Source organism: Gillisia marina (genome assembly GCF_000258765.1).
Lineage (GTDB): Bacteria > Bacteroidota > Bacteroidia > Flavobacteriales > Flavobacteriaceae > Gillisia > Gillisia marina.
Genome location: NZ_AJLT01000002.1, coordinates 1 through 57,671, shown reverse-complemented (window position 1 = coordinate 57,671; position 57,671 = coordinate 1). Strand labels below are relative to the sequence as shown.

The 57,671-nt window shown below is 36.0% G+C and carries 55 protein-coding genes and 6 pseudogenes (1 of these 61 running past the window's edge); 42 read left to right on the top strand and 19 right to left on the bottom strand.

The features are described 5' to 3' along the window. From serS to ON07_RS00500, 10 genes and pseudogenes are all read left to right on the top strand, one after another. A pseudogene (serS, locus tag ON07_RS14005) lies at positions 1-1,124 on the top strand (serine--tRNA ligase) (it extends 147 nt beyond the left edge of the window). 291 nt (positions 1,125-1,415) lie between these two features. Next, a complete protein-coding gene (locus ON07_RS14000) occupies positions 1,416-2,924 on the top strand; it encodes a tetratricopeptide repeat protein (RefSeq protein WP_237708812.1) in 1,509 nt (502 codons plus the stop codon). Continuing rightward, positions 2,887-3,204 (top strand): tetratricopeptide repeat protein, encoded by a 318-nt coding sequence (locus ON07_RS16785; protein ID WP_237708811.1) that lies wholly within the window; start codon positions 2,887-2,889, stop codon positions 3,202-3,204. Before ON07_RS14000 ends, ON07_RS16785 begins: the two co-directional genes overlap by 38 nt. A gap of 159 nt (positions 3,205-3,363) precedes the next feature. Then, entirely contained in the window at positions 3,364-3,672 is a 309-nt protein-coding gene (locus ON07_RS00530) for a DUF4286 family protein (protein WP_010227322.1), read from the top strand. Between the two features lie 42 nt (positions 3,673-3,714). Beyond that, entirely contained in the window at positions 3,715-4,584 is an 870-nt protein-coding gene (rsmA, locus tag ON07_RS00525; protein ID WP_010227320.1) for a 16S rRNA (adenine(1518)-N(6)/adenine(1519)-N(6))-dimethyltransferase RsmA, read from the top strand. After that, positions 4,574-5,927, top strand: a pseudogene (mgtE, locus tag ON07_RS13995) (magnesium transporter). The gene rsmA and the pseudogene mgtE overlap by 11 nt, the downstream one beginning before the upstream one ends. A 68-nt stretch (positions 5,928-5,995) precedes the next feature. Further along, complete coding sequence (locus ON07_RS00515; RefSeq protein WP_010227318.1) at positions 5,996-6,361, top strand: cupin domain-containing protein; 366 nt, start codon at positions 5,996-5,998, stop codon at positions 6,359-6,361. A gap of 5 nt (positions 6,362-6,366) precedes the next feature. Continuing rightward, positions 6,367-7,317 (top strand): 2-hydroxyacid dehydrogenase, encoded by a 951-nt coding sequence (locus ON07_RS00510; RefSeq protein ID WP_010227316.1) that lies wholly within the window; start codon positions 6,367-6,369, stop codon positions 7,315-7,317. A 35-nt stretch (positions 7,318-7,352) separates the two neighbouring features. Then, complete coding sequence (locus ON07_RS00505) at positions 7,353-7,739, top strand: VOC family protein (RefSeq protein ID WP_010227315.1); 387 nt, start codon at positions 7,353-7,355, stop codon at positions 7,737-7,739. 112 nt (positions 7,740-7,851) lie between these two features. Further along, complete coding sequence (locus ON07_RS00500; RefSeq protein ID WP_010227314.1) at positions 7,852-8,349, top strand: DUF6428 family protein; 498 nt, start codon at positions 7,852-7,854, stop codon at positions 8,347-8,349. A 395-nt stretch (positions 8,350-8,744) separates the two neighbouring features. On the opposite strand, the gene ON07_RS00495 is transcribed toward ON07_RS00500, so the two are convergent. From ON07_RS00495 to ON07_RS00475, 5 genes and pseudogenes are all read right to left on the bottom strand, one after another. Then, on the bottom strand, positions 8,745-9,389 hold the full coding sequence (locus ON07_RS00495) for an SDR family oxidoreductase (RefSeq protein WP_029331266.1): 645 nt from the start codon (positions 9,387-9,389) through the stop codon (positions 8,745-8,747). A gap of 100 nt (positions 9,390-9,489) precedes the next feature. Beyond that, a complete protein-coding gene (locus tag ON07_RS00490) occupies positions 9,490-11,289 on the bottom strand; it encodes a GNAT family N-acyltransferase (protein ID WP_010227312.1) in 1,800 nt (599 codons plus the stop codon). A 53-nt stretch (positions 11,290-11,342) separates the two neighbouring features. Beyond that, a pseudogene (locus tag ON07_RS13990) lies at positions 11,343-12,598 on the bottom strand (aspartate kinase). Between the two features lie 2 nt (positions 12,599-12,600). Then, positions 12,601-13,038, bottom strand: a complete 438-nt coding sequence (locus ON07_RS00480; protein ID WP_050915827.1) for a GNAT family N-acetyltransferase — start codon at positions 13,036-13,038, stop codon at positions 12,601-12,603. Between the two features lie 113 nt (positions 13,039-13,151). Continuing rightward, on the bottom strand, positions 13,152-13,628 hold the full coding sequence (locus ON07_RS00475) for a GNAT family N-acetyltransferase (RefSeq protein ID WP_010227310.1): 477 nt from the start codon (positions 13,626-13,628) through the stop codon (positions 13,152-13,154). Positions 13,629-13,743: 115 nt separating this feature from the next. Between ON07_RS00475 and fbp the strand changes: the two genes are divergently transcribed. Continuing rightward, positions 13,744-14,754 (top strand): class 1 fructose-bisphosphatase, encoded by a 1,011-nt coding sequence (fbp, locus tag ON07_RS00470; RefSeq protein ID WP_010227309.1) that lies wholly within the window; start codon positions 13,744-13,746, stop codon positions 14,752-14,754. 1 nt (position 14,755) lies between these two features. Here the strand turns inward: fbp and ON07_RS00465 are convergent, their stop codons facing one another. After that, positions 14,756-15,181: a tellurite resistance TerB family protein gene (locus ON07_RS00465; protein WP_010227308.1), complete on the bottom strand. Its 426-nt coding sequence runs from the start codon at positions 15,179-15,181 to the stop codon at positions 14,756-14,758. A gap of 165 nt (positions 15,182-15,346) precedes the next feature. Between ON07_RS00465 and ON07_RS00460 the strand changes: the two genes are divergently transcribed. Together ON07_RS00460 and ON07_RS00455 are read left to right on the top strand one after the other, a co-directional pair. Further along, entirely contained in the window at positions 15,347-16,402 is a 1,056-nt protein-coding gene (locus tag ON07_RS00460; RefSeq protein WP_010227306.1) for a ligase-associated DNA damage response exonuclease, read from the top strand. Beyond that, positions 16,399-17,991 carry an ATP-dependent DNA ligase gene (locus tag ON07_RS00455; RefSeq protein WP_010227305.1) on the top strand — a complete coding sequence of 531 codons (1,593 nt, stop codon included), beginning with the start codon at positions 16,399-16,401 and terminating at the stop codon, positions 17,989-17,991. The genes ON07_RS00460 and ON07_RS00455 overlap by 4 nt, the downstream gene beginning before the upstream one ends. Before the next feature lie 5 nt (positions 17,992-17,996). On the opposite strand, the gene ON07_RS00450 is transcribed toward ON07_RS00455, so the two are convergent. Then, positions 17,997-19,055, bottom strand: a complete 1,059-nt coding sequence (locus ON07_RS00450) for a hypothetical protein (protein ID WP_237708810.1) — start codon at positions 19,053-19,055, stop codon at positions 17,997-17,999. 484 nt (positions 19,056-19,539) lie between these two features. Between ON07_RS00450 and ON07_RS16780 the strand changes: the two genes are divergently transcribed. The 4 genes from ON07_RS16780 (at position 19,540) to ON07_RS00430 (ending at position 23,925) form a co-directional block, all read left to right on the top strand. After that, positions 19,540-19,833: a hypothetical protein gene (locus ON07_RS16780; protein WP_237708809.1), complete on the top strand. Its 294-nt coding sequence runs from the start codon at positions 19,540-19,542 to the stop codon at positions 19,831-19,833. 77 nt (positions 19,834-19,910) lie between these two features. After that, positions 19,911-22,418: a ligase-associated DNA damage response DEXH box helicase gene (locus ON07_RS00440; protein WP_010227301.1), complete on the top strand. Its 2,508-nt coding sequence runs from the start codon at positions 19,911-19,913 to the stop codon at positions 22,416-22,418. 58 nt (positions 22,419-22,476) lie between these two features. After that, positions 22,477-23,112 (top strand): ligase-associated DNA damage response endonuclease PdeM, encoded by a 636-nt coding sequence (gene pdeM, locus ON07_RS00435; RefSeq protein ID WP_010227299.1) that lies wholly within the window; start codon positions 22,477-22,479, stop codon positions 23,110-23,112. Positions 23,113-23,127: 15 nt separating this feature from the next. Beyond that, positions 23,128-23,925 carry a hypothetical protein gene (locus tag ON07_RS00430; protein WP_010227297.1) on the top strand — a complete coding sequence of 266 codons (798 nt, stop codon included), beginning with the start codon at positions 23,128-23,130 and terminating at the stop codon, positions 23,923-23,925. Here ON07_RS00430 and ON07_RS17535 read toward each other — a convergent pair. Then, positions 23,922-24,773 (bottom strand): NAD(P)/FAD-dependent oxidoreductase, encoded by an 852-nt coding sequence (locus tag ON07_RS17535; RefSeq protein ID WP_316928050.1) that lies wholly within the window; start codon positions 24,771-24,773, stop codon positions 23,922-23,924. The two genes, ON07_RS00430 and ON07_RS17535, sit on opposite strands and share 4 nt — an antisense overlap. A 34-nt stretch (positions 24,774-24,807) precedes the next feature. Further along, positions 24,808-25,278: an FAD-dependent oxidoreductase gene (locus ON07_RS17530; RefSeq protein WP_316928049.1), complete on the bottom strand. Its 471-nt coding sequence runs from the start codon at positions 25,276-25,278 to the stop codon at positions 24,808-24,810. Between the two features lie 181 nt (positions 25,279-25,459). On the opposite strand from ON07_RS17530, the gene mfd reads away from it, so the two are divergent. Next, positions 25,460-28,864, top strand: a complete 3,405-nt coding sequence (mfd, locus tag ON07_RS00420) for a transcription-repair coupling factor (protein WP_010227296.1) — start codon at positions 25,460-25,462, stop codon at positions 28,862-28,864. A gap of 57 nt (positions 28,865-28,921) precedes the next feature. Here the strand turns inward: mfd and ON07_RS13975 are convergent. The 3 genes and pseudogenes from ON07_RS13975 to ON07_RS00405 all read right to left on the bottom strand — a co-directional run bounded on the left by ON07_RS13975 (position 28,922) and on the right by ON07_RS00405 (position 30,381). Then, positions 28,922-29,280 (bottom strand): annotated as a pseudogene (locus ON07_RS13975) (endonuclease domain-containing protein). Positions 29,281-29,361: 81 nt separating this feature from the next. Further along, positions 29,362-29,721 (bottom strand): YraN family protein, encoded by a 360-nt coding sequence (locus ON07_RS00410; RefSeq protein WP_010227295.1) that lies wholly within the window; start codon positions 29,719-29,721, stop codon positions 29,362-29,364. 84 nt (positions 29,722-29,805) lie between these two features. Then, entirely contained in the window at positions 29,806-30,381 is a 576-nt protein-coding gene (locus ON07_RS00405) for a hypothetical protein (protein WP_010227294.1), read from the bottom strand. 219 nt (positions 30,382-30,600) lie between these two features. Between ON07_RS00405 and metG the strand changes: the two genes are divergently transcribed. From metG to acs, 4 genes and pseudogenes are all read left to right on the top strand, one after another. Next, positions 30,601-32,670 (top strand): methionine--tRNA ligase, encoded by a 2,070-nt coding sequence (gene metG / locus ON07_RS00400; protein ID WP_010227293.1) that lies wholly within the window; start codon positions 30,601-30,603, stop codon positions 32,668-32,670. A gap of 191 nt (positions 32,671-32,861) precedes the next feature. Next, complete coding sequence (locus ON07_RS00395; protein WP_010227292.1) at positions 32,862-33,170, top strand: GIY-YIG nuclease family protein; 309 nt, start codon at positions 32,862-32,864, stop codon at positions 33,168-33,170. Between the two features lie 182 nt (positions 33,171-33,352). Further along, entirely contained in the window at positions 33,353-34,330 is a 978-nt protein-coding gene (locus tag ON07_RS00390) for a histone deacetylase family protein (protein WP_010227291.1), read from the top strand. A gap of 25 nt (positions 34,331-34,355) precedes the next feature. After that, positions 34,356-36,263: pseudogene (gene acs / locus ON07_RS13970) on the top strand (acetate--CoA ligase). Between the two features lie 92 nt (positions 36,264-36,355). On the opposite strand, the gene ON07_RS00380 reads toward acs, so the two are convergent. Beyond that, positions 36,356-36,688, bottom strand: a complete 333-nt coding sequence (locus ON07_RS00380; protein ID WP_010227287.1) for a single-stranded DNA-binding protein — start codon at positions 36,686-36,688, stop codon at positions 36,356-36,358. A gap of 214 nt (positions 36,689-36,902) precedes the next feature. Here ON07_RS00380 and ON07_RS00375 point away from each other — a divergent pair, with 214 nt between their 5' ends. The 3 genes from ON07_RS00375 to ON07_RS00365 all read left to right on the top strand — a co-directional run bounded on the left by ON07_RS00375 (position 36,903) and on the right by ON07_RS00365 (position 38,646). Then, positions 36,903-37,433 (top strand): GNAT family N-acetyltransferase, encoded by a 531-nt coding sequence (locus tag ON07_RS00375; RefSeq protein WP_010227285.1) that lies wholly within the window; start codon positions 36,903-36,905, stop codon positions 37,431-37,433. A 33-nt stretch (positions 37,434-37,466) separates the two neighbouring features. Further along, positions 37,467-37,829 carry a glyoxalase/bleomycin resistance/extradiol dioxygenase family protein gene (locus tag ON07_RS00370; RefSeq protein WP_010227282.1) on the top strand — a complete coding sequence of 121 codons (363 nt, stop codon included), beginning with the start codon at positions 37,467-37,469 and terminating at the stop codon, positions 37,827-37,829. Between the two features lie 73 nt (positions 37,830-37,902). Continuing rightward, positions 37,903-38,646, top strand: coding sequence for a CPBP family intramembrane glutamic endopeptidase (locus ON07_RS00365; protein ID WP_237708808.1), 744 nt, complete (start codon positions 37,903-37,905; stop codon positions 38,644-38,646). Between the two features lie 54 nt (positions 38,647-38,700). Here ON07_RS00365 and ON07_RS00360 read toward each other — a convergent pair whose 3' ends face one another. From ON07_RS00360 to ON07_RS13965, 4 genes are all read right to left on the bottom strand, one after another. Continuing rightward, the gene (locus ON07_RS00360; protein ID WP_010227278.1) at positions 38,701-39,111 is read right to left on the bottom strand and encodes a VOC family protein; all 411 of its coding nucleotides are present in this window, start codon (positions 39,109-39,111) and stop codon (positions 38,701-38,703) included. Between the two features lie 187 nt (positions 39,112-39,298). Next, positions 39,299-39,568 carry a hypothetical protein gene (locus tag ON07_RS00355; protein ID WP_010227277.1) on the bottom strand — a complete coding sequence of 90 codons (270 nt, stop codon included), beginning with the start codon at positions 39,566-39,568 and terminating at the stop codon, positions 39,299-39,301. 253 nt (positions 39,569-39,821) lie between these two features. Then, positions 39,822-40,316: a pyridoxal-dependent decarboxylase gene (locus tag ON07_RS17345; RefSeq protein ID WP_262486208.1), complete on the bottom strand. Its 495-nt coding sequence runs from the start codon at positions 40,314-40,316 to the stop codon at positions 39,822-39,824. Next, positions 40,249-41,262 carry a pyridoxal phosphate-dependent decarboxylase family protein gene (locus ON07_RS13965; protein WP_262486207.1) on the bottom strand — a complete coding sequence of 338 codons (1,014 nt, stop codon included), beginning with the start codon at positions 41,260-41,262 and terminating at the stop codon, positions 40,249-40,251. The genes ON07_RS17345 and ON07_RS13965 overlap by 68 nt, the downstream gene beginning before the upstream one ends. Positions 41,263-41,594: 332 nt before the next feature. Here ON07_RS13965 and ON07_RS00345 point away from each other — a divergent pair, with 332 nt between their 5' ends. The 7 genes from ON07_RS00345 (at position 41,595) to ON07_RS00320 (ending at position 47,802) form a co-directional block, all read left to right on the top strand. Further along, positions 41,595-42,170 carry a pentapeptide repeat-containing protein gene (locus ON07_RS00345; protein ID WP_010227276.1) on the top strand — a complete coding sequence of 192 codons (576 nt, stop codon included), beginning with the start codon at positions 41,595-41,597 and terminating at the stop codon, positions 42,168-42,170. A gap of 12 nt (positions 42,171-42,182) precedes the next feature. Continuing rightward, positions 42,183-42,971 carry a PhzF family phenazine biosynthesis protein gene (locus tag ON07_RS00340; protein WP_029331261.1) on the top strand — a complete coding sequence of 263 codons (789 nt, stop codon included), beginning with the start codon at positions 42,183-42,185 and terminating at the stop codon, positions 42,969-42,971. 28 nt (positions 42,972-42,999) lie between these two features. Beyond that, the gene (locus ON07_RS00335; protein ID WP_010227274.1) at positions 43,000-45,177 is read left to right on the top strand and encodes a S9 family peptidase; all 2,178 of its coding nucleotides are present in this window, start codon (positions 43,000-43,002) and stop codon (positions 45,175-45,177) included. 163 nt (positions 45,178-45,340) lie between these two features. Further along, positions 45,341-45,799: a PaaI family thioesterase gene (locus ON07_RS00330; RefSeq protein ID WP_010227272.1), complete on the top strand. Its 459-nt coding sequence runs from the start codon at positions 45,341-45,343 to the stop codon at positions 45,797-45,799. Next, positions 45,796-46,326 (top strand): alpha/beta fold hydrolase, encoded by a 531-nt coding sequence (locus ON07_RS15750; protein WP_050915824.1) that lies wholly within the window; start codon positions 45,796-45,798, stop codon positions 46,324-46,326. The genes ON07_RS00330 and ON07_RS15750 overlap by 4 nt, the downstream gene beginning before the upstream one ends. A 72-nt stretch (positions 46,327-46,398) precedes the next feature. Beyond that, positions 46,399-46,698: an alpha/beta fold hydrolase gene (locus tag ON07_RS15745; RefSeq protein ID WP_050915823.1), complete on the top strand. Its 300-nt coding sequence runs from the start codon at positions 46,399-46,401 to the stop codon at positions 46,696-46,698. 291 nt (positions 46,699-46,989) lie between these two features. Further along, the gene (locus ON07_RS00320; RefSeq protein WP_237708807.1) at positions 46,990-47,802 is read left to right on the top strand and encodes an MBL fold metallo-hydrolase; all 813 of its coding nucleotides are present in this window, start codon (positions 46,990-46,992) and stop codon (positions 47,800-47,802) included. Between the two features lie 200 nt (positions 47,803-48,002). Here the strand turns inward: ON07_RS00320 and ON07_RS15740 are convergent, their stop codons facing one another. Further along, positions 48,003-48,707 carry a putative quinol monooxygenase gene (locus ON07_RS15740; RefSeq protein ID WP_010227269.1) on the bottom strand — a complete coding sequence of 235 codons (705 nt, stop codon included), beginning with the start codon at positions 48,705-48,707 and terminating at the stop codon, positions 48,003-48,005. A 182-nt stretch (positions 48,708-48,889) separates the two neighbouring features. Here ON07_RS15740 and ON07_RS00310 point away from each other — a divergent pair, with 182 nt between their 5' ends. From ON07_RS00310 to ON07_RS00295, 4 genes are all read left to right on the top strand, one after another. Beyond that, positions 48,890-49,336, top strand: coding sequence for a GNAT family N-acetyltransferase (locus ON07_RS00310; RefSeq protein WP_010227267.1), 447 nt, complete (start codon positions 48,890-48,892; stop codon positions 49,334-49,336). A 24-nt stretch (positions 49,337-49,360) separates the two neighbouring features. Continuing rightward, positions 49,361-49,699, top strand: coding sequence for a GNAT family N-acetyltransferase (locus ON07_RS00305; RefSeq protein WP_010227264.1), 339 nt, complete (start codon positions 49,361-49,363; stop codon positions 49,697-49,699). Continuing rightward, positions 49,671-49,880: a GNAT family N-acetyltransferase gene (locus ON07_RS17525; RefSeq protein ID WP_010227263.1), complete on the top strand. Its 210-nt coding sequence runs from the start codon at positions 49,671-49,673 to the stop codon at positions 49,878-49,880. The genes ON07_RS00305 and ON07_RS17525 overlap by 29 nt, the downstream gene beginning before the upstream one ends. 228 nt (positions 49,881-50,108) lie before the next feature. Next, a complete protein-coding gene (locus ON07_RS00295; protein WP_010227261.1) occupies positions 50,109-50,456 on the top strand; it encodes a hypothetical protein in 348 nt (115 codons plus the stop codon). Here ON07_RS00295 and ON07_RS00290 read toward each other — a convergent pair. After that, on the bottom strand, positions 50,453-50,920 hold the full coding sequence (locus ON07_RS00290) for a CBS domain-containing protein (RefSeq protein WP_010227260.1): 468 nt from the start codon (positions 50,918-50,920) through the stop codon (positions 50,453-50,455). The genes ON07_RS00295 and ON07_RS00290 overlap by 4 nt on opposite strands. Before the next feature lie 127 nt (positions 50,921-51,047). Between ON07_RS00290 and ON07_RS17520 the strand changes: the two genes are divergently transcribed. The 6 genes and pseudogenes from ON07_RS17520 to ON07_RS13950 all read left to right on the top strand — a co-directional run bounded on the left by ON07_RS17520 (position 51,048) and on the right by ON07_RS13950 (position 57,292). Further along, entirely contained in the window at positions 51,048-51,836 is a 789-nt protein-coding gene (locus ON07_RS17520; protein WP_316928047.1) for a M20/M25/M40 family metallo-hydrolase, read from the top strand. A gap of 83 nt (positions 51,837-51,919) precedes the next feature. Continuing rightward, positions 51,920-53,368, top strand: a complete 1,449-nt coding sequence (locus ON07_RS17515) for a hypothetical protein (RefSeq protein WP_316928045.1) — start codon at positions 51,920-51,922, stop codon at positions 53,366-53,368. Between the two features lie 145 nt (positions 53,369-53,513). Beyond that, positions 53,514-54,320, top strand: coding sequence for a Rossmann-fold NAD(P)-binding domain-containing protein (locus tag ON07_RS00280; RefSeq protein WP_010227257.1), 807 nt, complete (start codon positions 53,514-53,516; stop codon positions 54,318-54,320). 352 nt (positions 54,321-54,672) lie between these two features. After that, the gene (locus ON07_RS00275) at positions 54,673-55,257 is read left to right on the top strand and encodes a Crp/Fnr family transcriptional regulator (RefSeq protein ID WP_237708806.1); all 585 of its coding nucleotides are present in this window, start codon (positions 54,673-54,675) and stop codon (positions 55,255-55,257) included. Between the two features lie 340 nt (positions 55,258-55,597). After that, positions 55,598-56,314, top strand: coding sequence for a cysteine hydrolase (locus ON07_RS00270; RefSeq protein ID WP_010227254.1), 717 nt, complete (start codon positions 55,598-55,600; stop codon positions 56,312-56,314). Positions 56,315-56,557: 243 nt separating this feature from the next. Continuing rightward, positions 56,558-57,292: pseudogene (locus tag ON07_RS13950) on the top strand (flavodoxin family protein). Positions 57,293-57,671 lie beyond the last annotated feature (379 nt).

Here is a 57,671-nt window from a genome sequence, read left to right as displayed (position 1 = left end):
TTGGCCGAATCCAATCAGCTTTCCAAAGAAATTGGGATGCTGTTTAAATCTGGTGAGCAGCAAAAGGCGAATATTTTAAAAGAGAAAACCTCTCAATTAAAAGATAAATCTAAAGAACTTTCAGAAAGTTTTAATGAAACAGTGGCCAAATTAGAGCAACTGCTTTATACTGTTCCAAATATTCCAAACGATCTTGTTCCTGCAGGAACTTCAGAAGATGATAATGAAGAGATTTATAAAGAGGGAGATATTCCTGTATTGGCAGAAGGTTCTATGCCGCACTGGGAATTAGCGAAGAAATACGATATCATAGATTTTGAACTTGGTAATAAAGTTACCGGTGCAGGATTTCCTGTTTATAAAGGTAAAGGAGCGCGATTACAACGAGCCTTGATCACTTATTTCCTTGATAAGGCAGTAGACGCCGGATATACTGAATATCAATTACCATTAATGGTTAATGAGGCTTCAGGATTTGGAACCGGACAATTGCCGGACAAAGAAGGCAGATGTATCATGTTACGGAGGATGATCTTTATTTGATTCCTACTGCAGAGGTGCCGATGACGAATCTTTTTAGAGATAGAATGCTTACCGATGCAGATTTCCCTATTTTATGTACGGGTCATACTCCTTGTTTTAGAAGAGAAGCGGGATCTTACGGAGCGCATGTAAGAGGTTTAAATAGACTACATCAATTTGATAAGGTAGAAATTGTTCGTGTTGAAAAACCGGAAAATTCTTATGCTGCTTTAGATGTTATGGTAGAGCATATTAAAGATTTATTGAAAGATCTTAAATTACCATACAGAATTCTAAGGTTGTGTGGGGGAGATCTTGGATTTACCGCTGCATTAACTTATGACTTTGAAGTGTTCTCAACAGCACAGGATCGTTGGTTGGAAATAAGTTCTGTGTCCAATTTTGAAACTTTTCAGTCGAATAGATTGAAGTTGAGGTATAAAGATAAAGATGGTAAAAAGGAATTGGCGCATACTTTAAACGGAAGCGCTTTAGCATTGCCAAGAGTACTTGCCGGAATTTTGGAGAATTATCAAACGCCGGAAGGTATTAAAGTGCCGGAAGTGTTGGTAAAGTACACCGGATTCACAATGATCGATTAAATCCCTCATTGAGGGTTTTATTCTCCGAGGTTTGCTTCGAGGTCCTAGATTTTGAATTGGTTGTCCGTAGAGTGTAATAAATTGATAAGAGGCGTCATTCTGAACTTGTTTCAGAATCTCACAATATTATATATCAATAAAATAAATTGAGACCCTGAAATAAATTCAGGGTGACGAGATAGCTATTATGACATAAAACGGATATGCATGATATTTCAAGAGCCTTTCTTATAAAGCGCTTTTAATCTTATATAGCTATTCCCAAACACCGCATTTTGTTATCTTTACAAAATGCGGTGCTTTCTTTACATAGCCTTATTTTTTATAGGCATTCAGAGCGTTTTTGGCCAGTCAGATCAATTGGCGCAGAAATATCTGGATCAGGGTGAGTATGCAAAAGCACTAAGTGTATATCAAAATTTAGTAAAAGAAGCTCCCGGAAATTCCAATTATTTTATGGGTTTGGTAATATCCTATCAACAGTTGGAGGATTTTGCAATGGCGGAAAGTTTATTACAGGAGCGGCTTAAAAACACCAACAATAATCCAAGTATTTTAATAGAATTAGGTCATAATTACGAGCTTCAAAATAAACCGGAGCTTGCCAAAATACATTATGAAAAGGCATTGAGCGCTTTAAATGAGAAAGTGAATTATGCGTATTCCATCGCCCGTAATTTTGAAAAATATAGCTTATTGGATTATGCAGAAAAGGCTTATGTTTTGGGGATGCAACTAAACCCGGAAATGAATTTCGACCTTCCTCTTGCCAGAATTTATGGGGAGCAAGGAAAATTAGATGAAATGTTTGCCGCTTACCTAGAGTTGATTACAAAGCAACCAGAGATGGCAATTAATCTTATGCGAGAATTTGATCGTTATATTGTAGAAGACGCTTCAAATTCGGCAAATATTGCCCTTAGAAAACAATTGCTTCAAAAACTTCAAAAAACTCAGGAGCTTACATATAGCGAGTTATTGGCATGGCTATTTATTCAGCAAAAAGATTTTGACAAGGCTTTTCTTCAGGAGAAAGCGATCTATAGAAGAAATAATCAAGATTTGCAACGTATCATTCAGCTAACAGTTTTAGCTAAGTCTGAAGGCGATGTAGAAACCGCAAAGGAAATAGTCTCTTTTATTATTGCTGAAACTAATTCTCCCTCAATTTTGATTCAAGCAAATCAATTATTGCTAGATATGAAATTGAGTACCGCAAAAGATTCAGATTTTAAAAATATCGAAAAGGATTTTGAAAAAGTGCTTTTAGAATTTGGAAGGGGATTGGAAACGATGGCGATTCAAATAGACTATGCCAATTTTCTGGCTTTCAAAATGAATAAAATTGAAGAAGCCAAACAATTGTTGAATACACTTTCTAAAAGTCCATTAAATAATTTTCAGCAAGCCGCTATCAAAATGGTTTTGGCGGATATTTTGGTATTGGATCAAAAATTCAATCAGGCATTAATTTATTACTCACAGGTTCAAACCTTAGTAAAAAATAATGAAATTGCACAAAATGCACGTTTTAAAGTGGCAAAAACCAGCTATTTTAAAGGGGATTTTGCTTGGGCACTCACGCAGTTAAACGTACTAAAAGCTTCTACCACTCAATTAATTGCTAATGATGCGTTGGAGTTGAGTTTGCTAATTAAAGAGAACAGTCTGGAAGACTCCACCCAAACTGCACTAAATTTATATGCCAAAGCCGATTTGTTGGCCTTTCAGAATAAAACAGATGCTGCCATTGCAGTGTTAAATGATATCTTGCAAAACCATAAAGGCGAAAAAAATTGAAGATGAAGCTTTATTAAAGCAAGCAGAATTATTTAAGGTTTCTGAAAATTGGGTGCAGGCAGAAGGGAACTACCTGAAGATTTTGGAGTTTTACGGGGAAGATATTTTGGCAGATAATGCTACTTTTTTTCTGGCAGAATTATATGATAACCAGTTAAAAAATGCTGAAAAAGCAAAGCAGTATTACGAGCAGATTATTTTTAATTTTCCCGATAGCATCTATTTTGTGGATGCCCGTAAAAAATATAGGTCGTTACGAGGAGACTCATTGGAGCAGTAATCGTGAGGTGATTTTGTAAACTATTAAAATTGTCAAACTGAGCCTGTCGAAGTTTGGTTGAACCTCAAACACGAAGTCTTCGACAAGCTCAGACTGACAAAGTATGATTTTAAGATAAGACTAGTAAGAAAGCAGAAATAGAAACACAAAATTGAAAAAATGTACATATACAACGTAACTATAAACATTCAAGAAGACATTCACGATGAATGGCTTAATTGGATGAAAACCGAGCATATTCCTGAGATGTTGGATACCGGGAAATTTAAAAAAGCCTTAATGAGTAGAGTGTTGGTAAATGAAGAAATGGGAGGAATCACTTATTCTGTTCAATATACCACAGAGAGCAAAGAGATGTTGCAAAGCTATCTTCAAGAAAATGCTCCTACAATGAGAGCAAAATCGAAACCTTACGAAGGTAAATTTGTAGCTTTTAGAACAGAGATGGAGATTGTAAGCGAGCAATAAGCTACACTTTTCCTTTTATAGTTAGCAGTTAAAAACCCCTGCATGAAAAAAAATAAGAAGAATCCTTTTAATTCTAAGGATAATAAGTTTAAGCAAAGTAAATATGCTCCCGGGAAAGAGGCATTCAATACAGATGGAGATGTTCGGGCAAAAAAGCACTTAGGACAACACTTTCTTACAGATGAAAGTATAGCGGGTAAAATTGCTGATTCTCTTGGTTTCGAAGGTTATAAGAATGTATTGGAAATTGGTCCTGGAATGGGAGTACTCACTAAGTATTTAATAAAAAAGGACATCGACCTTCATGTTATAGAAATAGATAGAGATAGTGTGGCTTATTTAGGCGAAAACTACCCTCAACTGGAAGGTAAGATCCTTGAAAAAGATTTTCTAAAGACCGATATCAGTGAGATCTTTGAGAGAGAACCTTATGCGATCATCGGGAATTTCCCTTATAATATTTCCACTCAAATTGTTTTTAAAACCTTGGAAAATAGGGAGCTGATTCCGGAATTTTCGGGAATGTTTCAAAAGGAAGTTGCACTTAGAATTGCAGCACCACATGGCAATAAAACCTATGGAATCCTTTCTGTTTTAGCGCAGGCATTTTACGAAGTAGATTATTTATTTACAGTACCACCAACAGTTTTTAATCCACCGCCAAAAGTAGATAGTGGTGTGATTCGGTTAAAACGAAAGGAAAATTTTACGCTTACATGTGATGAGGCTTTATTTTTCAGGGTAGTTAAAACTGCTTTTCAGCAACGACGAAAAACCTTAAGGAATAGTCTAAAAACCTTCGAATTATCCGATAATTTGAGGGAAGATGCTATCTTTGGACAACGACCAGAACAGTTAAGTGTACAGGAGTTTATAGAACTCACAGAAAAAATTCAGCAGGATGCAATTTGAATTAAGCGAAGAATTAATTGAAAAAATTGAATACCTCATCGAGCAAAAGAACGATGCGGAACTGCTGTTGCACCTAGAGGAAGTTCACCCTGCAGATATCGCCGAAATTCTTTCGGAGATAGCTATAGAAGAAGCTACCTATATTGTAAAATTACTGGATAGCGAGAAAACTTCTGAAGCTTTAATGGAGCTGGAAGAAGGCGTGCGGGAACGCATTTTAGACACCTTGTCTGCAAAGGAAATTGCAGAGGAGTTGGAAGAAATGGATACCGATGATGCTGCCGATATTATTTCTGAACTTTCTGAAGATCGCCAACAAAAGGTTATTGCCCAGATCTTAGATGAAGAACATGCAGATAATATCGTGGAATTACTTCGTTACGATGAAGATTCTGCAGGTGGTCTTATGGCAAAAGAATTGGTGAAGGTGAATGAAAACTGGAATGTTACCGGTTGCATGAGCGAAATGCGCAATCAGGCAGAGAATGTTACCAGAGTCCACTCGATTTATGTGGTGGACGATAAGAACAAACTAAAGGGACGATTATCCTTAAAAGATTTGCTTACTGCGCCAAGCAAAGCGCATATTAGCGATGTTTATATTCCACAGGTGGATTATGTAAATGTGCATACCCCGGGCGAGGAAGTGGCTCGAGTTATGCAAAAATACGATTTGGAAGCCATTCCCGTGGTAGATGAAATGGGAAGATTGGTTGGCCGAATTACGATTGATGATATTTTAGATTTTGTAAAGGACGAAGCAGAGAAAGATTACCAGATGGCTGCGGGTATTTCTGAAGATGTAGAGGCAGATGATAGTATCTGGTTACTTACTAGGGCACGTTTGCCATGGTTGGTCTTAGCACTTTTTGGTGGATTTATAAGTGTTTCTGTATTAGGAACTTTTGATGATGCCATGCAAGAACATGCGGCACTTTTCTTTTTTTGTGCCTTTAATTGCTGCGATGGCAGGAAATGTTGGGGTACAATCTTCAGCAATCGTTTTACAAGGTTTGGCAAATAAGAGTTTAAAAGGTTCTTTGCTTAAAAGGCTTTTTAAAGAGATCGTATTGAGTTTATTTAACGGTGTTGTTTTAGCAATTTTACTAATTGTAGGAGGGATTTTTCTTTTAGGATTCGATGTTAATTTTGGATTAACGATAGGGATTTCCCTTATTTCTGTAATTATAATTGCTTCCTTAATAGGAACTTTTGTGCCAATAATTTTAGATAAACAAGGAATAGATCCTGCCATGGCAACAGGACCATTTATCACCACCAGCAATGACATTTGCGGAATATTAATATATTTTAGTATTGCAAAACTCATATTAGGTTTCTAACTTAGTAGAAGCATTTTTCACTCCCTCCGTCCGGAACTTTTTTTTACCTCACATGATTATCGATTTCTATGAAAAGTATTAATATCCAATCAAAATTTGAAAAATTCAGTAAAAACTGGAATCCACATCAAATTGCTATAGTGGACGATATGCAAGTATTGTTGGCGAAACTAAAAGGTGAATTTATTTGGCATACGCATGAGGAGGAAGATGAATTATTTCAGATTGTAAAAGGCACTTTATATATAGAATTTAGAGATAGAACGGTAGAGATAAAAGAAGGGGAACTCATTGTGGTTCCCAAAGGAGTAGAACATCGCCCTTTTACTAAAAATGAGGAAGAAGTGCATGTCATGCTTTTCGAAAAACTATCTGTAAAACATACCGGAAATGTCGAAAGTGAATTAACTGTGAAAACATATCCAAAAATTTAGAAATCATGATTGTTTTACATGTAGATAGTAATAACCCATTATTGATAAAAGAACTACAAAAAGTAGGCTATCACAATGTTGAAGCTTATGATATTTCTAAAGAGGAAATCCTTGCAAATCAGCATTTATATGATGGAATTGTAATAAGAAGCAGATTTAAAATCGATAAAGATTTCATAGATGCAGCTCCCAATTTAAAGTTTATAGCAAGAGTTGGGGCAGGTTTGGAAAGTATAGATGTGGAGTATGCAAAACAGAACGGAATCGAGCTTTTTGCTGCCCCCGAAGGAAATAGCAATGCCGTTGGGGAGCATGCCTTAGGAATGTTGTTGTCGCTACTGAATAAACTGAATAAGGCAAATAGGGAAGTGCATCAAGGATATTGGCATCGAGAAGAAAACCGAGGTATAGAGTTAGACGGAAAAACGGTTGGGATTATTGGCTATGGAAATATGGGAAAAGCTTTTGCTAAAAAACTGAGAGGTTTCGATGTGAAGGTGCTTTGTTACGATATTTTAAAGGATGTAGGCGATGCAAATGCCACTCAGGTAAGTTTGGAAGAACTTCAAGAAACTGCTGAAGTACTAAGTTTACACACCCCTTGGACGCCCGAAACCAATAAGATGGTAAACACCAGTTTTATAAACGGATTTAAAAAGCCTTTTTGGTTTATCAATACGGCGCGTGGCAAAAGTGTGGTAACTGCCGATTTGGTACTGGGAATTATAGAAGGAAAAATTTTAGGTGCAGGCTTGGATGTTCTGGAATACGAAAAAGATTCATTCGAGAATTTGTTTCAAGACCATCAAATTCCTACAGATCTCAAGGAACTTATGTTTTTCGAAAATGTAATATTAAGTCCACATGTCGCGGGTTGGACAGAGGAGTCTCATAAAAAATTAGCTTCTACCATCGCTTATAAGATCATTGATAAATTTGGAGAAGCGGTCTATTAGTTATTTAGTACAATTCTTATTCTGAAATAAAGTAGATGAAAAAAAGAGTTACAGGTATTGGCGGAATATTTTTTAAGACCAAAGATCCAAAAGCAGTAAAAGATTGGTATCGCGATCACTTGGGTTTAAATACAGACCAATGGGGATCTACTTTTTGGTGGAAGAATAAAGAAGGCGAAGACTGTTCTACACAATGGAGCCCTTTTAAAGAAGACACCGAATATTTTGAGCCATCTAAAAAAGAATTCATGATGAATTTTAGGGTAGAGAATCTAGATGAATTATTGAAAACTCTTAAAGCTGAAGGTGTACAGGTAATGGATAAAACAGAATCTGTAGAAGAAGGGAAGTTTGGTTGGATCGTGGATTTAGAAGGCAATAAAATTGAACTTTGGGAGCCTAATGACAAAGCCTTTTTATAATATCTTGAATGCTAAGTAGCTTAAAATCAATCTGTAATAATAAAATTTAACAAGAATAATTTTCCTTAAAAGCACATTAATCGTAATATTGCAATATAAATATATTGCTATTATGAAAACCTTCGAATTATTTGGATTGCTAAAGGAGAATACAGATAAAGCTTTGCTTTTTCAATATGCACCTAACGCGCTGGTGGGAGCTAATTATCATATTACAGAAGTAAAGCATCAAAAGATCGATGCTGTAGATTGTGGAGCGGGCACTAGTTCCTGGAATGAGACTATTATTCAATTATGGGAGAGTCCGGCAGATCTTGGAAGAACAGAATATCTAAAAGTGGCAAAAGCATTGCGCATTTTTAGTTTGGCCGGCAAGATGAAGCCTTTTAAAATGGATGCTGATGTGAAATTTGAATATGGAAATCAGTTTTTTCATACGGCACAATTAATTATCTCAGATTATGAAATTCGGGATAATCAGTTGATTTTTAAGTTAAAGGCAACTAGCACAGATTGTAAAGCTATGGACTTACACGGAATACCGCAGGTTTTTGATTTGAAAGGAGCTTCTTCTCCAAATATGCTTACTTCAGAAAACGCCTGCTGTTAATTGCCTGATTTTATACAATAAAAAACCTCCAAATAGAACGATGTAGTTCTTGTTTGGAGATTTTTCACTTAAGTTATAATTTCAAGAAAGATGTCATTCCGATGCAATGAGGAATCTCTAATTAAATATGTTCTTTTATATAAAGATTCTTCAGTCCACTACGTTTCCTTCAGAATGACAGGTCTGTTTTATTGTCATTCCAACAAAGGAGGAATCTCCTCCTATAAAAATTATATTTTGAGATCCTTCGACAAGCTCAGGATGACACTCAAGAATTTGTCACATCGAGTTTGTCACATTGAGCTTGTCACATTGAGCTTGTCGAAATGTGGCTAGTTTTACTTCCAATGATATCACTCAAACAGCTAAGCATCGGGGGTCGAAAAGTGAATATTTTACCTACTTAAATCTATAATAGCATTCTTAATAGACTCTTTTCCTTCTAAAGCCTCAAACGTCTTATTTTTCACTAAAGGATCTGCAAGGCTCATCACCAATAAAAAAGCAACATCATCTCTGGAGATCTCTCCGTTTTCATCTAATTTTTCAGCGAGCTTTACTTTTGCCAGTCCAAGATCGTCATTTAATGCTCCCGGACGTACAATGGTATAGGCAAGTCCGCTGTTTTTTAAATGCTCATCTGCTTTTTGTTTAGCTTCCAGATATACTTTTAGGTCTTTGTTAGATTCTGGTTTATCTGCACCCATAGAACTTAACATCACGAATTTTTTAACATTCGCTTTTTTAGAAGCTTCAATCATTTTAATGGCACCTTCTTGATCTATCGCAATGGTTTTGTCTTCTCCTGTTTTTCCGCCGGAACCTGCAGCAAAGATCACTTTATCCATTCCTTGAACAGTTTGGTCCACATCTTTCTCAAGATCTCCCATCACCGTTTCCACATCCATATCCTCGAACATTTGTTGCTGATCTTCATTTCTAATCATCGCATAAGGTTCAAAAGTGCTGGAACTATTTAATATTTCGATAATTCTTTTTCCTGTTTGTCCTGTAGCTCCCACTACTAATACTCTTTCCATTTTATTTATTTTAAAGATTTTAATATAGGTATGAAATTGTCCAATTCCCAATTTTACTCATGGTATAACAGGAAATTAACAACATTCAAAAAGTGAACTTTTAGTGATGATTTAGCTTTTGCTCCAATTCCTTCTGAAATTCTTCCATTACAGGTTTTACAGTGCTTTCAGGAAGATCTGCTATCTTAATATACATTAAGCCATCTATAGCGTTATTGAATAATGGATCTACATTAAAAGCCACTACGCGTGCGTTTTGCTTAATGTATTTTTTAATTAGAACGGGCAGCCTCAAACTCTCCGGTTCCAATTCATCTATAATTCTATCAAATTTATTAAGATCGGCTTCGCTTTCATCAAAAACAATGTCTTTATCGGCATCGTTTAGTTTCACCTTAAATTCCTTTTTCGGTCTTATATATTGCGCCACATAAGGATCGTAATAATTGGATTTCATAAACTCGATCATCAGCGATTTCGAAAAATTAGAGAATTTATTGCTGATGCTTACCCCGCCAATAAGATATTTATGTTCCGGAAAACGCAAGGTGCAATGCACAATCCCTTTCCATAACAAGAATAAAGGCATCGGCCGTAGTTGATATTCCTTGATTATAAATGCCCTTCCCATTTCTATAGATTGGCTCATCATATCGTATAGTTCCGGTTCAAATCTAAACAGGTCCTGTAGATAAAAGCCATTTATTCCATGAGCTTTAAATATTTCGGCACCCATTCCCATTCTATAGGCTCCGGCAATTTTTTTAGTTTCGTTGTCCCAAAGAAATAAATGATAGTAATAATCGTCGAAAGGATCCAGATCTAAAGAATTATTACTGCCCTCGCCAACCTCTCGAAAAGTGATTTCCCGTAACCTACCAATTTCAGTAAGGGTATTTGGAATCACTTCTTTTTTAGCTAAAAAGACTTCATAATTTTTGCTTTGCAAAAGACGTTTGTCGAGTCTTCTACAAGTCTCAATTTCTTCTTCAATTAAAGGTTGATTTGCTTGCGATGCTATCTTTTTAGGACTTTTTGGTAATTTTAAACTTTTCGGAATAGTATCAAAAAGCCCTTTTTTTTCAAAAGAATTGGCCAGCATAAAGGTTTTTCTGCGCAAAAATGCCGTAAAAGTTTCCAAATTTGGGTTTGCCATTTGATCTTCAACAGAGATAGGATTCCCAATACGCACCATGATCTTCCTTTTCTTTTGGGAAAGCATTTCGCTTGGTAATTTGGCGGTCCTTAAAATATCGCTCATGCTTGCTAAGCGGTAAAAAAAAGTGCTGTTTTTTGCATGAAAATAAATAGGAACTACCGGAACCTTAGCTTTTTGAATAAGCTTCATGGCGGATGGTTCCCAAGGCTTATCTACAATATGTTTTTCATCTTTATAGGTAGAAACTTCTCCTGCAGGAAAGATCCCCAAAGCGCCACCATCCTTTAAATGCCCAATCGCTTGCTTGATTCCGCCCAAACTGGATTTCGCATCCTTGTGATCTTCAAAAGGATTAACCGGCATAATATAGGGTTTCAACGGATCTAAACGCTGCAATAGAAAATTAGCGATTACTTTAAAATCACTGCGTTTTTCCAGTAGAATCTTCATTAGGATCATTCCATCGATTCCGCCTAAAGGATGATTTGCAATGCTTATAAATGCGCCTGTTTTTGGGATTCTTTTTAAATCTTTCTCCGGAATTTCGAAATCGATCTCAAACCCATCCAAAACAGAATTTATAAATGCAATTCCGTCCAGATTTTTTCTAGAATCGTATTCTTTATTTAAGGTAGAAAGTTTTGTTGTACGTAAGATAACCCAACCAATGGCTGTACCAACTGGTCCCAGTCTCTGAAGGTTCATAACATTGGCTACTTCCTGCGCGGTGACAATTCCCATTTAGCTTGGATTAGGTTGTTAACAAAGATAAGGTATTCACCGTTTGGCTTAAGTTATGCCTCTGTTACTATTTGAACGGTGTTTTGCATTACTTGTTTTAGCAATACCTTTTTATCTTTTTCTAGGGATTTTATCGCGCCATCATCAAAGTGCCGAATGGTATATAGGGAAACACCGGTTGTAAAACTCACTTTGTATCTCGCTTTTAAATGCTGAATAAGCTTCTCGAGCGTATTAAACTTATTATCTACACAAACCGCAAAACTAATCGCAGAATTTTGGATGAGGTCTACTTTTATCTGATACAAATGAAACAGCTTAAAGATCTCGCTGATATTTTCTTCTACCATAAAAGAGAAATCTAATGAGGATAGCGAAATAAGTACCTGCTCTTTCTTAACTATAAAACAAGGAATTGCGGGAATTAGGGCTTGTCCTTTACTCACAGCGGTACCATTTCCGGAAGGATCTATAAATGATTTAACGAATAATGGAATTTCCTTGCGTTGTAATGGCTGAAGCGTTTTTGGGTGAATTACCGAAGCTCCATAAAATGCCAATTCTATAGCTTCTTCATAAGATATTTGATGTAAAAGCTGGGGGTTTTCAAAAACTCGTGGATCGGCATTTAGCACTCCGGGAACATCCTTCCAAATCACAACTTTTTCCGCATTTAAGCAATAAGCAAAAATGGCAGCTGTATAATCACTTCCTTCTCTTCCTAAAGTCGTGGTGAAATTATTGGTGTCTGCAGCTATAAAACCTTGAGTAAGATATAGATGACCTTTTTTTAAGCTTTTTTTGAAATTCTATTTTGTGTTTCTACCCAATTTACAGATGCATCTCGATAAATATTATCGGTTTTTATAAGGGTTCTGGCATCTATCCATGTGTGCTTAATGCCTTCCTGAGTAAAAAATTCACTTACAATTGTAGAAGAAATTAATTCCCCAAAACAAACAAGTTGGTCGTACACAAAATCATACTTAGTAGATTTGTTATGCACCATAAAGTTCTGAATTTCTTCAAAAAACACTTCAAGTTTTTTATATACCGATGCTTGCTTGGACTGGAATAATCCGTTAATTATTTCAAGATGATAGGATCTAATTTCTGGAAGACTTTCGGGAATTGCTTTTGGATTACTCAAATAATCTTTGATCACTACTTCAAAAGCATTGGTCATTTTTCCCATTGCCGAAATGACGATCACCTTATTTTGATCTCCGGTTTGTCTTAAAACTTTTAAAACATTTTTTACTGAAGCTGCATCTTTTACTGAAGCCCCACCAAATTTAAATATCTCCATTCTTATTTTTCGATATTTTTCTGAATCCCGGTTTCGTCCATATGCACGGTGTACCAATTTTTCTTGATGTCGGCTCCGGAGTTTTCGTAGAATTCGATGGCGTTTTTATTGCCTTCAGAAACCACCCATTCTACACGTTTAACGCCATTATTATGGCCATATTGAACCACTCTTTTGTATAAAGCACCGCCAAGTCCAGTACCACGCATCTCTTTTCTAACAATAAGATCTTCTAGATGTACAGTACGACCTTTCCATGTAGAAAATCTAAAATAAACAAGCGCCATTCCCTGTAGTTTTCCTTCAACATCGGCTACAAAACATTTAAAATTTCCATTCTCGAAACCTTCTTTTTCCAGATCGCTAACTTCAATTTCTACCTGATTAGATGCATTTTCGTGAGCTGCAAGTTCTTTGATGAGTTCAAGAACCTGTGGCATATCATTTTTTTTGTGCTTCTCTAATTGTATAATCCATAATGCTTGCTTTTTCACAAATTTAGCAAACCATTCTTATATATGGTAGCTATGTTGAAAATAGGGCAGGAATCAACTTATCTCTCTAAATAAGATTTCATAGCATTTTCATCCATTTGTACCGTATCCCAATCTCTTAGAACCTTTGCGCCACTACGCTCATAAAATTCAACAGCAGGAGTATTCCAATCTAGAACTACCCATTCTGCTCGTTTTACACCTTGCTCCAAAGAATAGGCGATTACCTTTTTATATAGTGCACTTCCCAAACCAGTACCTCGCATTTCCTGGCGTACTACAAGATCTTCTAAATGCACTGTTTTTCCTTTCCAGGTGGAGAATCTAAAGTAGACTAAAGCCATTCCTTCAATTTTGTTATTTACTTCAGCAACAAAACAAGTATAAAATGCATCGGTTCCAAAACCTGCTTTTTCAAGGTCTTGCACATTTATTTCTACAGCATCAGGCTCTTTCTCAAAGGTTGCTAATTCCTGAATTAATTCTAGAATTTGAGAGAGATCTTTCTTTTCAGCTTTTCGGATTGTAAATTTCATAAGGATGTTAATTGTTTCAAAAATAAGGAACTTACAAATATTTAAAAGACGAAAACGTTATAGTACCTTATATATTTTGAATATTTTTGCCGCAACTTAATCTTATCCCATTAAAATGTCCAAGAAAAATCAGACTTTAGGTGAATTCATTATAGAGAATCAAGAGGATTTTGCTTATTCCTCCGGGGAGCTATCCAGATTGATTAACTCTATTCGTCTTGCTGCAAAAGTGGTAAACCATGAGGTGAATAAAGCCGGATTGGTAGATATTATTGGTGCATACGGTGAGACTAATATTCAAGGAGAAGATCAGCAAAAACTGGATGTGTATGCTAACGACACATTTATAAAGACGCTTACAAATAGAGAAATTGTTTGTGGGATCGCTTCCGAAGAAAATGACGATTTTATTACTATTGAAGGTCATAATAAGGATCACCAGAATAAATATGTGGTTCTTATGGATCCTTTGGATGGGAGTTCTAATATAGATGTAAATGTTTCTGTTGGAACTATTTTCTCGATTTATAGAAGAGTTACTCCAGTGGGAACTCCGGTTACGAAAGACGATTTTTTACAGCCGGGAAATAAGCAAGTTGCTGCAGGTTATATAATTTATGGAACTTCTACCATGTTGGTTTATACCACTGGAAATGGAGTAAATGGCTTTACTTTGAATCCGGCACTTGGTTCTTGGTATCTATCACACCCCAACATGAAATTTCCTGAGACCGGAAGAATTTACTCTATAAATGAAGGGAATTATATTCATTTCCCGCAAGGAGTGAAAGATTATATTAAATACTGTCAAGAGGAAAAACCAGAAGGCCCGTACACTTCAAGATATATAGGTTCTATGGTGAGTGATATTCATAGAAATATGATAAAAGGGGGAATTTTTATCTACCCAAAAAGTTCCCAGAATTCTTCCGGGAAATTAAGGTTGTTATATGAATGTAACCCAATGGCGTTCATAGTAGAACAAGCCGGAGGAAAAGCTAGCGATGGTTTTGGTAGAATATTGGATTTAAAGCCTACAGAATTGCATCAGCGAGTTCCATTCTTTTGCGGAAGTACAAAAATGGTGGAAAAAGCTGAAGAATTTATGACTGCGAAAGACCGCTAGTCTACTCTTTATTCAATAAATATCGGTAATCTTCAAAACTTAAGTGCCCACTAAAGATGTCTATAGATCTTTTGATAATGGCTTTTGAAGTTTCACTTGAAAATCCAAGTCCAATAGCATATTTTTGAATAAGCTCTGCTTCTTCATCATCTATAATATGATCTGCAAAAATAATTACGAATAAATCGTGAAGTCTCTCTAACCTTCTTTCTACAGTGTTTGGCGGTTGAATAGGAAATGCACTAGGATTTTCTAATACTTTATTATATTCAGATTCCCCAATATCTAATTTTCTGGCAAAACGTTGAAGCTGAACTTCTTCTTCAGCATTGATGTCTCCATCTACAGTTGCAAGATTAACAATAGCTGCAAAATGACCTAAATTGCGTAAATGCTCTCCCGAGCCAAACAAATCTACAAATGACATATGTTGTGTAATTTAATAGGACAAATATAGCTAAACCTATACGTTTGTGAAATCAAATAATCGCATAATTATTGCCAAGTTCCACATTCACTAATCTTTTCTTAATCGCTTTATTAAAAAACACAAAAACCTTAACTTCCTTCAGCAAAAAGAAAAGAATTATTTATGAATGCACCATTATTGGTCTTTAATGATAAAGGGATTTACTGCGAACAAGCAAAGGTTTATTTAGATCCTTGGAAGCCGGTAGACCATGCCATTATATCACATGGGCACGCAGATCATTCTAGATGGGGTCATAAAAAATATATAACGCACCATTCTAATGTGCCGATTATAAGACATCGTCTAGGTGAGATAGTGGTTACAGGAAAGGAGTGGAATGAAACTTTTACAATTAATGGTGTAAAATTCTCGCTTCATCCTGCCGGACACATTATTGGTTCCTCTCAAATTAGGGTGGAATACAAAGGGGAAGTTTGGGTATTCACTGGAGATTATAAAATGGAAGATGATGGCGTTGCAGTTCCTTATGAATCTGTAAAATGCCACTCTTTTATTACTGAATGCACCTTTGGATTGCCGGCTTTTAAATGGATTCCCCAAGATCAAGTAATGACAGATGTAAATAATTGGTGGCAGCAAAATAGGGAAGATGGAAGAACTTCAATTCTGTTTGGATATTCTTTGGGAAAAGCGCAACGTTTGTTGAAGTACTTAGACCCAAGTATTGGAAAGATCTATACCCATGGAGCTATCGAAAATATGACAGAAGTTTTAAGGCCACAGCTAGATATGCCTGAAACAATTAGAATTACAAGAGACACCAAAAAAGAAGAGCTAAAAGGAAGTATGGTTTTAGCGCCACCAAGTGCTCACGGAACTCCGTGGATTCGGAAAATGGTGCCATATGTAACCGCATCTGCAAGTGGCTGGATGACTTTTAGAGGGGCAAGAAGGCGAAGAGCCATAGATAAGGGCTTTGTGCTCTCAGACCACTGTGATTGGCAAGGACTGTTGCAGGCCATTGAAGGAACGGGTTGCGAAAAAGTGATTTGCACCCATGGGTATACAGATATTTTCTCTCGGTATTTAAGGGAAAAAGGATATGATGCCAGAACAGAAGAAACTCAATACGAAGGAGAACTAGGAGAATTAGAAGGTAAGAGCGAGGTAGAAAAGGATCTGGAACGTACAGAGAAAACAGCTGAGAACCTATGAAACTTTTCGCAGAATTAATAAGAACACTGGATAGCACCAATAAAACGACGCTTAAAGTAGCTGCGCTAACCCATTATTTTGAAATTGCTCCAGATAAAGATAAGGTATGGGCTATCGCCATTCTTTCACATAGAAGACCACCTAGGCCTGTAAATACTACACTACTAAGAGAATGGGCTACAGAACTGGCAAATATTCCTCTTTGGCTTTTCGAAGAATCCTACCATATCGTTGGGGATCTTGCAGAAACGATTGCTTTGATAATACCGGCATCCGACTCCTCATCGGATAAAAGTCTGAATAAATTTCTTCAGGAGATTATAAAATTGAAGAAGTTAACAGATATGGAGAAAAAGGAATATTTGCATGAGAATTGGTTGGAGCTCAATTATTACGAACGTTTCGTATTCAGTAAATTAATTACGGGAAGTTTTAGAATTGGCGTGAGCCAAAAGTTAATGACCCGAGCCCTCTCTAAAGCCACTGATATAGATGAAGACATTCTTGCTTATAAATTAATGGGGAACTGGGAACCTTCCAAGATCTCTTTTACACAGCTTGTTTTAGAGGAGAACGAAGAAGATTATCTCTCCAAACCTTATCCCTTTTACCTTGCGTATGCCTTAGAAAATGAAGTGATGGAATTGGGAGATGTGAAGGATTGGAGTGCAGAGCATAAGTGGGATGGGATTCGATCTCAGGTGATTGTTCGAAATGGGCAATTATTTGTGTGGAGTCGGGGAGAGGAATTGGTAACCGATAAATATCCGGAATTTCAGGATTTTATTAATGTAGTCCCAGACGGAACGGTGATGGATGGGGAAATCTTACCTCTTCCAAATGGGGAAATTGGCACTTTCAACGATCTTCAAACCAGAATTGGTAGAAAAACAGTTTCCAAAGCCTTGCTGGAAAAAACTCCGGTAATTTTAAAAGTGTATGATCTTTTGGAGTGGCAAGGGGAAGATATTCGAACCGAACCTTTTAAGAATCGGCGCAAAATTCTGGAGGAATTTGTTGCTGATATTTCTTCTGAAAATATTCCGCTTCAGCTTTCAAAAAGTATTTCTTTCAACTCTTGGGAGGAAGTGGCTGCCGAAAGAGAGCGGTCTAGAGAAGAAAAATCTGAAGGCTTAATGCTGAAAAAATTGGATTCCCCATATTTGGTTGGAAGAAAGAAGGGCGATTGGTGGAAATGGAAAGTAGATCCGTTAACTATAGATGCGGTGCTTACCTATGCAATGCGTGGTCACGGGCGTCGTTCTAATTTATTTACAGATTACACTTTTGGATTATGGGATGAAGAAAAACAGGAATTGGTCACTTTTGCGAAAGCATACTCCGGGCTCACAGATGCTGAATTTAGAAAAGTAGATGCGTGGATTAAAAGAAATACACTCGAACGTTTTGGGCCGGTAAGAAGTGTAACTCCGCATCATGTATTTGAAATTGCTTTTGAAGGGATTGCAGCATCCAAAAGGCACAAAAGTGGTGTTGCCACAAGATTCCCCAGAATTCTAAGATGGCGGCAGGATAAAAAAATAGAAGATGCTAACACATTGGAAGATTTAAAAGCACTAATACCTTAATGGGTTTAATTTGTCCGCACCTTACTAACTATTTCTCTTTCGAATTTTCTATCATTAAGCAAGACTTCAAAAAACTCCTCTATATATTCCATGGTAGAGACAAATTCAGATTTATTTTCGAATAATAATTCATGTTGCATTATAGCTTCTAAAATAGCAGTTCTATTCTCTAAAAACTCTAATCGCACTTCATCAAAAAGTTTGGGATCTCTTTTAAAGCCTCTGTACATTCGTTCTTTCACATTTGTAATAGCTAATTGCTGGTTGTTAATTTGAGAAACCGTTGCGTAGCTTGTATTCACCATCCCACACATATCAAAATCGAAGGGAATGGGAATAATTTTATTTTCTAAAAAGATCAATTTCGTGTTATGTTGGTAGGCGGTGGAATAATCGGTATTCCCAATCATGTATTGAAAAAATGAATTTCTAACACACTCTAAAGGCATCTGATTTAATGGGTGGGTTTTAATATCTAATACTTTTCCTCCCATCCTTTTTGCCACATTCTTGTCATCTTCAACTAAAAACCCAAAAATTTCATGGGGTTTTAGATGTTTCCCTTTAATCTCCTCGTAACTAAAATGCACTAATTTGGTCTTAAAGTGATACGGAGAAACAATTTCATATAATTTATAGGCCAAGTACTCTTTAATGATATTGTCGTTGGAATCTCTTTGCAATAGACAGGGCAGTACCAATTTTAGATTTTTGTGTCCTTCAAACAGCGTTTTCTTTGCTTCTTTCTTTTTTATTTTCACTTTTATAGGAGCAAAATAGCAGTTATTCAATCTAAAATTTCCTCTTCTTCGCAAGCGTACTTCTAAAGAATCCCAAGGCTCTTCGTTTTCCTTAAATTTTAAAAAGGTGGTTATAAAAGTAGAATCGTTTGTGTTCTTTTTGATCTCTTTATTGGAATACTTAAGGGAAATATGCATCACTTCATTATTTATAAATAAAGCAGACGGAACCTTAGGCAAATCATCTTCCGATTCTTGCGCATTAGAAGTAGTGATAAAGAAAATTGTGGGGAGCAAAATACTGAGGATAGTAAATTTACCCATAATAAATGTATCTTTATCTAAGATATTAAAAATCAAGTTATTAGAAAGTATTTATCCATAATAAATTACAGAACCTTCCTTACGTTATTGCTTTCTTCGGCGATAACGTATATTTCTTTTAGGTTTAAGATTAACTTTAATGTAGACCTAACTTTGCTAAGTATCGCGATTATTTTTCCTTTAGTGTTTACTATTCGAGGCTCTTTCAAAAGAAGAGAGAAGGCTTTAGAGCATTTAAGCAAATTTTTGAGTTCTTTAAAAACGGTTAAATATTATATTTTAAGTAATGAAGAAGTAGACGATGAAAGAAAAGCTGAGGTTGAACGAATGCTAATCGAAATTAATAGTAGAACTCTGGAGCACTTATCGAAAAAAAAACGATGATATTAAAGGATTGGACGAAATTGTACATCAAGTGTATGATTTTGTTTCAAATCAGGAAAACCTTGTCCCATATAAGCTAAGAGACAGAGTTTTTAAATTTATGAAAGATACTCACGAATCTATAGAGAATTTACACGCTATCCATATTCATAGGACGCCCATTAGTTTAATGGCTTATTGCGAAATATTCATTTATATATTTCCTCTTATTTATGCGCCAACCATCATATTTAATTTAGGCTTAAATGATGCAGATTGGGTTGCCTATTTTATAGTTTTAATAACTCAGTTCGTGCTAATTTCTCTATATAATATTCAAAATCAATTAGAATATCCTTTTGATAATATTGGGGTAGACGATATAGATCTCAATAACTTTAAATTGGGGCGATAACTTAACTTAAATTTCTGTTTTTTTGAAATAAAATGAAATATCTTCTTCTGGTAAATATAAAATCCTTTTTCATTTAAGTGAACAGAGCAGAATCTATAAAACTGGCAAACCAATGGTTTTCTGAACAAGGCTGGAAACCTTTTAAATTTCAGAAAGATACCTGGAAAAATTACCTACAAAATAAAAACGGACTTTTAAACGCTCCAACTGGAAGCGGTAAAACCTACGCCTTGTGGGTGCCAATTGTTTTAGAATACATCAAGAAAAACCCGGATTATAAAACCAAACATAAAAAAGGATTAAAAGCGATCTGGATCACGCCACTTCGAGCACTTTCAGTAGAAATAGAACAATCTGCAAGAAGATTTGCTGAAGAAAAGGGCACTCAATTAACTGTTGGAATTAGAACTGGAGATACTTCCCAAAAAGAACGAGCTGCACAAAAAAGAATGATGCCGGATTTATTGATCACAACTCCGGAGAGTTTACAATTGCTATTGGCATCAAAAAATTACGATAAGACCTTTAAAGACCTAAATGCGATTGTAATAGACGAATGGCATGAATTGTTAGGAACAAAACGTGGAGTGCAAGTAGAACTGGGTTTATCTCGACTGAAAACGATTTCAAAAAAATTAAAGATTTGGGGAATTTCAGCGACCATAGGAAATCTTCAACAAGCTCGAGAAGTTTTGTTAGGACCAACTTCTGAAGCTTTTAAAAATTCAGAATTAATAAGAGCCGATTTAGATAAGAAAATCTCTGTACGATCTATAATTCCTGAAAAAATGGAAAAATTTCCATGGCGCGGGCATTTAGGTTTACACTTAATTGCGGAGGTTGTTCCAATTATAAACAACTCTAAAACCACTTTAATTTTCACGAATACACGCTCGCAATGCGAGTTGTGGTTTCAGAAATTAATGGAGAAATACCCGGAATTTGCCGGAGATGTTGCGATGCATCATGGCAGTATCAATAAAGAAACAAGACTTTGGGTAGAGCAAGCAATTAGAAACGAATCTTTAAAAGCAGTAGTGTGTACTTCCAGTTTAGATTTGGGAGTAGATTTTGCTCCGGTGGAAACGATCATTCAGATAGGAGGCCCTAAAGGAGTGGCGAGATTTATTCAGCGGGCAGGGCGAAGCGGACATCAGCCCGGGAAAGAAAGTGTGATCTATTTTTTGCCTACGCATGCAATAGAACTTATAGAAGCTGCCGCGCTCCAAAAAGCCGTGAATAAAACGGTGGTAGAAGATAGAATTCCTTATTTATTAAGTTTTGATGTCTTGGTACAATACTTAACAACCTTGGCAGTATCTAATGGTTTTTTCCCTGCTGAAATTTTTCCTGAAATAAAAAACACTTTTTGTTTTCAAGGAATCACCGAGGACGAATGGATATGGGTACTAAATTTTATTACGAAAGGAAGCCAGAGTCTGCAGGCGTACGATGAGTATAAAAAAGTAGAAATTGAAGAAGACGGAAAATTTAAGGTGAATGATCGTGGTGTGGCAATGCGCCATCGGTTGCAAATTGGAACCATTGTAAGCGACGCCGTGCTTACCGTAAAATATATGAAAGGTGGTTTTATTGGAAGTATAGAAGAATGGTTTATTTCTAAATTGAAACCGGGTGATGTGTTTACATTTGCTGGCAGAAATCTGGAATTAGTCCGTATAAAAAATATGCAAGTGATCGTGAAATCTTCAAAAAGTAAGACGTCGCGTGTTCCAAGTTGGCAAGGAGGAAGAATGGCTTTTTCGGCACAAATGAGTGAGCTTTTAAGAGAAGAAATGTACGAAGCTGCTGCCTTTATGGATGAGAATCCTGAATCTGTAACTTTGCTTAATGGAAAGAAAAGTAAAAGTTCTGCCCCGGAATTAAAGGCTTTAAAGCCTATTTTTAAAAGACAGTTAAAGGAATCCATCATCCCAAAAAGTGAGGATTTTTTAATTGAAACCTTTAAAACAAGAGAAGGCTATCATGCTATTTTTTATCCCTTTGAAGGTAGGTTTGTACACGAAGCCCTAGGAAGTTTATTGGCCTATAGAATCAGTTTATTATTGCCTATCAGTTTTACCTTGGCCTTCAACGATTATGGCTTCGAATTACTTTCAGATCAAGAGATCGATATGCAACAGGTGTTAGATAATAATCTATTTTCTTCAGAATTTCTTATGGACGATCTCTACAAAAGTTTAAACGCTACAGAAATGGCTCGTAGAAAATTTAGAGATATCGCGGTAATTGCAGGAATGGTATTTACAGGCTATCCTAATAAGCTGATAAAAACAAAGCATTTACAATCGAATTCTCAGTTGCTCTTTAGTGTTTTTAGAGATTATGAAGCAGATAATCTTTTATTTCAACAAGCATTTAGAGAAACATTCGAGCATCAGTTAGAAGAAGGCAGATTGCGATTGGCGCTAGAGCGAATCTCACATCAAAACATTATCTGGAAAGCCTGCAAAAAACCAACACCATTTTCATTTCCTATAATTACAGATAGGTTACGGGAAAAGTTGTCTTCAGAAAAAGTAGAGGACCGCATTCGTAAAATGCTAAAATCTCTCGAGAAATAAATTAAAATTTTATTATTAGCTTCGAGAAAATCTGCCTCTATGAGGTTAAATTTGCAGCGTGTTAGAAAAGATCCAATTAGCCAATCAGCATTTTGTTTTGCATCCAAGCGGTGCGATGTTATGGGAGGAGCAGCAAATGCTGCTGATTAGCGATGTGCATTTGGGTAAGATTTCGCATTTCAGAAAATTTGGAAGCGCTGTGCCTTATAAGGCGATTGCAGAAAATTTTATTCGGCTTACGGAAATCTCCGAATATTTCAGTCCTAAAACTATTTGTTTTATGGGCGATCTTTTTCATAGTTCGTTGAATGCGGAATGGGATTTATTCGCAGATTGGGTAGCCAACATAGATGCTTCAATTGTTTTAGTAGCCGGAAACCACGATATTATTTCAGAATTAAAATATGAAGCATTGGGGATTAAAATTTTTTCTGAAATAACTCATAGCAAAATTTTATTAACACATCATCCTGAAGAACGAGAAGCTTACTATAATATTTGCGGACACCTACATCCGGGTTTTAAATTGAGAGGTGTTGGGCGGCAGGTAGTAAAATTGCGTTGTTTTTACCGGAATAAAAAACAATTAATAATGCCGGCTTTTGGTGAATTCACCGGAAATTTTTGGATTTCTCCCAAAGAAGGGGACTCGATTTATGCAATTACTAAAAAAGAAGTAATTTTAGTTCATTAACACTTACTCATTAAAATGAACGGAAATAACGCTGTATTAAATCTATTGTCGGTTCTATTTGCAATAATGATGAGCTATTTCTCTCAAATTTTAGAACTCAATAACAATACAATTAGAAAACTTAGTCTGGAAAACGACACCCTGTTCACTCCTTCAGGATTCACATTTAGCATTTGGGGTGTTATTTATATTGGCCTAATAGTAATGGCAGGACATCAATTATATAAAACTTTTATAGGCGATGATGACGATGGATTGAATTTCAAAACAGGGCCATGGTTTATTATAGCGAATGTCGCTAATGCATTATGGGTTGTAGTTTGGTTATATGAATACGCTTTTCTATCGGTGATTTTAATGCTTATAATTCTATTTAGTCTCATAAAATTAATTCTGATTAATAATATGGAACGCTGGGATGCGCCATTTAAAACCATCGCTTACTTTTGGTGGCCCATTTGTTTGTATTCTGGATGGATCACTGTAGCCACAATAGCAAACATCTCTTCTGTTCTTGTAAATTATAAATGGGATGGTTGGGGATTAAATGAAGTCTTATGGGCAAACATCATGATCGTTGTTGCTGTAATAATCAATCTCCTAATGATCTATACTCGAAATATGCGAGAATTTGCCCTGGTTGGGGTTTGGGCTTTTGTTGGAATTTATTTTAAAAATATAGAAGCCATACCAAATGTGGCCTATGTTGCTATGGCTGCAGCAATCTTATTGTTTTTAAACATCGCTTATCATGGCTTTTTAAACAGAAAAACTAACCCGATGTATAAATTGGTAAATGGGAAACCTCTCTAAACCATTCCCTTTATATCACTTCCCCAAGTGGGATACGCATAGATCATTGTCTTTAATTCTTTACAAGTTAATTTCCCACACATCGCCATTACGAACATGTTGATAATTTCTGAAGCTTCCGGCCCCACTAAATGAGCTCCTAAAACCAAATTTGTTTTTTTATCTACTAAAGTTTTATACGCATATTCTTCGGTGTTTACCCTTTTAGCATTAAACCATTGAGGCACTAACTTATGTTCTAACCTATACTCATAGCCTTTTTCTTTCGCTTCTTTTTCTGAAAGCCCTACAGAAGCCAGATTTGGAAGTGTAAATACCACCGAAGGCTGAGGTGGGAAGTTTACTTCCTTAGGTTTTTCAGGGTTCAAAAGATTCGCGATTACAATTAAGGCTTCTTGCGAAGAAAGCGGCGTTAAGGGAAGGCCTGTGCTATCTGAAACATCGCCACAAGCATATACATTTTTATTGGTGGTATTCTGAAGAGTTTTATTTACTGAAACTCCTTTTTTGCTGAAAGAAACATTTCCTTTTTCAATATCAAGATCTTCTATAGATGGAACTCTTCCGGCCGTATTAAATACAAGTTCAGCTTTTGCAGAAATCTCTTTTCCATCCTTAATTGCAGTAACTCTAAAGTTTTTTCTAAGCTTTTCAATTTCTGAAACCTCAGCATTAAAAATGAAATTTATTCCTAATTTTTCTGAAGCTGTTACAAGATAACCTACCATGTCTTCATCAAAATTTGTAAGTGGTCTGGAGGCTACATCCATCATTGTAACTTTCACTCCAAGTCGGGCAGCCATGTGAGCGAACTCCATTCCTATATAACCCGCGCCGATAAAAATCATACTTTCCGGTAGTTTCGGAAGGTTTAAAAAATCATCACTTATTAAAGCATGCTCTCCCGGGGATTTTTAATTCCATAGGTTTTTGCCCTGTGGCAATCACAATTTTTTTAGCAATAATGGTTTTTCCTTCTACAGAAAGAGTGTTTTCGTCCAAAAATTTAGGGGATTGGTGATACATAGTAACTCCCAATCTTTTAAAGTCCTTTTCCGTTTTCGCAGGAACTGCATCTACAAAAGTCTCTTTAAACGCCATAAGATCCGGCCAACTGAATTCTGGCATTTTTGTGATTCCTATGCCTTTCATTTTATGAGCTCGGTCCATAATCTCCGTAAGTCCTAAAAGGACTTTTTTAGGATCGCAACCCCTTTGAGAGCAAGTTCCGCCAAATTCACGATGGTCTGCAATGGCCACTTTCCAGCCTTCTTTAACACAAGCCGTAGCTACTTTTTTCCCCGCTGTACCGGTACCTATTACTAAAACATCGAATTCTTCAAACTTTGCCATATCCTAAATTTTAAACGCTTCGGAAATTACTGAAAATGCTTTGGTTTTATCTTGAATCCCTCGGTTTTGGGCTGAATTTAACATCTAAAGCGTTTTTAAAATTGGATTATTTTAAGGAAACAGGTTACAAATAATTATTAAACTTTTGTGAGGGAACTAGGGAGCGATTATCTTTGCGCCAATGAGTAAATCTACTATTGCCCAAACATTTGCAAAGTCTCTGCAGCAGCAGAAACTTGGGGGTTTTATTGCCTCTTCTGAAAAAATCAATTCGAAAATTCAATTAAAAGGTCTGATGGGATCTGCATTGTCTTACGTGATTTCGAATGCTTTTGAAGAAGCTGAGCACCCATTTTTACTGATTTTTAACGATAAGGAGGAAGCTGCCTACTATTTGAACGATCTCGAGCAATTGATGGGTGATAAAAATGTGCTTTTTTATCCTGGGAGTTATCGCAGGCCTTATGAACTTGAGGAAACAGACAATGCTAATGTACTATTAAGAGCAGAAGTTCTTAATAGAATAAATTCCAGAAAGAAGCCGGCACTTATTGTTACCTATCCGGATGCCTTGTTCGAAAAGGTGGTTACCAGAAAAGAATTGGAGAAAAGCACTTTAAAAATTGCAGTTTCAGATCATCTTTCACTGGATTTTGTAAACGAAGTACTCTTCGAATATAAATTCAAAAGAGTAGATTTTGTAACAGAACCGGGAGAATTTTCGGTAAGAGGTGGGATTATAGATGTTTTTTCTTTCAGTAATGATGAGCCTTATAGAATCGAATTTTTTGGAGATGAGGTAGATAGTATCCGGAGTTTTGATGTGGAAACACAACTTTCTAAAGACAAAGTGAAGAAAATCTCGGTGATGCCAAATGTAGAGCACAAGCGTTTGGATGAGGTTCGGGAAAGCTTTTTAAAATATGTCTCTTCTAAAACAGTGGTTTTTATAAAAAATCAGGAATTGTTGGCAGGAGCTATGGATAAGCTTTTCGAAAAAGCAGAGGAAGCTTTCGGTAAACTTTCAGAAGACATAAAATATAACACTCCAGAGGAATTATTTTGCACTTCGGGCTTGCTTACAAAGCAACTAGAGGAATTTAAGATGGTGGATTTAGGAAATAATTCAAATCTTCGCAAGAAATCAAGTGCTATAGAAACTTCCGAAGTAATAGAATTTCATACCAAGCCTCAACCTTCTTTCAATAAGCAATTCGAACTTTTAATAGATAACCTGATCGAGAATCAGGAAGCGGGATATACCAATTATATCTTTTGTGTAAGCGAGCAGCAGGCAAAGCGTTTTCATGATATTTTTGAGGATCAGGAGCGCCAAGTAAAATATCATACCGTGGTGCTTTCGATGTATCAAGGCTTTATAGATCCGGATGCTAAAATGGTTTGTTATACAGATCATCAAATTTTTGAGCGCTATCATAAATTTCATCTAAAAAACGGGTATGCGAAAAAGCAGGCCATCACTATTAAAGAGCTAACAAATTTGGAAGTGGGAGATTATGTAACCCATATAGATCACGGAATAGGAAAGTTTGGCGGACTTCAAAAAATAGATGTTGAAGGTAAAATGCAGGAGGCCATTAAACTATTTTATGGCGAGCGTGATATTTTATATCTCAGCATTCATTCCTTACATAAAATTTCCAAATTCAACGGGAAGGATGGCAAGCCACCAAAGATTTATAAACTTGGGAGCAATGCCTGGAAGAATTTAAAGCAGAAAACCAAGGCCAGAGTTAAACATATCGCCTATAATCTAATCGAATTATATGCAAAACGTAGAACTCAGGAAGGTTTTCAATATGGTCCGGATTCGTATTTGCAATTAGAACTGGAAGCGTCGTTTTTATATGAAGATACACCAGACCAAAGCACCGCAACTGCAGATGTGAAAGCGGATATGGAAAGTCTGCGGCCAATGGATAGATTGGTGTGTGGAGATGTTGGATTTGGGAAAACCGAAGTGGCCATTCGAGCTGCTTTTAAGGCTGTAGATAATGGCAAACAAGTAGCGGTTTTAGTACCAACTACTATTTTGGCATTTCAGCATCATAAAACTTTTACAGAGCGCTTAAAGGATTTTCCTGTAACGGTAGACTACTTGAACAGATTTAGAACTGCCAAAGAGCGCAGAGAAACACTCGAAGATCTTGAAAAAGGAAAAGTAGATATTATTATTGGTACGCATCAATTAGTAAACAAAGCCGTAAAATTTAAAGATTTGGGCTTGTTGATTGTAGATGAAGAGCAAAAATTTGGAGTTGCCGTAAAAGATAAATTGAAGACCATCAAAGAAAATGTGGATACGCTGACGTTGACTGCAACGCCAATTCCGCGCACGCTTCAATTTAGTTTGATGGCAGCAAGGGATCTTTCTACTATCACCACGCCACCGCCAAACAGGTATCCTATCGAGACGAATGTAATTCGATTTGGAGAAGAAACTATTCGAGATGCTATTTCTTATGAAATTCAGCGAGGAGGACAGGTGTTTTTCATTCATAATAGAATTGAAAATATTAAAGAAGTTGCCGGAATGATTCAGCGCTTGGTGCCGGATGCTAAAGTTGGAGTTGGACACGGACAAATGGAAGGAAAAAAACTCGAAAAGTTGATGTTAAGTTTTATGAATGGGGAATTCGATGTATTGGTTTCGACCACTATTATCGAGAGCGGACTCGATGTAACCAATGCCAATACGATCTTTATTAATAACGCCAATAACTTCGGACTTTCAGATCTGCACCAAATGCGAGGAAGAGTAGGGCGTAGCAATAAAAAAGCATTTTGTTACTTTATTACTCCGCCATATTCTGCGATGACGGATGATGCCAGAAAGCGAATCACTGCCTTAGAACAATTTTCAGAATTGGGTAGCGGAATCAACATTGCGATGAAGGATTTAGAAATTCGAGGAGCAGGAGATCTTTTAGGAGGGGAGCAATCTGGGTTTATGAATGAAATTGGATTCGATACCTATCAGAAAATCTTAAATGAAGCGATTGAAGAATTAAAAGAAAATGAATTCAAGGATCTTTATGAAGATACCGAGGATATTGAAGATAAGGTGTATGTAAAAGACACCCAAATAGACACCGATTTTGAGCTGCTCTTTCCGGATGATTATATCAATAATATTACTGAAAGGCTGAATTTGTATACGCAACTCAATAATATCAAAACCGAAGAGGAGCTTCAAAAATTTGAAGCCGATCTCGAAGATCGTTTTGGGGAATTGCCAATACAGGCGATAGATTTATTGAATAGTGTTCGAATTAAATGGATTTCGTCACATATTGGTTTGGAAAAAGTGATCCTAAAACATGGGAAATTTATTGGGTATTTTCTTTCAGATCAGCAATCGAAATTTTATCAAACTCCGACCTTTACAAAGGTGTTACAATATGTGCAAACCCATTCGCATACTTGCACTATGAAAGAGAAACAAACCAGAGCCGGTTTGCGTTTGTTATTGACATTCGAAAAGATAACCTCTATAGATAGAGCTTTGAAAGTATTAGAGCCTTTGGATTTTAGAGTGAAAGTGGAGGAAGAGGCGAAGGTTTAATTTTTTTTTTGCTCCCACCTATTTTTAGGAGGGGTGCTCGAAGAGCGGGGTGGTCAGTTATTTAAAATTATCTTTAATTTCCTGTAGTACAGAGTCTAAATTATCGAACACCATTTTATTTTCAAATCTAATTACTCTAAAACCTAATTCTTCTAATATCTTAGTTCGGTTTTCATCCTTTTTCTTAGCTGTTGGATTGAAATGCACTTGTCCGTCAAGTTCAATAATTAATCTTTCTTCAGGGCAGTAAAAATCTGCAAAAAATTCTGGATACTATGTTGTCTTCTAAATTTTCTTCCCTCTAATTTGCGTTGTTGTAATTGTTTCCAAAGAAATGCTTCAGCGGAGGTGAGATTTTTTCTAAGCTCTTTTCTATAGGGTTCCAGATACTTTCTATTGTGAATTTTTTTATTCATAATTGTGGTTTTACCCTTCCGACATTCCTACGGAACGCCACCTTCCCTAATGAAATAGGGAAGGAGCAAAAAAAATGTTATTTAGAAATACAAAAAAGCATTCTCCAAATGCTCTATTTTGGTGCCAGCCTGATTTTTGATGATGGCTATAATATCGAATCGAACATCTACTTCTAGTTCGTGTTCGGTGACATAGAAGTCAACTGCTTTTACAAGATTTTGAATTTGTTTGCCTTTTACAAAATCCTGTGGATTTCCAAAGTCTGGAGTGCTTCGGGTTTTTACTTCAATAATTGCTAAAACATCCTCTTTTCTGGCGATAATATCTACTTCAGCTTTTTGATATCGAAAATTTCTGGTAAGTATTTGATAGCCCTGTTTCAAAAGATATGAAACTGCCAGATCCTCTCCCTTTTTCCCGAGTTCGTTGTGAAATGCCATTTATTGTCTTGATTATTTCGTAGGGAAAGAATAATGACTTAAATGTACTATTTTTCAACATATTATAGACCTTGAATTTCTGAATTAAGGTTTGAACAAGATCGCTTTTACTTTAAGATCGAGTTCTTTAATTTCTTCGGGAGTAGCAGTTACAATTTTATCTCCGTAAAACTTATTTTTAGGTTCCTTCTCTGGAGCAAGAAACACATGTACATTAGATTTTTCTAATTTTCCATCATTCCACAAAGTTGCGCCACTATAATCCCATCCAAATCCATAGAACGAAATGGGTTTTTGATTCATTTCGGTTAATTCATCGTAGGTGGAACCTATTTTAATAGTGGACTTACTTTTCCATTTTCCGTTGGAATCCATCCTAATATCCTCTATTTGAGTTCTATCCTTGTCTTTCCAGGTAATATGCAATTCATCTGGAGTATTTGGAGAGATCACTGTATATGCTCGTTCTTCGGTTCCTTCTTCAAACAAACCAACATCTTCAGAAATCACTTCATTTGGGAATGTGCTTTTAAGAGTTAAGGCATTCATATCCAAAAGGTCTTCAACAAATAATTGGTTGGAACTTGGAGTAGTTGCTTTTTTTGAAGAATTACAGGCAACAACAAGTAGGATAGCCGATAAATAGAGAAATTTGCGCATAACTAATATTTTTGGCTAAAATCCATTTCTCACAGGACTTAAGCATGGTCTTTTGCAATAATTTAACGCATACTATTTAGCAGTTGCTTACCTTTGCGCCCGTAAATCCCTCACAGAGGGTATCGATCCCCGAGGTTTACCCTCGATTTATTAAAAACAATTTTCAATTCGATATCTCGTGGGTTTATCCCGAGGTTATTGATTAAATTTTAAAAGCTAATGAGCAATACACCACAACGTTATACAATTACCGCAGCATTACCTTATACAAATGGACCTATACATATTGGGCATTTGGCAGGTGTGTACGTACCCGCAGATATTTACGCCCGTTTTTTAAGAATGCAGGGGAAAGATGTGGCATTTGTTTGTGGAAGCGATGAGCACGGAGTTGCTATCCCGATGAAAGCTAAGAAAGAAGGGATTACACCGCAAGAATTGATAGATAAATATCACGGGATTATTAAAAAGTCCTTTGTAGATTTTGGGGTGACTTTCGATAATTATTCTCGTACCTCCAATAAAATTCATCATGAAACGGCTTCAGAATTTTTTAAGAAGTTATATAACGATGGGAAATTTATAGAGGAAACTACAGAACAATTGTATGATGTTGAAGCCAACCAATTCCTTGCAGATCGTTTTGTGACCGGGACATGTCCTAAATGTGGCAATCCTGAAGCCTATGGCGATCAGTGTGAAAGTTGTGGAAGTTCTTTGAATGCTACAGATCTTATCAATCCTAAGTCTGCCATTACAGGGGCAGTGCCAACGATGAAGGAAACCAAACACTGGTTTTTGCCTTTAGATCAGTATGAAGATTTCATGAAAGAATGGGTGATAAAGGGCCACAAGAAAGATTGGAAGGCCAATGTGTACGGACAAGTAAAATCTTGGGTAGATGAAGGTTTACGAGCACGTGCTGTAACCAGAGATTTGGAATGGGGAATTCCTGTGCCGGTAGAAGGAGCTGATGGGAAAGTGCTATATGTGTGGTTTGATGCCCCAATTGGATACATATCGGCTACTAAAGAATGGGCAGCACGGGAAGGAAAGAACTGGGAAGATTACTGGAAAAAAGAAGACACCAAAATGGTGCATTTTATAGGGAAAGATAATATCGTGTTTCACTGTATTATTTTTCCAATTATGCTGAAAGCGGAAGGAAGTTATATTCTTCCTGAAAACGTGCCTGCAAATGAATTCTTGAATTTGGAAGGGAATAAACTTTCCACTTCTAAGAATTGGGCAGTTTGGTTACATGAATATTTGGAGGATTTTCCAAATCAGCAGGATGTGTTAAGGTATACCCTTACCGCCAATGCTCCGGAAACTAAGGATAACGATTTTACCTGGAAAGATTTTCAGGCAAGAAATAATAATGAGCTAGTTGCAATTTTTGGAAATTTTATAAATAGAGCGGTAGTTCTTACTCACAAATATTACGACGGAACCATTCCAGCACCGGGGGAATTTACAGAAGTAGATGATGATACCTTAGCTGCAGTAAAAGCATATCCGGCCGTTATTGCAAGTTCTGTAGAGAGATATAGATTTAGAGAAGCGCAAGGAGAATTGATGAATCTTGCCAGACTCGGAAATAAATATTTGGCAGATGAAGAGCCTTGGAAAGTTGTAAAAACAGATCCGGAAAGAGTAAAAACAGTAATGTTTGTAGCGCTTCAAATCTCTACAGCATTGGCAACTTTAAGTGAACCTTTCTTGCCATTCACTTCAGAGAAGTTGAAAAGCATATTGAACCTTTCTTCAGTAGAAGGCGCTCTTAAATGGGAAGATATTTCAATAAATGATACGCTAATCCCTGTAGGACATACGATAGGAAAGGCGGAATTGCTTTTCAGTAAAATTGAAGATGAACAAATTCAGCAACAACTAGATAAATTGGAAGCGACGAAAGCAGCTAACGAAGCAGAAAATAAGAAAGCAGAACCACAAAAAGAGGAGTCTTCTTTTGACGATTTTACGAAGATGGACCTTCGTGTTGGGACGATCGTTGAGGCTTCAAAAATGCCAAAGGCAGATAAATTATTGGTTTTAAAAGTAGATACCGGAATCGATGTGAGAACTATTGTTTCGGGAATTGCAAAGAGCTTTAAGGCTGAAGATATTATTGGTAAAAAAGTAACCGTTTTGGTGAATCTTGCTCCGCGTAAATTACGAGGAGTGGAAAGCCAGGGAATGATCTTGATGACAGAAAACGCTGAAGGGAAATTGGTGTTTTTAAACCCCGATGAAGAAGGAGTGAAGAATGGGACGATAATTAGTTAGTTCTCGTTTTGATAGTTCTCGATCCCGAAAGCTTTCGGGACGCTCGAACTGACATGCTTTTGTCTCCTCGAGCGGAGTCGAGAGGTCTTTTGGCTTTCTTGAATGCAATTTGTATTGTTAAATCTTTTATTGTCACCTCGAACGTCCCGATAATTATCGGGAGAGAGGTTATTAACTAACTAGGACTAATTATGAAATTCTATTATGTTTATATCCTAGAATGTTCAGATATGTTATTATATACAGGTATTACCAATAATCTATCCCGAAGAATAACAGAACATAATTCAGGATTAAATAAAACATGCTTCACCTATAAAAGAAGACCCATAAATCTCATTTTTAGTCAGGAATTTAATGATGTGAATCAGGCTATTTATTTTGAAAAGAAGATAAAAAAGTGGAGCGCAGTTAAGAAAAGAGCTTTGGCAAAGAAAGATGATTTGTTATTACATCTTTTAGCTGAATGCAGGAATGATTCGCATTTTAGGAATAAATAATAAGTTCTCGATATTCAAAAGTTTTAGATCCCGATCGTTCTCGACTCCGCTCAAACTGACAGATCTTTGTCACCTCGAGCGTAGTCGACGGGTCAATAATCTTTCAAATATATAATTTTGTATTTTGAATTGGTCACCTCGAGCGGAGTCGAGAGGGAGGTTAAAAACATGAAACTCTATTAATGCTTAAAATAGCAGCTCATCCAATCTTTAAACATCCACTTCCGGAAGGGCATCGGTTCCCAATGGAAAAATATGAGTTGCTGCCAAAGCAATTGCTGCATGAGGGAACTTGCACCAGGGAAAATTTCTTTGAACCGGAACTCCCTAAAATATCCAATGTTTTAGCAGTTCACAGTCAGGATTATGTAGCTGACTTATTAGAACTTACAGTAGATAAACGAGCGGCTCGAAAAATTGGTTTTCCCCTTTCCGAAGAGCTAATTCAGCGAGAACTTATTATTGCACATGGTACCATGAAAGCTTGCGACCACGCTTTGAACTATGGAATTTCAATGAACATTGCTGGCGGAACTCATCATGCCTACACAAGTCATGGGGAAGCTTTTTGTTTGCTAAACGATCAAGCTATTGCGGCAAGATATCTTCAGAAGAAAAAAGGGATAAAAAAGATCTTGATTGTGGATCTCGATGTGCATCAGGGAAACGGAACTGCAGAGATTTTTCGAGAGGATGCTTCAGTTTTCACCTTTTCAATACATGGAAAGAATAATTATTCTTTTAGAAAAGAGACCTCCGATCTGGATATCGAATTGGTAGATCAAACGGGAGATAAAGATTACCTTGAGGTATTAAAAAATACCCTGCCGGAACTTATTAATAAAGTGAAACCAGATTTCATCTTTTATTTAAGTGGGGTAGATATTTTAGCAACCGACAAACTTGGAAAACTCGGTTGTACAATAGATGGATGTAAAGAGCGCGATCGGTATGTATTGCAAACCTGTCACGATTTAAATATTCCGGTAGAGGTTAGTATGGGTGGCGGCTATTCTCCCGAAATTAAAATGATTATTGAGGCGCACGCCAATACCTTCCGACTAGCACAAAAAATCTTTTTTTTAAATAAGCAACACTATCAAAACTCCCTCATAAAAAGAATTCTGGTTGTTGATACTCTTATAATTTCTATATCTTAGAAGCTGATTAAATTTTTAAATCGGTATGAGTAGTTATCACATAAAAAAATCTGGAAGAATACTATCAAGTCTATAGAAAATCGGTGAGGGATCCGGAAAATTTCTGGTCAGAGATTGCTGAAGAACATTTTGTTTGGAGAAAACCTTGGGATAAAGTGCTGGATTGGAACTTTTCTACACCGGAAGTAAAATGGTTTGAAGGAGCACAACTAAATATTACAGAAAATTGTATCGACAGGCATTTAGCTACAAAAGCAGATAAAACCGCCATCATTTTCGAGCCAAATGATCCTTCAGAGGAAGCACAACATATAAGTTATAAGCAGCTGCACGAAAAAGTATGTGCTTTTGCAAATGTGTTAAAGGAGCAGGGAATTAAAAAAGGAGATCGCGTGTGTATTTATTTACCCATGATTCCTGAATTGGCTGTTTCTGTTTTAGCATGTGCGCGGATTGGTGCTATCCACTCTGTTGTATTTGCAGGATTTTCAGCAACCGCTTTAGCTACCAGAATTAACGATTGCGAATGCAATATGGTGATTACTTCGGACGGCTCTTTCCGTGGAACTAAAACAATCGATCTTAAAGGAATTGTAGATGAAGCTTTGGAGAATACACCAACCATTAAATCTGTATTGGTAGTGAAGCGAACGGATGCTGATATCAATATGAAAGATGGAAGAGATCATTGGTTGCAACCTCTTTTAGAGAAAGCGAGCAAAGAATGTGTGATTGAAATAATGGATGCGGAAGACCCTTTGTTTATTTTATACACTTCCGGATCTACAGGAAAACCGAAAGGGATGCTACATACCACAGCGGGATATATGGTATATAGTGCCTATACTTTTAAAAATGTGTTTCAGTATAAGGAAGGAGATGTGTATTGGTGCACGGCCGATATTGGCTGGATTACCGGGCATAGTTATATTCTTTATGGGCCACTGGCAAATGGAGCGACCACCATAATGTTTGAAGGAGTACCAAATCATCCCGATTTTGGACGATTCTGGGAGATCATAGAAAAGCATAAAGTGAACCAATTTTATACAGCACCTACTGCAATTCGAGCTTTAGCGAAAGAGAAATTAGAGTTTGTAGAAAATCATGACTTATCCTCGCTCAAAGTGCTGGGAACCGTTGGAGAGCCTATTAATGAAGAAGCTTGGCATTGGTATAATGATAATGTAGGGAAAAAGAAAAGTCCGATTGTAGACACTTGGTGGCAAACCGAAACAGGAGGGATTATGATCTCTCCTATTCCATATGCAACACCAACGATCCCAACCTATGCGACCTTACCATTACCGGGAATTCAGCCTGCGTTAATGGATGAACATGGGAAAGAGATCGAAGGGAATCAGGTAGATGGACGCTTATGCATTAAATTTCCTTGGCCGGGAATGGCTAGAACTATTTGGGGAGATCATAAGCGCTATAAAGAAACCTATTTTTCGGCCTACGAAAATAAATATTTCACCGGAGATGGTGCCCTAAGAGATACCGTTGGATATTACCGAATTACAGGAAGAGTAGATGATGTGATCATTGTTTCGGGTCATAATCTGGGAACTGCACCAATTGAAGATGCAATAAATGAACATCCTGCAGTGGCTGAATCGGCAATTGTAGGTTTCCCACATGATGTGAAGGGAAATGCACTTTATGGGTATGTGATTTTGAAAGAAACGGGAGAATCAAGACTTCATGAGAATTTAAGAAAGGAGATTAATCAAATTATCACGGAACATATTGGGCCTATTGCAAAACTCGATAAAATTCAATTTACTGTGGGCTTACCAAAAACACGATCCGGGAAAATTATGAGAAGAATCTTGCGTAAAATTGCTCATAAAGACACTGATAATTTAGGAGACATTAGCACCCTTTTAAACCCTGAAGTGTTCAAGAGATCATAGATAATGCATTATAGAATTTAATAAAGTAATAAAATATAAAGCGCCAAGAAGAATTTACTTCGTGGCGCTTTTAGCATATTAATTAATCAATTTCTTTTTTCCGGAACTATTTCCCTAACAGAAGCAATTCACTACAAACGATTTCGGTAACATAACGTTTAACTCCTTCTTTATCTTCATAGCTGCGGGAAGTTAATTTTCCTTCAATTCCCACTTCTTTTCCTTTTGGAACATAATTTTCAACTATTTCGGCGGTTTTTCCCCATACCACGATGTTATGCCATTGGGTATCTGTAATTTTCTCTCCTTTTGCATTTTTATAAGATTCATTGGTGGCCATGGTGAATTTTGCCAGAATTTTTCCTGATTCAAGGTGTACGATTTCAGGATCATTACCTACGTTCCCGATCAATTGAACTTTGTTTCTTAAAGTGCTCATAACTATAGAATTTATTGCAGTTGAAAATCATTCGTTCATTTCAACAGGACAAATGTATATGAGGACTTTTGGCGTATTCGGTTGCGAAAGGTTTGTTTTCGTTTACTTACGTTTGTAAGCGTTTGTTGTCGGATATTGTACAATTATTAGGGCATTAAAATATAACTTTACATGAGTGTATAAGATTATATTCGTTAGCTTTTAAATTAATTCGATGAAAATTAAGATCCGTCAAGAAGTAAAGAAAGATCGCAGTGCTGTTTTCGATCTTATTGAAAAAGCTTTTAGAAATGAGAAATATAGTGATCATAAAGAACAGTATTTAGTGACAAGGCTTAGGGATTCTTCAGCCTTTACGCCCGAATTATCATTAGTTGCAGAAGCTGAGAAGGAAATTTTGGGACATATTCTTTTAACTAAAATTAAAATAATTAATAAAGATAAGGCATTCGATTCCTTGGCTCTAGCCCCGGTGAGTGTGTTACCTGATTTTCAGGATAAAGGAATTGGAAGTAAATTAATAACAGAAGCACACGCGATTGCAAGGCAACTCGGATATAATTCTATAATAGTGGTAGGTCACAAAAATTATTATCCGAAATTTGGTTATAAAATGTTGAAACTCTTTGGAATCTCGGTTCCTTTTGAAGTTCACGAGGAAAATGCAATGGGTATTGAGCTGGTTAAAAAAGGACTATATGGCGTTGACGGGATTGTTCGCTATCCTTCAGAATTTTACGAATAATTGTTACTCGAGTAAATAAAAAATCAAGACATTATGAAGACAAAGCTTTTACAAATGTCACTAGTACTTCCAAGTCAGGATATATACAGAGATATACAATGGTATCATGATTATGTGGGATTCGAAATGATTTCTAAAGACGATATGTATGCGGTATTAAAAAGAGAAGAACTTTACATTCATTTGCAATGGCACGCCGATACTCCGGACGATACTCTTCTAGGCGGTTCTGTAGTTAAGATCTTTGTAAAAAATATTGGAGCAATCTTTAAAGAGTTTGTAGAAAGAAAAACCGTAACTGAAGATAAGTTAATTTTAAACACTGCCTGGAATACAAATGAATTTGGCTTTTATGATCTTAATAAAAATGCAGTCTTTTTTGTTGAGGATCTTTGAAGATAGACTTAGTTAGCAAAATTGGAATTACCTTACTATTATATAAAAATCCACATGCGCCTAAAATTTAATGATGAAGGTGTTTAAAATTAAATTAGGCTTATTAAAATTCGATTGGAAATTTGGCTTAGTTCTAATTCTCCTTTTTGGAATTCCTAGATTTCTCTTTGTTTTGGAAGCTAACAGAACTGGTAACTATAATTTTACCTCGCTCATTTTTCTCTTAATGTGGATCACTCCTTTTATTTTACTTACTAAACAGGGAAGGAGGAAGATTGGAATAAAGAAACCAGAAAAATATATTTGGTTGGTATATTCCTCCCTACTGGGAATCGTTATTTGTGCAATTGTGTTTTTTATCGGCCAAGTTTTATATGATACTTCTATTAGTAATTGGTTTAATTATATTTCCAATTCCTATACAATTCCTGCGAAAAATTTAGAAGGATCGGGAAGGCATATCTATTTTGCGATTTTCGCTTTTATTGGAATGACTTTTAGCCCAATAGGCGAAGAGCTGTTGTATCGCGGACTTATTCACGAAAGCTTCGTTCCTAAATTTGGAGAAAACACAGCATCTGTAATTGATAGCCTGGCCTTTGCTACGGTACATTTAGCTCATTTTGGACTTATTTATAGCTCTGGAAGTTTAAGACTTTTATTTATTCCAGCAATTTTATGGATGCTTCTTATGTTTTTTACTAGTAGACTATTTTTCTACTGTAAGAAAAGATCGGGGAGTATTTATGGCGCAATCTTGAGTCATGCAGGATTTAATCTTGCAATGACGTATTTTATATTTTATTATATTTTGTGATATCTTTTAAAAGCGACACTTGTCAATAGAAACAACTTGATTTTGAAATTATGATTATTCTCTATATTCACTTATTTCAAATAAATGTCCATCGGGATCTCTAAAAAAGCATCTCGTCTCTTGCCCATGTCTTAATGGAGGAGTTAGGAATTCCGCTCCTCGCTTATTTAGCAACGCGTAAGTTTTCTCACAATCATTTACACGGATGGTAAAGGAATGGCTAACAATATTTTTATCTAATGGTGGCTTAAAAAACACCTCCGGTTTATCTGGAGTAGGTTCTCCTCCAGTTACTAAAAGAATCCAATTATTTAAAAATTCTAGTACTATAGAGTCATTACCATATTCCCTGAAAATTTTTGCGCCAAGAACGTCAACATAAAATCTTTTTGAATCTTCTAAGTTAGATACCGTTAAAATAGTGGTCAATTCTGAATTTTCAAATGGGTTATTGGTGTCTTTCATGTGCTATTTTTTCAAATAGATATTGAATATAATTATAGGAAAAAGAGTAGTAGCTTCATTTTTTAATAGAAACAAATGGCAATAACGCTCAAGCGAACACAAGCTATCTTGCGCTCACAGGATTTTTTTGCAGCGCAATTAAAGCAACTACTTATAAAATATTAAAAGTATGTAAGCGGTTCATTTTCTAAGCTTCTACCGGCATAGACATTTTAATAGGCTCTAATACCGTGTGTTTTTCTTTTATAGCTTGGTTTTTTGGGTCGTTAATAATGGACTTCAATTTATCCAAATCGGTAACTTCAAAAACCACCACTACAGATTTTGGGTCATCGGTATCTTGAAAGGTTTTAAAACTGGATACGGCAGGAGCGAATAAAGACACCCTATCGTCATGACCTTTTAGCCAAGTTTCAATATCTCCTACTTTGTGTCGTGCAACAATCGTTTTACTCATCTTAATTGTGTTTAATTTTATGTTTACTCTAATCGGTTTTCAACAAGCCCGTATGGCATTAAAATTAGGGGTTGGTAGTTTAGAATCATAGGAGTAGTATCCCCCATGTTTGACATTTAAATTGGTTCCAATATAGGCGCTTGGATTTCGAAAAATGACGACTAAATAATGCTTAGCTTATTTTAGGGGCAATTAATTCTTAAGTTTAGAACTAGTTCCAATGGGTTAATCTAGTTAGGATTGACTATTATTTTTAGTTTGATAATTCCTCGACGTTTTCTTTAATGATCTTTAGTAACAGATCCATTTGCTCCAAATGGGTCCTAAATATTACAACTGCAACTCGTATCCAAAATATACCATTTACGGTGGTTGAAGAAAGGAAGATTCTTCCATCTTTTTGGATGGCTTGAATCAGTTTTTTATTAAAGGAGTTGGCATCTTCGTTTGTGGGAATATATCTAAACATTGTTACAGAGAGCTCTGGTTCTGGCCCTGTTTCAAATCCCTTTATTTGCTTTATTGAATTATAGAGATAACGAGTTAGGTATAATTTTTCCTCCAAGGAAGCTCGAAAGGGCTTTAAACCATATAGTTTTAAGGGTAACCACATTCTCATCCCTCGAAAGTGCTTAGTTAGTTCCGGGGAAATATCTGCCGGTGAAATTTCTTCATCGGCCTCAAGCGTGTCTTGCATATAATCTGCTAAGAAATGATAAGCTTTTAAGAGTTTCTCCTTGTCTTTCATAAGGATCGTACCAGTTCCGAAAGGTAAAAAAAAGTGTTTTATGAGGATCTAGTGTAATTGAATCGGCTTTTTCTATCCCTTCAAATTTCGAACTCATTTCAGAAACTAATTTGAAGAATCCGCCATAAGCTGCATCTACATGAAACCAAAGCTTATGTTTTTTTGCAATGGCAGCAATCGGGGCTACAGGATCGATTGCCCCGGTATTGGTTGTTCCGAAGGAGGCATTGATAAAGAATGGGATTAAGTCGTTCTCTTTATCCTCGGTAATCGCTTTTTCCAATTCATTTACTGAAAGCCTTAACCCGGCATCTAAAGGAATATATCTTATATGTGCTTCAGATAATCCTGCAATTCGGATAGCTTTCTGAATAGAATGGTGTGCTTGTTCTGAAAGATAGATCACAGCTTTATCAAAATCCCGTGCTTTGAGATTATGGGATTCTCTGGCCGTTACAATAGCAACTAAGTTGGCAATAGATCCTCCCGAAGTTAAATTCCCTGTTGAGGTTTCCGGGTATCCCATTAACTTGCACATCCATCTAATTAGCATGTTCTCTAAGCGAACTGCTCCTGGAGCAGCAAAAAATACGCCTGCATACCTATTATTAACAGCGGCAATATAATCTCCCAGAGCAGAAGGATACAAACCCCCGCCTGGAATATATCCCATATGGCCTCCCGAAGCAGGGTTTATACCCACTTGATCAATATTTTTAGAGGTGCTTTCTAACAGTGTGGATAATTTTGTTGGCTGTTCTGTAATATCCAGATCGTAAATATCTTTCCCATTTTCTTCTGAAGCATAATAGGCTTTGGAAGTGTTCAGTTTATTAATAAATTTGTTGGAGTAGTCTAAAACCTCTGCATTCCATTTATCTCTTTGGCTCTGTCCTGAATCCAAAAGCCGTGATATTTTCTCTAATTCTTTAATTTTTTTAATCATTGTGGATGAATGGTTAATTTAATCCCTCATGAGGTTTAATCTAAATAATTCCCCAACGCCTCTGCCTCGGAGTTTCCACCTCACCTCTCCTTGGAAGGGGGCGGAACTACTTTTTCGCAGTTCCGGGTGAGGTAAAACACAAAATTTTGTTTTTGGCCTAGAGCTCAAAAAGAAATTGGCAAAACACCTCTATAGCTCTGCCTCGAGGTTAGTCGGTTTTAAGAGATTTTTTATTAATCAAGGCCAAACTTTCAAATACTCTTATTCTGCAAACAACCAATATCTTTTTTATCTTAGAACTTTAAAGATTTATAAATATATCAAATAGTTCAATGGCGGATTCCTTTATAGAAGAACAAAATTTCAAAAAAGTAAATTTTAGAAAAGAAAAACTACCTAAAGGCGATTATGAATTGTGCACTTTTGAGGACTGTGACTTTTCCAATTCGGATATTTCTAATGTTCGATTTGCAGAATGCAATTTTAAAGACTGCAATCTTAGTTCCGCAAACATTTCCGGCACCTCATTTCAAGAGGTGAAGTTTGAAAACTTTAAGATGTTCGGACTTCATTTTGATAAATGCGATCCTTTTGGATTTGAAATTAGTTTAGAAAATTGCCAGTTAAACCACACTTCTTTCTACAAGATGAAATTGAATAATTTCTATGTGATGAATTCAAAATTGAAAGAAGTAGATTTTACAGAAGCAAATTTATCTGGAGTAAAATTTGAAAATTGCGATCTTCAAAATACGATCTTTGAAAGATCTGTCCTCGAAAAATGTGATTTTAGAACGGCCTCAAATTATTCTATAGATCCTGAAAACAATAAAATGAAGGGTGCCAAATTTTCATTGAAAGGTGTGGCTGGACTTTTAGAAAAGCATAAAATTATAATAGGGAAATAAGTGCATCAAAAAATGAAGCTAAAAATATATCAAATAGATGCTTTTACAGATGCTATTTTTTCCGGAAACCCAGCTTGTGTTTTACCGTTGGAAGAATGGTTGCCCGATGAGGTACTTCTGAATATCACCAAAGAAAATGCGGTAGCTGAGACCGCTTTTTTTATCAAAGAAAAAGATACTTATCACTTAAGATGGTTTACTCCTGAAGTAGAAATGGATCTTTGCGGGCATGCAACTTTAGCAACCGCACATGTTATTTCCAAACATTTGAACTATACTTCTTCAGAGATCAAATTTGAAACTTTATCTGGACCGCTTAGTGTTCATGTAAATGCTGAAGGATATACGCTGAATTTTCCATCTCGAAAACCTAAGCTTTCAGAATTACCTGAAGAAATAATGCAGGCTTTAAGCCTTCAGCCAAAAAAGGTGTATAAAGACCGGGATTTTATGCTGGTTTATGATACTGAAGAGGAGATTAAAAACCTGAAAATAGATCGTACTTATTTCGATAAGATCAATCTGGGAACCGGAGGAGTAATTGTAACTGCAAAAGGTTCTAAAGTGGATTTTGTTTCAAGATTCTTTACACCTCAAGCCTCCATTTTAGAAGATCCTGTAACTGGCTCGGCGCATTGCACGCTAATTCCGTACTGGAGCGAAAAACTTCAAAAAACAAAATTAAGCGCGATTCAACTTTCAGAAAGAAAAGGAATTTTGGACTGCGAGGATCTTGGTGAGCGGGTATTAATTAGAGGAAACGCGAGAACTTACCTAATTGGTGAGCTATTTATAGAATAATTTATAATTTCAAAAAAAAAATTAAAATATGACATTTAGAAACCTGTATGCGCTGTTTGTATTCTTATTTATTTGTAGTGCTTCAATTGCTCAACAGAGCGATCAAAAAATACTTACTACAGCAGATTATAAGGCAGCTGCGAAATTCTTGCCCTCCAATGTTTATCCTTTAATTGGGAATATGGTTCTTCAATCTGATTGGTTGGGAAACGGGAATTTGTATTACCAGCTTTATAATGCAGGTAAAATGAGCTTTGTATCTGTAGACCCAAAGTCTGGCAAGAAAACAACTTTTGAAAATAGAGGGGAATTAATGGGAACTACCTCCCAAGACTCTTCTCTAATTAAAGTAAATACTCGAAAAGAAGTTGCTTCTCCAGATGGCCAGAAAGCCGCTTTTATTAAAGATTGGAATCTTTGGGTGCGTGATTTGAAATCCGGAGAAGAGGTGCAACTTACTAAAGACGGCATCGAGAATTTTGGATATGCAACAGATAATGCGGGTTGGAGAAAGAGCGAAAAACCAATTTTATTATGGTCGCCAGATTCTAAAAAGATCGCTACCTATCAGCAAGATCAGCGGCATGTGAGCGACATGTATTTGGTTTCTACCAATGTGGGAGCGCCAAAACTGCAGAGTTGGAAATATCCATTGCCTGAAGACGAGGATATTATTCGTATTCATAAAGTGATTATTGAAGTAGCTATTCCAAAAGTAATCAGACTGCAATTACCTCCGGATCCCAGAAGAGGAACTTTATGCGACGATATTTCTTGCGATGGCAGTTTCGACGATAATCAGTGGAATAATGATGCCAGTAAATTGGTTTTTGTTTCTACTTCCAGAGATCATAAAAAAGCAGACTTACGAATTGCCGATGCTAATACCGGAACGGTGAAAAAGGTTTTTTCTGAAGAAGTAGCAACTCAATACGAATCTGGACAAGGCAGCATCAACTGGCGATTTTTACCAAAATCTGAGGAAATTATCTGGTATTCTGAAAGAGACAATTGGGGACATTTGTATTTATACGATTTAAAATCAGGAGAGCTACAGAATCAGATCACAAAGGGAGATTTTGTGGTTACTCAATTGCTGAAAGTAGACGAGAAAAAACGAAAATTATTCTTCCTAGCAAATGGGAAAGAGAAGGGCCGTGATCCCTATTACAGTCATTTTTACAGCATCAATTTCTCGGGTAAGAATCTAAAGCTTTTAACTCCTGAAGATGGCAATCATAGCATTTCCTTATCTCCAGATGCAACATATTTCGTAGATACATTTTCTAAACCGGACACGCCACAGGTTACTTTACTTAGAAATATAAATGGTAAACTAATTACAGAACTGGAAAAAACCGATATTTCTAAACTAGAAGAATCTGGATGGAAAGCACCAATAAATGTAAAAGTGAAATCCGGCAACGAAAAATGGGATCTATATGGCTTGATGTTTACGCCATCCAATTTGGATGAAACCAAGAAATATCCCGTGGTAAATTATATCTATCCGGGTCCTCAAGGTGGTGGAGTAGGGAGCAGGTCTTTTGCTCCGGCTCGAAGAGATCATCAAGCATTGGCAGAATTAGGATTTATCGTTGTAGTGATAGACGGGTCTTGTAATCCTGGAAGATCCAAAGCTTTTCATGATGCATGCTATGGAAATATGGCCGACAATACTTTAAAAGATCAAATGTCTGGAATTAAGCAATTGGCTGAAAAATATGGATATTTAGATCTAGATCGCGTTGGAATTTGGGGTCACTCCGGAGGAGGATTTGCTACCGCTGCAGCGATGTTTAAATATCCGGAATTCTATAAAGTGGGTATTTCTGAATCTGGGAATCATGATAGTCGAAATTATGAAGATGATTGGGGAGAGCGGTATATAGGACTAATGAAGGTAGATGCTGAAGGAAAATCGAATTACGATAATCAGGCGAATGCTATTTTGGCTAAGAACTTACAAGGGAAACTAATGTTCGCACATGGTGGGATGGACGACAATGTACCACCTTACAACACTTATTTAGTGGTAGATGCTTTGGTAAAGGCTAATAAGGATTTCGATTTGGTAATTTTTCCGAATGCCAGACATGGGTTTGGGGAAGACAGTGATTATATGATGCGCAAGCGATGGGATTATTTTGTCACTCATTTAATGGGCGCAACCCCGCCAAAGGAATTTGATTTTAGTGCCAACTAGCAATATTAAGTATTATCGTCATGCTGAACTTGTTTCAGCATCTTAATAAGCTTAAAAAAGACCCTGACTCAATCCCGAAAACATCGGGACAGGGTGACGAGAAGTTCAAGTGTCTTACAGGACGCACAACGGATACACAATTTTTTTTATTTAATTCTGAAAAATGGAATTTAAACCCAAAACAGCGAACTACAAACAAAAAGTAACAGACAGCTTCAATGCTCAAAAATTCATGGATTTTATTGGGGCGACATTAGTTGAGGTGAAACCTGGTTTTTGCGAAATTCATTTGCCTTATAAAGAGGAACTCACCCAGCAAAACGGCTTTTTTCACGCAGGTATTATCAGTACACTGGCAGATAACGCTACGGGATATGCAGCTTTTTCACTAATGGAAGAAGATGCTGCTGTCCTTGCAGTAGAATTTAAGTTGAACTTAATGTCTCCAGGAGTGGGAGAAAAACTTGTTGCAAAAGCCAATGTCTTAAAATCTGGAAGAACTCTTACTATTTGTAGAGCCGATGTTTTCGCAGTGAAAGATGGCGTAGAAAAATTATGTGCTGCATCGCAGGCAACGCTTATTCAAATAAAAATTTCTTCCACAGAAAAAACAGAAAAATGAGAATTCTTATAGTATTACTTAGCCTTTTAATCTCTAGCGGCTTGCTGGCTCAAGAAGAACATTACATACAAGATGGTGAAAACATCATTCATTTAACCACTTATGGGGCAGGAGAACCAATTCTCATAATAAATGGTGGTCCGGGAATGAGTAGCGAGGGTTTTCGTCCGTTAGCAGAAAAACTTGGAAAGAACAATCTGGCTATAATTTACGATCAGCGTGGAACCGGAGAGTCTAAAATGGAAAATATCGATGCATCCACTATGACTATGGATAAAATGCTTGAGGATATTGAGACAATTCGCGAATTTCTAAAAATAGACAACTGGGTGATTTTAGGACATTCTTTTGGTGGCATGTTGGCTTCTCATTATGCTGCTAACTATCCGGAATACACAAAAGGACTTATTCTTTCTTCTTCTGGGGGAATAGATCTGGAGCTTTTTTCAACATTAAATATTACAGCCCGATTGAGTGATGAGAACCGAGATTCTTTAAATTATTGGAATAGAAAAATAGCTCGTTGAGACACTTCTTATGTAGCCAAACTCCAAAGAGGTAAATATCTTGCTCCTGCCTATTTATACAAAAAAGAATATGTGTCAACGGTTGCAAAGCGACTAACTCAAGGGAACATGGAAATTAACGGATTGGTGCATAGAAATATGCAAGCTATTAATTTCGACTGCAAGCCGGCTTTAAAGAATTACACCAAACCTGTATTAATAATTCAGGGAGCTCATGATATAATTCCGATAGAATTAGCTGAAAAAATACATAAATTATTCAGTAATTCTACTTTAGTGATATTAGATAAAAGTGCACATTATGGCTGGATAGAGCAGCCGGAATTATATTTTGAAAGTATTTTTCAATTTCTTAATAATTTAAAATCTTGATTACGAGTAGATTTTCCCTAAATTGTAATTAAAGAACAAAAAAATATCAATATCCGATTGTTGTCCTAATAGTACTTTCGTCACCCTGAATTTATTTCAGGGTCTCAATAATATATAGATATTTATATGATGAGATTCTGAAACTCCCGAAGCGTCGGGACAGAATGACCTCCTTTTTCAATTTAGGATACTTTACGGACAAACAGGAAAAAAAATTAAACCATGATAAAGTCCAGTTTTCTATTCGTATTAAGTTTATTCGCTTCAACATCTCTATTTGCTTTTCAAGATATGAGCGAGGTTAAAATTGAAGTAATTCCTGTAAACGAAAATGTTTATATGCTCATGGGAAGAGGTGGGAACATTGGAGTTTCTGTTGGAGACGACGGTGTTTTTATGATAGATGACCAATTTGCGCCTCTAACTCCTAAAATTATCGAGGCTATAAAAACTATTAGTGACCAGCCAATAAAATTTTTGATCAATACGCATTATCACGGAGATCATACCGGCGGGAATAGCAATTTCGAAAAAGAGGGAACTTTACTGCTTGCTCACGAAAATGTTCGTAAGCGATTAAAAGAAAACGAAAAAAACCCAGAAGGAACCGGGCTTCCGGTAGTTACTTTTGATAGTAAGTTGCAATTGCACTTAAATGGAGAGGATATTATGGCGGTTCATGTACATAACGCGCATACAGATGGGGATGCTCTGATTTTTTTTCCAAAAAGCAATGTGCTGCATACCGGTGATACTTTTTTTAACGGTATGTTTCCATATATAGATCTTAAAAGTGGAGGTAGTGTAGATGGAGATATCGAAGCGGCAAAAACAGGTTTGATGCTTATCAACGAAAACACTAAAATTATTCCGGGGCATGGGCCTTTAGCTACGTATTCAGATTACAAAAAGTACTTGAATATGCTAGAAGGAATAAAAAGAAATGTAATGTCAGCGATGAAAGCAGGAAGTAGCAAAGAAGAAATCGTAGCCGATGAAAATTTAACATCAGAATATATTACAGATGCTGCTGCAGAAAAAGCTTTCATCAACGGACCAAAAATTCGAGGAACGTATTACGACAGTTTAAAAACCGAAGATTAATCAGCGAAAAATTGAAGATTTGTAATCGATTAGTAGCTTTAAAAAAGCTGCCTAAAATTATATGTTCGGTACTTTGTAAGAGTTTTTAAGAAATTAAGGAAGGATAAATGTTAGAAATCAATACCCTATAATTATAAATAACCTCTTAATGCTCTTTCATTTTCTTCAAACTATAAATTCTAGACAGCCACAATTTTATATTAACCTTTCTCCTTCGGATTAAAAACTAGGAATATCGGTTTTCCAATTACTCCGGCATGGTTCATTGCTTCTTTTAATTTTGCATCGTTCACGAATGTTTTATAATCCTGTAAATTATTCCATTGGTTCATCACATAAATCATCTTGGAATCGCCATTGATCGTTCCCACTTCATAACTCACCTCTTTAAACTCTTTCCGAGTTCTTTCAAAATCATCAAAAACGCGTTTCCATTTATCATAATCTTCAATTTCGTGATAGATGATTCCGGTGATTTTTTTATTCAGCATTTTAGTGCCTTCCAATTTGTTCAGAAGAAGAAAAGTAGGCGGTTCTGTAACTCCGGCTTCATCCATTTTCTCTTTTAACTCCTCATTTTCCATGAATTGTTTGTAATGATCTTGAGACTTCCATGTATTAAAAACATATACGGTATTAGGATCATCTTCTAAAACACCAACTTCATAGCTTAGCTCTCCGTTCTTTTCACGTTGAGGTAAGAAATCATCGAAAGCCTTTTTCCAAACCCCGTAATCATTCACCTTATGATATATTAAGGATTTTGTCTTTGTTTGAAGCGGAGACTTTGACGTAAGTTTATTTTTTTGCTTTTTTAGATTGTTTTTTAAAGGTTTGTTCCAACTTACTAATACCACAGAAAGGATTAAAGCTAGAAGCGCGAATTGATAAACTTGTTTTCTCATAACGAATAGTTTTAAGATTGCTTAATTTTTCGAAAACAAAAAATCCTCGGCGGGGGAGGATGGGAGGAGAGACAAAAAATTTGAATCAATAATTTACAAAAAATATATGTGAAAATAAATTTCTGAAGCGGTGTTTTCTAAATGTTGGTTTTAAAACTTAAATTGAAGAAAATAATATCTACATGAAAATACGTGAGGCTGTTGAAGATGATCTCAAAGAACTAAGTTTGTTGTTTGATGCCTATAGAGTTTTTTATAGACAAAGCTCAAATATTGAAGGCGCACGAGATTTTATAAAAGATCGCTTGACTTTCCAAGACTCTAAGATTTTTGTTGCTGAAGAACAAGATACGTTATTGGGGTTTGTACAATTATATCCCCGGTTTTCTTCCACGCAATTAAAGCGCACCTGGCTTTTAAATGATCTTTTTGTATCTCCTGAAGCAAGAGGAAAGCAATTGGGAGTTCGATTAATCGAGAGAGCCAAAGTTCTTGCCGTCACTACCAATTCTGTGGGCTTGATGCTAGAGACCGAAAAATCGAATACTATAGGCAACAATCTCTACCCTAAAACAGATTTTATTTTAGATAAGCTTCATAATTTTTATTATTGGGAATTTAAGAAATAGGATTATTTTGAAGAATTACAATTTATGAAAACAGATTCTAGAATAGAACTACGATCCATCACTGCAGCAGATCAGGAAAATATTTTCCGAGGCTTGTCTCATCCAGAGGTTATAAAATATTACGGAATCAGTTTTAAAACTTTTGAAGCTACAGAAGAGCAAATGATTTGGTTTCAAGATTTGGAAAAAAATGAAACCGGTAAATGGTGGGCGATTTTTAATTCTGAAACAAATGAATTTCTAGGAGCCGGCGGATTTAATGATCTCTCTAAAGATCTGAAAAAAGCGGAAATCGGATTTTGGTTATTGCCTGAATTTTGGGGGGAAAGGTTATATGCAGGAAGCTATGCCCTTAATTTGTGAGTATGGTTTCAAAAAATTAGAACTCGAGAGAATCGAAGGCCTTGTAGAATCTGAAAATTTGAATTGTAAAAGAGCTTTGGAAAAAATGGACTGGACGTTTGAGGGGATGAACAAAAACTGTGAATTGAAAAATGGTAATTTAATAAGTATAGATACCTACTTCAAACAAAAAAAAGAATAATATTCAATAGCACATCTAAAACTAAGTTTTTTTCATAGTTCAATTTTATCGCTGCCCACTAAGTTAAAACATCTGGTTGTGTCTGTTCGAGCGTAGTCGAGAACTTTTGAATTTAAAATGAGGTTTCGACTCCGCTCAACCTGACATTACTAGGAAACATTATATTTTCTTTATGAACATACTTATTGCTCTCTAAACTATTAAAACTCTTTTTCTTATATTTAAATCATGCAAAAAGCGTGTCCGGAATGCGGAGAAAAAATTGTTGGGAGAACAGATAAAAAATTCTGCAGCGACTATTGTCGGAATGCCCATAATAACAAGATGAATAAGGATTCCACAAACCTTGTTCGGAATGTAAATAATTTACTTCGTAAGAATTACAGGATTCTTCAGGAATTAAACCCAACAGATAAAACCAAAGTCACCAAAGCTAAGCTAATTTCAAAAGGCTTTAATTTTGAATATTTCACAAGTATCTACACTACCAAGGCTGGGACGGTATATTATTTTATTTACGATCAAGGATATTTGCCATTAGAAAGCGATTATTATGCATTGGTGAAGCGAAATTAGCTATGCCAGTTTTGCGCTCTTAATTTTATAGCGGCATACAAAATATCTTTTCTGCTAATTTGTCCAATTAATTTTCCGTTTTCTATAATTGGAAACCTTCTACATCCATGTCTATGGAAAAGCGATGCACAATCAAAAATATTCACATTTTTGTCTATAGTGGGCACATTGGTTTCCATAAATTCTTCCACCCTTCTATCTCCAATAGGCATATTATAATACCTGCTTTCGGAAATTTGTTTCATACAATCCCCATCAGAAATTACTCCAATAAGTTCATTTTGATCGTTTACCACAGGAGCTCCGGAAATCTTATATTTCATAAGTGCCTGGATCACATTTATAACCGGATCATCTTTTTTAAAGGTAATTAGCGAATGAGACATATAATCTTTAACTAAAATTGGCGCACTCTGTATCTTTTCGGGCTCCGCCCTTCTTCCTTGAAAACTTTTAATTCCCATAGCCTTAATTTTTTGATTACTAACCACTTAATATAATCAATTTCGCAGGCTTTTGAAACCGGAGACATAAATTTATTTTTTTCAGCTTATCTTATTTATATTTAAACCACCAATACTTCTCTCAATTATGTTGAAAAAATTATCTCCACTCTTAATACTCATTCTTTTATCTGGGATTATCTGGTTTCTATTTTATTCTAGCATGCCTAGAGCTATTTCTGAAACAGATATGCCTCCTACCGAGTTTTCTACAACCAGAGCATTTAAACATGTGGAAGCCATTTCTAAAAAGCCACATTTCGTGGGTAGCCCGGCACATAGTATCGTTCGAAATTATATTGTAAAAACGCTACAGGATCTCGGGCTGGAAGTACAAACTCAGGAAGGTTATAGTTTAACGGATAGAGGAATGCTTACCCGACCTCAAAATATTTTGGCAAGAATTCCGGGCAGTGGAGATGGAAAAGCCCTTTTATTGATGTCTCATTACGATTCTGCCGGACATTCCTCTTTTGGAGCAAGCGATGCGGGGAGTGGAGTTGCAACTGTCTTAGAAGGAGTAAGAGCTTTGTTAGCTGAAGGGGATATCCCTAAAAATGATATTATTATTTTGTTTACAGATGCCGAAGAACTCGGATTAAACGGTGCCGAGTTATTTGTAAATGAACATCCTTGGGCCAAAGAAGTAGGATTGGCACTGAATTTTGAAGCTCGTGGAAGCGGAGGAAATTCTTTTATGCTCTTGGAAACCAATAGTGGAAACTCAAAACTCATTGAGGGTTTTGTCAAAGCACATCCTGAATTTCCGGTTACAAATTCCTTGGCATATAGCATTTATAAAATGTTGCCTAATGATACCGATCTAACTGTATTACGAGAACAAGGCAATATTAACGGCTTCAATTTCGCTTTATAGACGATCATTTCGACTATCATACTGCGAATGATGTTACTGTTAATTTAGATAAAGAAACGCTAGCACATCAAGGCAGTTATCTTATGCCATTGCTTACCTATTTTAAAGATGCTAATCTTACCAATTTTGAATCAGATGAAGATCTTATCTATTTCAATTTGCCAATGGGAGAAATGATTAGCTATCCTTTTTCTTGGATCTTACCCATGTTAATTCTAGGTTTTCTATTATTTTTTGCAGTTTTAGTATATGGCGTTTCTACAAGAAAACTTTTGCTAAAAGGCATTTTAAAAGGAACCCTTCCATTTTTTATAAGCTTATTAGGTTCCGGTTTTTTAGTGTTTCTTTTCTGGAAACTTTGCCAAATAATCTACCCAGGATATGCTGAAATGATAAATGGTTTCACCTATAACGGCTATTATTATATAGCCTTTGGGATATTTTTCAGCCTAGCCATAAGTTTTTATACTTACCACTTTGTGAGCAAGGCAAAGGATCAAGCAAGTGTTTTTGTATTTCCGCTTTTCTTTTGGTTGCTAATTTGTACACTAACGGCTTTTTACTTAAAAGGTGCCGCTTATTTTATAATTCCGGGATTTTTTGGAATACTTCAACTCTGGGTGATGATTCGTCAAAAACGACCGAATTTATTCTTGATGCTATTACTAAGCTTACCGGCACTGGTTTTGATTCTTCCTTTTGTCTCTAGTTTTCCTGTGGCTTTAGGCCTTAAGATTCTTTTTGTAGCCGGAATCCTTACAGTTTTATTATTCACATTATTTCTACCCGTATTTGGATATTTTAAGTCTAAAAAATCGCTTGCTATATTATTGGGACTAGTAGCAATCACGATGCTTGTAATCGCCCATTTCAAGTCAGATTTTAATGAAGAAAGACCACGTCCGGATAGTTTGGTGTATATTTTAGATGAAGACAATAATACTGCAAGTTGGAATTCCTACGATTCTAAATTAGACGACTGGAATAAAGCCTATTTTGGAGATAATCTTGGAAAATCTGAAGTCACAGATAATGCTTTTGAAAGTAAATATGGCTCTGGTTTTAAGTATAGCGCAACGGCACCAGTTGTGAAGATTGCTATTCCGGGAATCATTTATAAAATAGTAAAAAGCGAAGATTCACTTAGTAGATCTCAAAGTTATTCTTTAAAGATTGCTCCCAATAGAAAGGTAAATAGGATGGAATTGTATGTAAACAGTTCCTATAATTTTGAAGGATTCACTGTGAATGGGTTGGAAGCAAAATCAATGAGAGTTGGTGAAGAGAGTTATCATGTCTTTAAAAATCGATGGAACGATAGGTTGCTTACCTATCATGCTGCCAATTCGGATACCTTGATAATCAATTTTACGACTAAGAATACGCCTCCGGAAATTGTGCTATATGAAAGCAGTTATGATCTTTTGGATAATCCGGACTTAAATGTAAAAAAGAGGGACAAATCTAAAATGCCTAAGCCGTTTGCATTGAATGATGCTGTGATTATTAAAAAGACACTTAAAGTAGAATAATGGGAAAAAAGATTTTGACATCCCGATCGCAATAGGAACAGTCTGACATATTAATTTTGAAACATAAAATAGTGTCACTCTGAGCTTGTAGAAGAGTGATTAGCAATTCGATTTGCCGAAACGTGTATTAAAAAATTAAATTAAAATGAATATTTCCATATTAGGATGTGGTTGGCTAGGATTACCGCTAGCAAAGAGATTGATTGAAGCAGGCCATGTTATACACGGCTCAACCACAAGCCGGGATAAATTGAGTGCTCTTAGGGCAGAAGGAATAGTGCCTTATGAAATTCAGCTTTTTGAAGAAGGAGTGCAAGGAGATATTTCTTCATTTTTAGGGAATTCTGAAATATTGATCATCGATATCCCACCGGGACTAAGAAAGGATCCCAAAGTGAATTTTGTAGCAAAAATAAACCGACTTAAATCTTACATAGAAAAATCTGGGGTCGAAAAAGTGCTTTTTGTAAGTGCAACTTCTGTATTTAAGGATAGAAATGATTTGCCAACGTATACTGAAAAAGATGCTCCAAATGGCACTGCTGAAAATGCAAAGCAATTAATTGAAACAGAGGAATTGCTGAAAGCTTCAGAAAAATTTGAGACAAGTATTCTTCGTTTTGGCGGCCTACTAGGTCCGGGAAGACATCCTGTGAATTATCTTGCCGGAAAATCTGAGCTCAAAGATCCCGAAGGACCTGTAAATTTGATTCATTTGGATGATTGTATCGGAATCATAGAAGCAATCATAGAAAAAGAAGCTTGGGGAGAAATCTTTCACGGAGTCTATCCGGAACATCCCACACGGAAAGAGTATTATTCTAGAAAAGCGAAGGAAAAAGGTATGGCTGTTATGAGTTTTGATGAGGATTCGGAATCTAAAGGAAAAAAGATAAATTCTTTAAATCTCAATGAGGTTTTGGGGTATGAATTTAAAAGTAGTATTTATTAAATTCTTTGTCATCTCGAACATAGTGAGAGATCTCAACAGAGTGTTTATGTGAAAAAAGAGATTTCTCGGTCTCGAAAAGCTCCTTCGAAATTACATATTAGGTTCAAAATCATCAGATTACAACTGTCTGCAAAATAAAATTTTAAATATTTTTCCGGGAAGCACCCAACTTTATTTATGAGTCATAAATATGAATTATAAGATTAAAAACCTATTTTTAATTAATATCAAATAAAAGACAAGCACAAATAAGAATATGGATCAAAATCTAAAAATCTGGCACTTAGAAAATTTTAATTTTTTTCTCGAACTTGGTATGGCTGAAAAAAAGATTATTCACCAGAATACCGAAATGAAAACTATAGAAAAAGATGAAGTGGTGTATTTTCAGGATGATCTTGCCCACAGTATTTATTTCTTAAAAGAGGGCCGAATTCGCATTTCAAAATTCAATAAAAAAGGAAAAGAATTCATTTTAAATATTTTAAATCCAGGGGAAATTTTTGGGGAAGCTTCGGTTATGGGAAGCGATGTTCGAAATGAAGCCGCAATTGCTGAAGACAAGGTTTTTCTCTGCATTATGAAGGAGGATAAAATGAAAGAACTATTACTTCAGGAGCCTTTGCTAAATTTTAAATTTAGTCAGCTCCTAGAAGAAAGATTAGAGCAAACTCAAAGAAGATTGGAAGACTTAACCTTTAAAAGTAACCAGCAACGAATTATTGAATTTCTTAAAATCAGCGTAAAAACTTCGGAAAATAACAATGGAGTTTTTAGAATAATTAATTATCTTACTCATGACAAGATTGCGAAACTTACTTCTACTAACAGGCAAGAAGTTTCCAGTGTCTTTAGTGATTTAAAAAAGCATCGCATTATAGATTATGATAGAACAAGTATTCGAGTTCTGAATTTAGAAAAACTTGAATCTTCATAAATATTACATCAATATTTGAAAATATATAATATCATTATTCATTTTCAAATTACTTGTTAATTTAAGTTAAGATCTCCATTAGTTTTAATTGTCTTATGGAAATTGAGATGCTAAATATCTAGAAAGCTCGGGATAGAATGACACCCTAATAAGTTTATGTCATTTACCCGTGAGTCTATTATTTTAAACTCCTCATGAAATTGTTAAAGCTTTCAGTATATCCTGTTAATTAAGCGACTAACGTCAATTTTTTGACAAATAGTTTTTAGAATCTGTTCTATTTTTACTTGAAGCCATCCTAAGTAAGGATGAAGTTGTAATTATTAAAATTTGAAGTATTATGAAAAGTAGTGAATGGGATGTTATAAAAGCAGCGAAAGAAGCAGGAATTCCAGATCCTGGATTTGAAATTGATAAAAACACAGCGATTGTAATCACAGATCCTCAGAATGATTTCTTAAGGACTGATGGAGTAGCTTGGCCGATTGTAAAAGAGAGTGTAAAGGAAAATAATACCATAGAAAATATGAGCCAAGTTTTTAAACTTGCCCAAGAGCATGGTATAAAAGTGTTTATTTCCCCACATTATTTTTTCCCAACAGATAAGGGATGGAAATTTGGAGGAGCTCTAGAAAAGTTTATGCATTCTAAAGAAATGTATAAGCGAAAAGGCATGTTAGACATGGAAGGTTTTGAAAATTCTGGAGCAGATTTTTTAGATGAATTCAAGCAATACTTAGAAAAGGATAATATAATTTTATGTAATCCTCACAAATTATACGGTCCACAGAATAATGACCTTAGTCTACAATTAAGAAAATATAAAATAGACAAAGTGCTGATGGCGGGAATGTCTACAAACCTGTGTCTGGAATCCCACACCCGTCAATTATTAGAAGAAGGTTTTGAAGTAGCGGTAATTGCCGATGCCAGCGGAAGTGCTAAATTACCAGGCTTAGATACTTTTAAAGCTGCGTTAATGAACTTACGGATGATTACTAGCCATATATTCACTACCGAAGAATTTAAAGAAGCTCTTAAAGATGCCAAGTTATAATTTTTAAGTTAAAATACTATCTATAGAAAAGGTCTAACTTATAAATTAGGCCTTTTTGTTTTTGTAGAATTTAATTTCACAGAGGTTTAAATTTTAAAATCTAAAATCCCTTTAATGGGTATGCTGTGAAAGTCTCACTATAAAATTGCTGCCATTTCTCTATTTTTAGCTCTAGTGCTTAATTTTTTTCATGTAGAATTTATCCCATAAAACATTTTAAGAATGAACAAGGCTCAAAGGAATATGAAAACCAGAAATTTTAATAATCTTAAAGCAGTATTTGTAAACTGTACCTTAAAGAGATCACCAGAGAAAAGCCATACAGATAGTCTTTTTCAGGTTTCCAAATCTATCATGTAAAAGGAAAATGTTACCGTTGAAGAAATTCGTTTAATAGATCATGAAGTAGCGACCGGAGTTCAACCAGATATGAAAGAACACGGTTGGGACAAAGATGAATGGCCAGAACTCTTTAAGAAAATATTTTCTGCAGATATCTTAATTGTAGGAACTCCTATATGCTTAGGTGAGAAATCGTCTATAGCACAAAAACTTATTGAACGTTTATATGTAATGGGCGGAATGATCAATGATAAAGGCCAATATCTTTTTTACGGAAAAGTTGGTGGCACCATAATTACAGGTAACGGAGATGGAGTAAAACATTGTGCAATGGGGGTTTTATATGATTTACAACACTTAGGTTATTCTATTCCTCCTCAAGCAGATGCAGGTTGGATTGGAGAAGTGGGTCCTGGACCTAGTTCCGGTGATACAGAATGGAAGGGAAAGAAACTTTCTCCACCATTGGGTACAGATTCAGATTTCAAAAATAAGAACACAACCTTTATGACGTATAATTTGCTTCATTTGGCATCTACGCTTAAGGAGCAAGGTGGCTATCCGAGTTATGGAAATTCCAGAGAAGCCTGGGATGATGGTTTTCGATGGGAGTTTGAAAATCCAGAATACAGATAGCAAAATATTGATTTTTGATGCGGTACTAATAATCTTATAAAATTTTGATTTTAGATTTATATTCATTAATCCCTAGTTATAAGTGGTAAGAGTCACATTACGATTCAGGGAACAAGGTGATGTCATCTCGACCTTGGGGAGTGATCTATTGGGAATGAATGATTATAGCAAAGATGAGATTTTTTTAATCGCGAAAACGCTGATTCGAAATTCTGCGAGGGATAGCAGCGGTAGCTCCCGATTGCTTTTTTGCAATTGGGACTTTAGCGGATAGCCCGACCGCCTTTTCTGGCGGACGCAGCCAAAGAAAAAGGGCCAACATTGCTGCGGCCCTTTTCTATTACCAATTTAAAATCTTACCAGATCTTAACTCTTTTTT

Coding starts and splice junctions, on each gene's coding strand:
- ON07_RS14000 (WP_237708812.1), top strand. CDS start 1,416: ATGCGGTGCTTTCTTTACATAGCCTTATTTTTTATAGGCATTCAGAGC.
- ON07_RS16785 (WP_237708811.1), top strand. CDS start 2,887: ATGATATCTTGCAAAACCATAAAGGCGAAAAAAATTGAAGATGAAGCT.
- ON07_RS00530 (WP_010227322.1), top strand. CDS start 3,364: ATGTACATATACAACGTAACTATAAACATTCAAGAAGACATTCACGAT.
- rsmA (WP_010227320.1), top strand. CDS start 3,715: ATGAAAAAAAATAAGAAGAATCCTTTTAATTCTAAGGATAATAAGTTT.
- ON07_RS00515 (WP_010227318.1), top strand. CDS start 5,996: ATGAAAAGTATTAATATCCAATCAAAATTTGAAAAATTCAGTAAAAAC.
- ON07_RS00510 (WP_010227316.1), top strand. CDS start 6,367: ATGATTGTTTTACATGTAGATAGTAATAACCCATTATTGATAAAAGAA.
- ON07_RS00505 (WP_010227315.1), top strand. CDS start 7,353: ATGAAAAAAAGAGTTACAGGTATTGGCGGAATATTTTTTAAGACCAAA.
- ON07_RS00500 (WP_010227314.1), top strand. CDS start 7,852: ATGAAAACCTTCGAATTATTTGGATTGCTAAAGGAGAATACAGATAAA.
- ON07_RS00495 (WP_029331266.1), bottom strand. CDS start 9,389: ATGGAAAGAGTATTAGTAGTGGGAGCTACAGGACAAACAGGAAAAAGA.
- ON07_RS00490 (WP_010227312.1), bottom strand. CDS start 11,289: ATGGGAATTGTCACCGCGCAGGAAGTAGCCAATGTTATGAACCTTCAG.
- ON07_RS00480 (WP_050915827.1), bottom strand. CDS start 13,038: ATGCCACAGGTTCTTGAACTCATCAAAGAACTTGCAGCTCACGAAAAT.
- ON07_RS00475 (WP_010227310.1), bottom strand. CDS start 13,628: ATGAAATTTACAATCCGAAAAGCTGAAAAGAAAGATCTCTCTCAAATT.
- fbp (WP_010227309.1), top strand. CDS start 13,744: ATGTCCAAGAAAAATCAGACTTTAGGTGAATTCATTATAGAGAATCAA.
- ON07_RS00465 (WP_010227308.1), bottom strand. CDS start 15,181: ATGTCATTTGTAGATTTGTTTGGCTCGGGAGAGCATTTACGCAATTTA.
- ON07_RS00460 (WP_010227306.1), top strand. CDS start 15,347: ATGAATGCACCATTATTGGTCTTTAATGATAAAGGGATTTACTGCGAA.
- ON07_RS00455 (WP_010227305.1), top strand. CDS start 16,399: ATGAAACTTTTCGCAGAATTAATAAGAACACTGGATAGCACCAATAAA.
- ON07_RS00450 (WP_237708810.1), bottom strand. CDS start 19,055: ATGGGTAAATTTACTATCCTCAGTATTTTGCTCCCCACAATTTTCTTT.
- ON07_RS16780 (WP_237708809.1), top strand. CDS start 19,540: ATGAAAGATACTCACGAATCTATAGAGAATTTACACGCTATCCATATT.
- ON07_RS00430 (WP_010227297.1), top strand. CDS start 23,128: ATGAACGGAAATAACGCTGTATTAAATCTATTGTCGGTTCTATTTGCA.
- ON07_RS17535 (WP_316928050.1), bottom strand. CDS start 24,773: ATGATTTTTATCGGCGCGGGTTATATAGGAATGGAGTTCGCTCACATG.
- ON07_RS17530 (WP_316928049.1), bottom strand. CDS start 25,278: ATGGCAAAGTTTGAAGAATTCGATGTTTTAGTAATAGGTACCGGTACA.
- mfd (WP_010227296.1), top strand. CDS start 25,460: ATGAGTAAATCTACTATTGCCCAAACATTTGCAAAGTCTCTGCAGCAG.
- ON07_RS00410 (WP_010227295.1), bottom strand. CDS start 29,721: ATGGCATTTCACAACGAACTCGGGAAAAAGGGAGAGGATCTGGCAGTT.
- ON07_RS00405 (WP_010227294.1), bottom strand. CDS start 30,381: ATGCGCAAATTTCTCTATTTATCGGCTATCCTACTTGTTGTTGCCTGT.
- metG (WP_010227293.1), top strand. CDS start 30,601: ATGAGCAATACACCACAACGTTATACAATTACCGCAGCATTACCTTAT.
- ON07_RS00395 (WP_010227292.1), top strand. CDS start 32,862: ATGAAATTCTATTATGTTTATATCCTAGAATGTTCAGATATGTTATTA.
- ON07_RS00390 (WP_010227291.1), top strand. CDS start 33,353: ATGCTTAAAATAGCAGCTCATCCAATCTTTAAACATCCACTTCCGGAA.
- ON07_RS00380 (WP_010227287.1), bottom strand. CDS start 36,688: ATGAGCACTTTAAGAAACAAAGTTCAATTGATCGGGAACGTAGGTAAT.
- ON07_RS00375 (WP_010227285.1), top strand. CDS start 36,903: ATGAAAATTAAGATCCGTCAAGAAGTAAAGAAAGATCGCAGTGCTGTT.
- ON07_RS00370 (WP_010227282.1), top strand. CDS start 37,467: ATGAAGACAAAGCTTTTACAAATGTCACTAGTACTTCCAAGTCAGGAT.
- ON07_RS00365 (WP_237708808.1), top strand. CDS start 37,903: ATGAAGGTGTTTAAAATTAAATTAGGCTTATTAAAATTCGATTGGAAA.
- ON07_RS00360 (WP_010227278.1), bottom strand. CDS start 39,111: ATGAAAGACACCAATAACCCATTTGAAAATTCAGAATTGACCACTATT.
- ON07_RS00355 (WP_010227277.1), bottom strand. CDS start 39,568: ATGAGTAAAACGATTGTTGCACGACACAAAGTAGGAGATATTGAAACT.
- ON07_RS17345 (WP_262486208.1), bottom strand. CDS start 40,316: ATGAAAGACAAGGAGAAACTCTTAAAAGCTTATCATTTCTTAGCAGAT.
- ON07_RS13965 (WP_262486207.1), bottom strand. CDS start 41,262: ATGATTAAAAAAATTAAAGAATTAGAGAAAATATCACGGCTTTTGGAT.
- ON07_RS00345 (WP_010227276.1), top strand. CDS start 41,595: ATGGCGGATTCCTTTATAGAAGAACAAAATTTCAAAAAAGTAAATTTT.
- ON07_RS00340 (WP_029331261.1), top strand. CDS start 42,183: ATGAAGCTAAAAATATATCAAATAGATGCTTTTACAGATGCTATTTTT.
- ON07_RS00335 (WP_010227274.1), top strand. CDS start 43,000: ATGACATTTAGAAACCTGTATGCGCTGTTTGTATTCTTATTTATTTGT.
- ON07_RS00330 (WP_010227272.1), top strand. CDS start 45,341: ATGGAATTTAAACCCAAAACAGCGAACTACAAACAAAAAGTAACAGAC.
- ON07_RS15750 (WP_050915824.1), top strand. CDS start 45,796: ATGAGAATTCTTATAGTATTACTTAGCCTTTTAATCTCTAGCGGCTTG.
- ON07_RS00320 (WP_237708807.1), top strand. CDS start 46,990: ATGAGCGAGGTTAAAATTGAAGTAATTCCTGTAAACGAAAATGTTTAT.
- ON07_RS15740 (WP_010227269.1), bottom strand. CDS start 48,707: ATGAGAAAACAAGTTTATCAATTCGCGCTTCTAGCTTTAATCCTTTCT.
- ON07_RS00310 (WP_010227267.1), top strand. CDS start 48,890: ATGAAAATACGTGAGGCTGTTGAAGATGATCTCAAAGAACTAAGTTTG.
- ON07_RS00305 (WP_010227264.1), top strand. CDS start 49,361: ATGAAAACAGATTCTAGAATAGAACTACGATCCATCACTGCAGCAGAT.
- ON07_RS17525 (WP_010227263.1), top strand. CDS start 49,671: ATGCAGGAAGCTATGCCCTTAATTTGTGAGTATGGTTTCAAAAAATTA.
- ON07_RS00295 (WP_010227261.1), top strand. CDS start 50,109: ATGCAAAAAGCGTGTCCGGAATGCGGAGAAAAAATTGTTGGGAGAACA.
- ON07_RS00290 (WP_010227260.1), bottom strand. CDS start 50,920: ATGGGAATTAAAAGTTTTCAAGGAAGAAGGGCGGAGCCCGAAAAGATA.
- ON07_RS17520 (WP_316928047.1), top strand. CDS start 51,048: ATGTTGAAAAAATTATCTCCACTCTTAATACTCATTCTTTTATCTGGG.
- ON07_RS17515 (WP_316928045.1), top strand. CDS start 51,920: ATGCCATTGCTTACCTATTTTAAAGATGCTAATCTTACCAATTTTGAA.
- ON07_RS00280 (WP_010227257.1), top strand. CDS start 53,514: ATGAATATTTCCATATTAGGATGTGGTTGGCTAGGATTACCGCTAGCA.
- ON07_RS00275 (WP_237708806.1), top strand. CDS start 54,673: ATGAAAACTATAGAAAAAGATGAAGTGGTGTATTTTCAGGATGATCTT.
- ON07_RS00270 (WP_010227254.1), top strand. CDS start 55,598: ATGAAAAGTAGTGAATGGGATGTTATAAAAGCAGCGAAAGAAGCAGGA.